This is a genomic window from Streptomyces sp. NPDC057616, from assembly GCF_042800575.1.
In the GTDB taxonomy this organism is placed as follows: Bacteria; Actinomycetota; Actinomycetes; order Streptomycetales; family Streptomycetaceae; genus Streptomyces.
The window spans coordinates 184174-240501 of the sequence record NZ_JBHVGU010000011.1 but is presented as its reverse complement, the minus strand read 5'-3'; the positions used below and the strand labels follow the sequence as shown (position 1 = coordinate 240501).

General features: G+C 72.5%; 52 protein-coding genes and 1 pseudogene (1 of these 53 only partly in view). 17 read left to right on the top strand and 36 right to left on the bottom strand.

Translation table 11 applies throughout. The annotated features are described in order from the left end of the window. Positions 1-445, bottom strand: the 5' portion of a protein-coding gene (locus ACFU97_RS16615) for an aspartate kinase (RefSeq protein ID WP_384256506.1). The gene continues 833 nt to the left of window position 1, outside the view; only the first 445 of its 1278 coding nucleotides appear in the window; the start codon lies at positions 443-445; its stop codon lies off the left edge, out of view. A gap of 286 nt (positions 446-731) precedes the next feature. Between ACFU97_RS16615 and ACFU97_RS16610 the strand changes: the two genes are divergently transcribed. Then, the gene (locus tag ACFU97_RS16610) at positions 732-1448 is read left to right on the top strand and encodes a TSUP family transporter (protein WP_384256504.1); all 717 of its coding nucleotides are present in this window, start codon (positions 732-734) and stop codon (positions 1446-1448) included. A gap of 37 nt (positions 1449-1485) precedes the next feature. Here ACFU97_RS16610 and ACFU97_RS16605 read toward each other — a convergent pair whose 3' ends face one another. From ACFU97_RS16605 to ACFU97_RS16595, 3 genes are read right to left on the bottom strand one after another with little or no spacing between them, the layout of a single operon-like run. Beyond that, entirely contained in the window at positions 1486-2145 is a 660-nt protein-coding gene (locus ACFU97_RS16605; RefSeq protein WP_384256502.1) for a DUF5063 domain-containing protein, read from the bottom strand. Beyond that, positions 2138-2737 (bottom strand): recombination mediator RecR, encoded by a 600-nt coding sequence (recR, locus tag ACFU97_RS16600; RefSeq protein ID WP_030053254.1) that lies wholly within the window; start codon positions 2735-2737, stop codon positions 2138-2140. The genes ACFU97_RS16605 and recR overlap by 8 nt, the downstream gene beginning before the upstream one ends. A 58-nt stretch (positions 2738-2795) precedes the next feature. Beyond that, on the bottom strand, positions 2796-3140 hold the full coding sequence (locus tag ACFU97_RS16595) for a YbaB/EbfC family nucleoid-associated protein (RefSeq protein ID WP_384256498.1): 345 nt from the start codon (positions 3138-3140) through the stop codon (positions 2796-2798). A gap of 255 nt (positions 3141-3395) precedes the next feature. Here ACFU97_RS16595 and ACFU97_RS16590 point away from each other — a divergent pair, with 255 nt between their 5' ends. Beyond that, the gene (locus ACFU97_RS16590) at positions 3396-4145 is read left to right on the top strand and encodes an SLATT domain-containing protein (protein ID WP_384256496.1); all 750 of its coding nucleotides are present in this window, start codon (positions 3396-3398) and stop codon (positions 4143-4145) included. 43 nt (positions 4146-4188) lie between these two features. Here the strand turns inward: ACFU97_RS16590 and ACFU97_RS16585 are convergent, their stop codons facing one another. Both ACFU97_RS16585 and ACFU97_RS16580 read right to left on the bottom strand, forming a co-directional pair. Beyond that, positions 4189-5583, bottom strand: coding sequence for a M20/M25/M40 family metallo-hydrolase (locus ACFU97_RS16585; RefSeq protein WP_384256493.1), 1395 nt, complete (start codon positions 5581-5583; stop codon positions 4189-4191). Positions 5584-5672: 89 nt separating this feature from the next. Further along, positions 5673-7252 (bottom strand): annotated as a pseudogene (locus tag ACFU97_RS16580) (PstS family phosphate ABC transporter substrate-binding protein). 107 nt (positions 7253-7359) lie between these two features. Here ACFU97_RS16580 and ACFU97_RS16575 point away from each other — a divergent pair. Then, positions 7360-8142 carry a hypothetical protein gene (locus ACFU97_RS16575; RefSeq protein WP_384256491.1) on the top strand — a complete coding sequence of 261 codons (783 nt, stop codon included), beginning with the start codon at positions 7360-7362 and terminating at the stop codon, positions 8140-8142. Positions 8143-8184: 42 nt separating this feature from the next. On the opposite strand, the gene ACFU97_RS16570 is transcribed toward ACFU97_RS16575, so the two are convergent. The 3 genes from ACFU97_RS16570 to ACFU97_RS16560 all read right to left on the bottom strand — a co-directional run bounded on the left by ACFU97_RS16570 (position 8185) and on the right by ACFU97_RS16560 (position 11213). After that, positions 8185-10065 (bottom strand): protein kinase, encoded by a 1881-nt coding sequence (locus tag ACFU97_RS16570; protein ID WP_384256488.1) that lies wholly within the window; start codon positions 10063-10065, stop codon positions 8185-8187. An 87-nt stretch (positions 10066-10152) separates the two neighbouring features. Then, complete coding sequence (locus tag ACFU97_RS16565; protein WP_384256486.1) at positions 10153-10611, bottom strand: MarR family winged helix-turn-helix transcriptional regulator; 459 nt, start codon at positions 10609-10611, stop codon at positions 10153-10155. Then, positions 10608-11213 (bottom strand): type 1 glutamine amidotransferase family protein, encoded by a 606-nt coding sequence (locus tag ACFU97_RS16560; RefSeq protein ID WP_384256483.1) that lies wholly within the window; start codon positions 11211-11213, stop codon positions 10608-10610. The genes ACFU97_RS16565 and ACFU97_RS16560 overlap by 4 nt, the downstream gene beginning before the upstream one ends. 149 nt (positions 11214-11362) lie before the next feature. Between ACFU97_RS16560 and ACFU97_RS16555 the strand changes: the two genes are divergently transcribed. From ACFU97_RS16555 to ACFU97_RS16540, 4 genes are all read left to right on the top strand, one after another. Then, positions 11363-12718 carry an aspartate aminotransferase family protein gene (locus tag ACFU97_RS16555; RefSeq protein WP_384256481.1) on the top strand — a complete coding sequence of 452 codons (1356 nt, stop codon included), beginning with the start codon at positions 11363-11365 and terminating at the stop codon, positions 12716-12718. A 138-nt stretch (positions 12719-12856) separates the two neighbouring features. Then, positions 12857-13558, top strand: a complete 702-nt coding sequence (locus ACFU97_RS16550; RefSeq protein ID WP_384256479.1) for a GntR family transcriptional regulator — start codon at positions 12857-12859, stop codon at positions 13556-13558. Next, on the top strand, positions 13555-15981 hold the full coding sequence (locus ACFU97_RS16545) for a dolichyl-phosphate beta-glucosyltransferase (RefSeq protein ID WP_384256477.1): 2427 nt from the start codon (positions 13555-13557) through the stop codon (positions 15979-15981). The genes ACFU97_RS16550 and ACFU97_RS16545 overlap by 4 nt, the downstream gene beginning before the upstream one ends. Before the next feature lie 89 nt (positions 15982-16070). Then, a complete protein-coding gene (locus tag ACFU97_RS16540; RefSeq protein ID WP_384256474.1) occupies positions 16071-16721 on the top strand; it encodes a hypothetical protein in 651 nt (216 codons plus the stop codon). A 6-nt stretch (positions 16722-16727) separates the two neighbouring features. Here the strand turns inward: ACFU97_RS16540 and ACFU97_RS16535 are convergent, their stop codons facing one another. Beyond that, complete coding sequence (locus ACFU97_RS16535) at positions 16728-17018, bottom strand: hypothetical protein (protein ID WP_384256472.1); 291 nt, start codon at positions 17016-17018, stop codon at positions 16728-16730. Between the two features lie 183 nt (positions 17019-17201). On the opposite strand from ACFU97_RS16535, the gene ACFU97_RS16530 reads away from it, so the two are divergent. Further along, positions 17202-18059, top strand: coding sequence for an NAD(P)H-binding protein (locus tag ACFU97_RS16530; protein WP_384256470.1), 858 nt, complete (start codon positions 17202-17204; stop codon positions 18057-18059). Here ACFU97_RS16530 and ACFU97_RS16525 read toward each other — a convergent pair. The 4 genes from ACFU97_RS16525 to ACFU97_RS16510 form a co-directional block, all read right to left on the bottom strand. Then, positions 18056-18931, bottom strand: a complete 876-nt coding sequence (locus ACFU97_RS16525; protein WP_384256547.1) for a sigma-70 family RNA polymerase sigma factor — start codon at positions 18929-18931, stop codon at positions 18056-18058. The genes ACFU97_RS16530 and ACFU97_RS16525 overlap by 4 nt on opposite strands. A gap of 24 nt (positions 18932-18955) precedes the next feature. Further along, positions 18956-20773: a bifunctional metallophosphatase/5'-nucleotidase gene (locus ACFU97_RS16520; RefSeq protein ID WP_384256467.1), complete on the bottom strand. Its 1818-nt coding sequence runs from the start codon at positions 20771-20773 to the stop codon at positions 18956-18958. A 124-nt stretch (positions 20774-20897) separates the two neighbouring features. Then, positions 20898-21113, bottom strand: coding sequence for a hypothetical protein (locus ACFU97_RS16515; RefSeq protein ID WP_384256465.1), 216 nt, complete (start codon positions 21111-21113; stop codon positions 20898-20900). A 44-nt stretch (positions 21114-21157) separates the two neighbouring features. Beyond that, positions 21158-22441 (bottom strand): adenylosuccinate synthase, encoded by a 1284-nt coding sequence (locus ACFU97_RS16510; RefSeq protein ID WP_384256462.1) that lies wholly within the window; start codon positions 22439-22441, stop codon positions 21158-21160. Between the two features lie 195 nt (positions 22442-22636). Between ACFU97_RS16510 and ACFU97_RS16505 the strand changes: the two genes are divergently transcribed. Both ACFU97_RS16505 and ACFU97_RS16500 read left to right on the top strand, forming a co-directional pair. Further along, positions 22637-23467: a diacylglycerol kinase family protein gene (locus tag ACFU97_RS16505; RefSeq protein WP_384256460.1), complete on the top strand. Its 831-nt coding sequence runs from the start codon at positions 22637-22639 to the stop codon at positions 23465-23467. 764 nt (positions 23468-24231) lie between these two features. Beyond that, the gene (locus ACFU97_RS16500) at positions 24232-25743 is read left to right on the top strand and encodes an APC family permease (RefSeq protein ID WP_384256458.1); all 1512 of its coding nucleotides are present in this window, start codon (positions 24232-24234) and stop codon (positions 25741-25743) included. Here the strand turns inward: ACFU97_RS16500 and ACFU97_RS16495 are convergent. After that, positions 25740-26252, bottom strand: a complete 513-nt coding sequence (locus ACFU97_RS16495; protein ID WP_384256455.1) for a GbsR/MarR family transcriptional regulator — start codon at positions 26250-26252, stop codon at positions 25740-25742. The two genes, ACFU97_RS16500 and ACFU97_RS16495, sit on opposite strands and share 4 nt — an antisense overlap. 73 nt (positions 26253-26325) lie before the next feature. On the opposite strand from ACFU97_RS16495, the gene ACFU97_RS16490 reads away from it, so the two are divergent. The 3 genes from ACFU97_RS16490 (at position 26326) to ACFU97_RS16480 (ending at position 29684) form a co-directional block, all read left to right on the top strand. Beyond that, entirely contained in the window at positions 26326-27258 is a 933-nt protein-coding gene (locus tag ACFU97_RS16490; RefSeq protein WP_384256453.1) for an ATP-binding cassette domain-containing protein, read from the top strand. Continuing rightward, complete coding sequence (locus ACFU97_RS16485) at positions 27255-28859, top strand: ABC transporter permease (RefSeq protein ID WP_384256451.1); 1605 nt, start codon at positions 27255-27257, stop codon at positions 28857-28859. Before ACFU97_RS16490 ends, ACFU97_RS16485 begins: the two co-directional genes overlap by 4 nt. Before the next feature lie 276 nt (positions 28860-29135). Further along, complete coding sequence (locus ACFU97_RS16480) at positions 29136-29684, top strand: hypothetical protein (protein ID WP_384256448.1); 549 nt, start codon at positions 29136-29138, stop codon at positions 29682-29684. An 11-nt stretch (positions 29685-29695) separates the two neighbouring features. On the opposite strand, the gene ACFU97_RS16475 is transcribed toward ACFU97_RS16480, so the two are convergent. The 19 genes from ACFU97_RS16475 to ACFU97_RS16385 form a co-directional block, all read right to left on the bottom strand. After that, positions 29696-30913: a cytochrome P450 gene (locus tag ACFU97_RS16475; RefSeq protein WP_384256446.1), complete on the bottom strand. Its 1218-nt coding sequence runs from the start codon at positions 30911-30913 to the stop codon at positions 29696-29698. A gap of 19 nt (positions 30914-30932) precedes the next feature. Beyond that, positions 30933-31598, bottom strand: coding sequence for a response regulator (locus ACFU97_RS16470; protein ID WP_384256443.1), 666 nt, complete (start codon positions 31596-31598; stop codon positions 30933-30935). Further along, complete coding sequence (locus ACFU97_RS16465; protein WP_384256441.1) at positions 31595-32962, bottom strand: sensor histidine kinase; 1368 nt, start codon at positions 32960-32962, stop codon at positions 31595-31597. The genes ACFU97_RS16470 and ACFU97_RS16465 overlap by 4 nt, the downstream gene beginning before the upstream one ends. A 95-nt stretch (positions 32963-33057) precedes the next feature. Beyond that, the gene (locus ACFU97_RS16460; protein ID WP_384256439.1) at positions 33058-33732 is read right to left on the bottom strand and encodes a response regulator; all 675 of its coding nucleotides are present in this window, start codon (positions 33730-33732) and stop codon (positions 33058-33060) included. After that, positions 33729-35099 carry a sensor histidine kinase gene (locus ACFU97_RS16455; protein WP_384256437.1) on the bottom strand — a complete coding sequence of 457 codons (1371 nt, stop codon included), beginning with the start codon at positions 35097-35099 and terminating at the stop codon, positions 33729-33731. The genes ACFU97_RS16460 and ACFU97_RS16455 overlap by 4 nt, the downstream gene beginning before the upstream one ends. Continuing rightward, positions 35092-36297, bottom strand: a complete 1206-nt coding sequence (locus tag ACFU97_RS16450; RefSeq protein ID WP_384256545.1) for an acyltransferase — start codon at positions 36295-36297, stop codon at positions 35092-35094. The genes ACFU97_RS16455 and ACFU97_RS16450 overlap by 8 nt, the downstream gene beginning before the upstream one ends. Before the next feature lie 4 nt (positions 36298-36301). Next, positions 36302-37291 carry an alpha/beta hydrolase gene (locus ACFU97_RS16445; RefSeq protein ID WP_384256434.1) on the bottom strand — a complete coding sequence of 330 codons (990 nt, stop codon included), beginning with the start codon at positions 37289-37291 and terminating at the stop codon, positions 36302-36304. Positions 37292-37440: 149 nt separating this feature from the next. Next, the gene (locus tag ACFU97_RS16440) at positions 37441-38325 is read right to left on the bottom strand and encodes an alpha/beta hydrolase family protein (protein WP_384256432.1); all 885 of its coding nucleotides are present in this window, start codon (positions 38323-38325) and stop codon (positions 37441-37443) included. 220 nt (positions 38326-38545) lie between these two features. Then, positions 38546-39751, bottom strand: a complete 1206-nt coding sequence (kynU, locus tag ACFU97_RS16435) for a kynureninase (protein WP_384256429.1) — start codon at positions 39749-39751, stop codon at positions 38546-38548. Next, on the bottom strand, positions 39744-40574 hold the full coding sequence (locus tag ACFU97_RS16430) for a tryptophan 2,3-dioxygenase family protein (protein WP_384256427.1): 831 nt from the start codon (positions 40572-40574) through the stop codon (positions 39744-39746). The genes kynU and ACFU97_RS16430 overlap by 8 nt, the downstream gene beginning before the upstream one ends. 152 nt (positions 40575-40726) lie before the next feature. Next, on the bottom strand, positions 40727-41140 hold the full coding sequence (locus tag ACFU97_RS16425) for a DUF3151 domain-containing protein (protein WP_384256424.1): 414 nt from the start codon (positions 41138-41140) through the stop codon (positions 40727-40729). 17 nt (positions 41141-41157) lie between these two features. Next, entirely contained in the window at positions 41158-42651 is a 1494-nt protein-coding gene (locus ACFU97_RS16420; RefSeq protein WP_384256421.1) for an MFS transporter, read from the bottom strand. A 75-nt stretch (positions 42652-42726) separates the two neighbouring features. Next, positions 42727-43749: a class II fructose-bisphosphate aldolase gene (gene fbaA, locus ACFU97_RS16415; protein WP_384256419.1), complete on the bottom strand. Its 1023-nt coding sequence runs from the start codon at positions 43747-43749 to the stop codon at positions 42727-42729. 173 nt (positions 43750-43922) lie between these two features. Further along, a complete protein-coding gene (pyrE, locus tag ACFU97_RS16410; protein ID WP_384256416.1) occupies positions 43923-44471 on the bottom strand; it encodes an orotate phosphoribosyltransferase in 549 nt (182 codons plus the stop codon). A 10-nt stretch (positions 44472-44481) separates the two neighbouring features. After that, positions 44482-45270 carry an aldose 1-epimerase gene (locus ACFU97_RS16405; protein ID WP_384256414.1) on the bottom strand — a complete coding sequence of 263 codons (789 nt, stop codon included), beginning with the start codon at positions 45268-45270 and terminating at the stop codon, positions 44482-44484. A gap of 128 nt (positions 45271-45398) precedes the next feature. Beyond that, positions 45399-46358 (bottom strand): SRPBCC domain-containing protein, encoded by a 960-nt coding sequence (locus tag ACFU97_RS16400; RefSeq protein ID WP_384256412.1) that lies wholly within the window; start codon positions 46356-46358, stop codon positions 45399-45401. A gap of 101 nt (positions 46359-46459) precedes the next feature. After that, positions 46460-48091: a polyamine aminopropyltransferase gene (locus tag ACFU97_RS16395; RefSeq protein ID WP_384256409.1), complete on the bottom strand. Its 1632-nt coding sequence runs from the start codon at positions 48089-48091 to the stop codon at positions 46460-46462. 100 nt (positions 48092-48191) lie between these two features. Further along, positions 48192-48728, bottom strand: coding sequence for a DUF2617 family protein (locus tag ACFU97_RS16390; protein ID WP_384256407.1), 537 nt, complete (start codon positions 48726-48728; stop codon positions 48192-48194). A 396-nt stretch (positions 48729-49124) separates the two neighbouring features. After that, entirely contained in the window at positions 49125-49415 is a 291-nt protein-coding gene (locus tag ACFU97_RS16385) for a hypothetical protein (RefSeq protein ID WP_384256405.1), read from the bottom strand. Positions 49416-49729: 314 nt separating this feature from the next. Between ACFU97_RS16385 and ACFU97_RS16380 the strand changes: the two genes are divergently transcribed. From ACFU97_RS16380 to ACFU97_RS16370, 3 genes are all read left to right on the top strand, one after another. Further along, entirely contained in the window at positions 49730-49912 is a 183-nt protein-coding gene (locus ACFU97_RS16380; RefSeq protein WP_384256402.1) for a hypothetical protein, read from the top strand. 24 nt (positions 49913-49936) lie between these two features. Beyond that, positions 49937-51118, top strand: coding sequence for a pyridoxal phosphate-dependent aminotransferase (locus ACFU97_RS16375; RefSeq protein ID WP_384256400.1), 1182 nt, complete (start codon positions 49937-49939; stop codon positions 51116-51118). Between the two features lie 153 nt (positions 51119-51271). Continuing rightward, positions 51272-52477, top strand: coding sequence for a hypothetical protein (locus ACFU97_RS16370; RefSeq protein WP_384256397.1), 1206 nt, complete (start codon positions 51272-51274; stop codon positions 52475-52477). Positions 52478-52493: 16 nt separating this feature from the next. Here ACFU97_RS16370 and ACFU97_RS16365 read toward each other — a convergent pair whose 3' ends face one another. Both ACFU97_RS16365 and clpB read right to left on the bottom strand, forming a co-directional pair. Beyond that, the gene (locus ACFU97_RS16365; protein ID WP_384256395.1) at positions 52494-53027 is read right to left on the bottom strand and encodes a YbjN domain-containing protein; all 534 of its coding nucleotides are present in this window, start codon (positions 53025-53027) and stop codon (positions 52494-52496) included. Positions 53028-53102: 75 nt separating this feature from the next. Further along, positions 53103-55700 carry an ATP-dependent chaperone ClpB gene (gene clpB, locus ACFU97_RS16360; RefSeq protein ID WP_384256392.1) on the bottom strand — a complete coding sequence of 866 codons (2598 nt, stop codon included), beginning with the start codon at positions 55698-55700 and terminating at the stop codon, positions 53103-53105. Positions 55701-55815: 115 nt separating this feature from the next. Here clpB and ACFU97_RS16355 point away from each other — a divergent pair, with 115 nt between their 5' ends. After that, positions 55816-56229 (top strand): pyridoxamine 5'-phosphate oxidase family protein, encoded by a 414-nt coding sequence (locus ACFU97_RS16355; RefSeq protein ID WP_384256390.1) that lies wholly within the window; start codon positions 55816-55818, stop codon positions 56227-56229. Positions 56230-56328: the final 99 nt, after the last annotated feature.

Below are 56328 nucleotides of genomic sequence, written 5' to 3'. Positions count from 1 at the left end.
GGGTCGTGATGTCCTTCTTGTCCTGGCTGACGCCCTGGAAGCCGGCGACGATCGCGATGTTGCCCTTGTCGAGCGACTCGCGGATCCGGCCCGGCGTGACGTCGATGATCCGGGCTTTGTTGTGGACCGAGTCGGTGATGACGCCTGCCTGGCTGCCGGTGAACGACTGGGCCTCGTGACCCAGGTTCTTGATCGCCATGGCCAGCAGGGCCATGGAGATGCGCTCTCCGGCGGTCAGCAGCATGTCGAACTCACGGCCGGCCGGCATCGGGGATACCTGCTCGGCGAGATCGATCAGCTCGTCCGTAGTGTCGCCCATCGCGGAAACGACCACGACCACCTGGTGGCCGTTCTTCTTCGCTTCCACGATCCGCTTGGCGACGCGCTTGATGCCCTCGGCATCGGCTACGGAGGAGCCTCCGTACTTCTGCACGACAAGGCCCACGTGCGCTCCTCGTTCCGTCTCTTTTCCGCAGATACGCATATGTACTGCGGTCGGCTCAGTCTATCGAGCGCCCGAAATCGACCCTGCCGGAACCACATGGTGAGATCCGGCGCTCCAGCACGGTCCCTGCCCCCGTTGCCGGTGAACAGTCCGCAAAGTGGGCCAGGTCACCCTATGGGGCTCCCGGTGCCCGTGGGCCGACCTAGGGCCTGTCTGTCGATCAGCTCGGCGTCGCTGGCCCTGGCACGCGCATCTGACCCCGAAAGACAGGCCCTAGAGTCGCGCCATGACGGACGTACTGCTGGCGGGTGTCGTGCTGCTCGGCTCCTGCGTCCAGTGGCTGACCGGCATGGGCTTCGCCCTGGTCGCGGTGCCCGCGCTGATGCTGCTGCTCGGCCCGGTCGGGGCGGTCGTGCTCGCCAACTGCGTGTCGGGGGTCATCTGCGTCGTCGGGCTGGCCGGTGGCTGGCGGCGGGTGCGTCCCGGCGCGATGGTGCCGCTGTGCCTCGCGGCCGCGTGCACGGTGCCGGCGGGCGCCTGGCTGACCCGCCAACTCCCCCAGCCTGTACTGCTGTTGGTGATGGGCGGGCTGGTGACGGTCGCCGTGCTGCTCGTCCTGCGCGGCGCCCGGGTGCCCGCGCTGCGCGGCACCAAGGGGGCGGTCGCGGCGGGCGCGGTGGGCGGCTTCATGAACTCGGCGGCGGGCGTGGGCGGCCCGCCGATCTCGCTCTACGCCGTCAACGCGGGCTGGACGGTACGGGAGTTCGTCCCCAACGCGCAGTTCTACGGCGTCGTCGTCAACGCCTTCTCGCTGGCCGCGAACGGACTGCCGCAGCTGACCGGCGCCCGCTGGGGCTGGGTCGCCGCCGCGATGGCGGTGGGCGCGGTGATCGGCCGGGCGCTCGCCGAGCGCATCCCCGAGAAGCGGGCCCGCCTGCTGGTGCTGACCCTGGCCCTGACAGGCGGCGTCACCGCGCTCGGCAAGGGGGTGTGGGGACTGTGACCGGGGCCGTCCCCACCTCTCGGACGGGGCGCCGGAGTCACTTCCCCGTCTGCATCCCCAGCGGCCCCGCGATCTCCTCCTGCATCACCTTGCCGGCCTCGAACTCGAGGGTCTCGTCGCCCATGCCCTGGTCGGTGTCCAGGCCGTCGAGTTCCGCCAGGGGCTGGTTGAGGCGGACGTGGGCGACCACCGACTGCAGGGCGCGCAGGGTCGCCGAGGCCGTCGAGCCCCAGTTGGAGAAGTAGGAGAACTGCCACCACCACAGGGCCTCCGTGGTGCGGCCCGCCCGGTAGTGCGCCATGCCGTGGCGCAGGTCGGTGATGACGTCGGTGAGGTCGTCGGAGATGCGCGCCGGCACCGGGGCCTTGCGCGGCTCGTAGGGGTCGAAGACCTCGGAGTAGACGTCGATCGGATCCAGCAGCCTGGCGAGGTTCTCGCGGAGCTCGTCCACGTCGGCGTCCGGGCCCGTGTCGGGCTCGTAGCGCTCGTCGGGGACGATGTCCTCGTGCGCGCCGAGGCGGCCGCCGGCCAGCAGCAGCTGGGAGACCTCCAGCAGCAGGAAGGGGACGGCCGAGTCCGGCTCGTCGCCCTTGGCCACCTCTCTCACGGCTACGAGAAAGCTCTCCACCTGGTCCGCGATCTGAACCGCGAAGTCGTCCGGGTCCGGGGACGTGGCGTGCAGCTTGGCGTCAGACATCTAGGAGTCGTCTCCCCTCGAAGGCGCGGCCGAGGGTCACCTCGTCCGCGTATTCCAGGTCACCACCCACCGGGAGGCCGCTGGCCAGGCGGGTGACCTTGAGGCCCATGGGCTTGATCATGCGGGCGAGGTAGGTCGCGGTGGCCTCGCCCTCCAGATTCGGGTCCGTGGCCAGGATCAGTTCCGTGACCGTACCGTCCGCCAACCGCGCGAGAAGTTCTCGTATACGCAGGTCGTCCGGTCCGACACCCTCGATCGGGCTGATCGCTCCGCCCAGGACGTGGTAGCGGCCCCGGAACTCGCGGGTGCGCTCGATGGCGACCACGTCCTTGGGCTCCTCCACCACGCAGATGACGGCGGGGTCGCGACGCGTGTCACGGCAGATGTTGCACAGCTCCTCCTGTGCGACGTTGCCGCAGGTCGCGCAGAACCTGACCTTCGCCTTGACCTCCATCAGGGCCTGCGCGAGCCGTCGTACGTCCGTCGGTTCCGCCTGCAGGATGTGGAAGGCGATCCGCTGGGCGCTCTTGGGACCGACGCCGGGCAGCCGCCCCAGTTCGTCGATGAGGTCCTGGACCACGCCTTCGTACAACGGCCTGCCGCCCTTCCTGGGTTCCTTCAGTACGTACGGTAGTTGGCCGGGACCCGTCTTAGAAAGGCAGGCCCGGGATACCGCTGCCGCCGCCCAGGCCCTGCGCCAGCGGGCCGAGCTTCTGCTGCTGGAGGGTCTGGGCGTTCTCGTTGGCCGCCTGGACCGCCGCGACGATGAGGTCCGCGAGAGTGTCGGTGTCCTCGGGGTCGACCGCCTTGGGGTCGATCTTCAGCGCGCGCAGCTCGCCGGAGCCCGTGACGGTGGCCCGCACCAGACCGCCGCCCGCCTGTCCGTCGACCTCCGTCTGTGCCAGCTCCTCCTGCGCCCGCTGCAGGTCCTGCTGCATCTTCTGGGCCTGCTGGAGCAGCTGCTGCATATTGGGCTGGCCACCACCGGGAATCACGATCAGCTCCTGGTTTCGTACGGCTTCGTCGGCGAGGTTTTCCCGCCTGGCACGAGCCTACGTGGTCCGGGCAGCCATCGCCCCGGCACTCTTTCGAGTGAGCCCCTGCCGAGTCCTATACCTGATCAAGACCCACTTCCGGGCGGAAAAGAGGTGAATCCATGGGCTTCGCCACCCATTGGGCGGTAGGAAGGGTCGGGCACATCAGCATCAGGTGTCACGCTACGTGATCGGTCGTGATCAGAAGGAGTGCGGGTGGGTCAGCCGGAGATGCAGCCCGAGGGTCCGCCTCAGGACGGGCGGGGCGAGGGTGCCGCCGGGCTCCGGCCGGGCGATCTGACCGGGCGCGCGTTCCCGCTCGGCGACTGGGGCGAGCCGGCCGAGCGGCTGCACGAGCTGTACCGGTGGGTGGAGCACGGGGCGCTGGAGACGGCCGCCTGGTATCTCGCGGATCGGGCGTGGAAGCGGCGGGGTGCCCGGGTGCTGCGCGCGGGGGCCGCGGCGGGCGCCGTGACCGGGGCCGCGCTGCCGCTGCTGGACCTGACCGGGGTGGCCGCCGGGCCGCCCACGTGGGGCTATCTGGCGCTGCTGCTGGCGGTGGCCTGTGTGGCCGTCGACCGCTACTTCGGCGTGACCTCGGGCTGGATAAGGGACGTGGCGACCGCGCAGGCCGTGCAGCGCCGGCTCCAGGTGCTGCAGTTCGACTGGGCCTCGGAGAGTGTGCGCGAGGTGCTGGGTCCGGCGGAGGGGACGGCGAGCGAGGCCGCCGAGCGGTGCCTGGGCATCCTGCGGCGCTTCTCCGAGGACGTGACCGAGCTGGTCCGCACGGAGACGGCCGACTGGATGGTGGAGTTCCGCAACGGCTCGGCGCCGATGGGGATCCAGTCCGCGGGCAGCGGGGCCGGCCGCCAGGAGCTGGGGGGCGTACCCGGCCGCTTCCCGCTGCCGCCGGGGACGGCCGCCCGCCCGAACATGCCGCGCCAGCGCCCGCCCGAGCCGAGGTGACGCCCGGCCCCGGCGGCTTGCACCGCTGCGGGCCCGGCGGTGGCTACGACTGCGGGGCCGGGAAGGCGACCGGGCTGCGCAGGCCCCGCGTGTTCACGGCCCGCACGCCGAAGAACACGTTGTCCTTGGACAGGTCCGCCTCGAAGGCCGTGACGTCGCCCGCCGGGACCACATGGGTCCACTCGGGCGCGGTCGTCTCGCGCCACACGACCTCGTAGCCCGCGAGGTCCGGCTCGGCGCCCCGGGTCCACACCAGCTGCGTGGAGTTGGTCAGGGCCGAGGTCAGGATCTTCACGCCCTTCGGGGTGCCCGGCGCCTGCGCCAGGGTCCACAGGGCGGCGGCGTTCACCCTCGCCACCCGCGCGACGAAGCCGAAGTCGCAGAACTCCGGCAGGTCGCCGTACTGCTTGCCGCCCTCGACGCGGACGTCCTGGTGCTGGTGGGCGAAGTCCTCGGCCGGCTCGGTGAAGCGGGCGGCCGGGTAGGCGCGTTCGAGGAAGGGGATGTGGTCACCGCCGCGCAGGTAGCGGTCACGGCGGTAGATCACACGGACGTGCATGCCGGTGGCGTCGTTGTCGGCCACGTCCCGTACGAAACGGGCCAGTTGGCGTGTCGCCGAGTCGTTCTCCCCGCCCACCGACCGGCGGATCGCGGCCTGTTCGGGGGTCTCCGAGGTGGGCACGCCCTCCGCGAACAGGCGGATCGTGTACGGGTCCTTCGTGCCGTCGTCGGCGGTGGAGCTGCCGACGATGTCGTTGGTGAACATGCCCTGGACGTCCGTCCCGGCGGCCTTCAACTGCTGGGCCAGATAGGTCGATCCGTACAGTCCCTGCTCCTCGCCCGCCACCGCCGCGAACACGATCGTGGAGGCCGGGCGGCGTTTCGCCATCACCCTGGCCAGCTCCAGCACGACGGCCACCCCGGAGGCGTCGTCATCCGCGCCCGGCGCGTCGGAGGTGGCGTTCATGACGTCGGTGACCCGGGAGTCGTAGTGCCCGGAGACGACGTACACGCGCTCCGGCGTGAACGAGCCGCGGAGGGTGGCGAGCACGTTGGTGATCTTCGTGGGGACGGGGATGCGGGAGGCCGGCTCCTGTACGTACGACTGGAGTTCGGCCGTCATCCGGCCGCCCGAGGCGGCCGCGTAGGTTCGCAGCTCGGCGAGGAGCCAGTCGCGGGCCGCGCCGATCCCCCGCTCGGGGTCGTCCTGGACGGAGAGAGTGTGCCGGGTGCCGAAGGAGACGAGCCTGCGCACGGTCGCCTCGACGCGGGCGGGGTCCACCTCCCGCAGCAGGGACCGCAGTTCACGTGAGGGGTGCTGTGCCGTGGCCGGTGGACGGCCGCCCTGCCCGGCCGCCTCGGCGGGGCCCGCGGGTCCCAGCGCGGCCGCACCCGCCGCCGCCGTCGCGGTCAGGACCGTTCTCCTGGTGGGACGCATGTGCCCTCCCTGGCTGCCGATGCCGACGCTCCATCGTCATGGACACGCCACCCCGGCACAAGGGAGGCGCGGGCGGCGGCCGCACGCCGTCAGTCCCCCGCGCACAGCCCCGACGCCACCGTCGCCGAGCACGGCAGCCGGCCGCCGGCCCGGATGATGCTCTCGCTCTCGCCGTTGCCGGCGAAGGCCAGGAAGGAGGAGGCCAGGGAGCCCGTGGGCGCGCGGCCGTAGGTGTAGGCGTACTCGACCCCGCGGTGGGGGTACTCGCTGCGGCCGAACTCGATGTCCTGCACGGAGGGGGACGCGCCGTCGAGCGGGACGGTGCGCAGACCGGAGTGGCCCTTGGCGAGCGTGAACTCGGAGTAGCCGACGGCGCCCGGCAGCCCGGCCACCTTCGCGAGCACGTCCTGCGTGGAGCCGAGTTCGCAGCGCATGACGGGCGCCGACACGTCGTCCTTGTGGACGCAGTCCAGCGAGGTGCTGGGCACCCGCTCCCAGGTCCCGAGCACCCGGTTCTGGAAGATCTGCCGGGTCCCGGAGTCGGCGTTGCGGCTGACCAGGACGATCGGCACGTCGGGGAGGGAGCCGCCGAGCTGCTTCCACCGTGTCACCTCGCCGCGGTAGATCCGGCGTACGCCGCCGAGCGAGAGCCCGTCCGCCGGCAGGCGGATGCCGTCGTTGACGACCAGGGTGAAGACCGACAGCGCGACGCGCGTGCCGGCCAGCCGGCTCGAGACGCCGACGGCCGGGCCGTCGGAGAAGGCGATCAGATCGCGGGCACCGTTCCCGGACTTCGCGCCCAGCGAGTCGAGTTCGTTCACCACGGCCGAGCTGCCCCGTGCGTCGACGGTGATCGAGGAGCCCGGGCACTTCCTCTCGTACTGCGCGGCCAGTTGCTCCACCACCGGCTTGAAGGCCGTCGATCCGGCGACCGTCAGCCGGCCCCGCTCGCAGTCGATCGGGGGCGGGTCGTCGTCGCGGGCCACGACGATGACCGCCAGCGTGAGGACACTGAGGGTGAGCATGAGGGTGATCAGGCGGGCGGCCCGGCTGAACAGGGGCGGCTTGTCGTCGGGCGTGGCACCGCGGTTGGGGTGCACCTCGCCCTCGCGGATGCCGCCCCTGAGCCGTATCGGCCTGCCCACGTCGCCGCCGGACAGCAGCACGAGCAGCTTGTAGTGCTCGCCGCGGTTGAGCGGGACCCGCGGGATGCGCAGGCTGTTGCCGTCGTAGCCGAAGCCGCGGGCGGCGGTGAAGTGGTCCATCAGGTGATCGGTGTCGGACGGCTGGGTGACCGAGACGCCGCGGATGGTGCGGTCGGTGAACACCGCGGTCAGGCCGTGGACTTCGGGGCTGGTGTAGTCGTCCCGGTCGATGCCCTGGGACCCATCGTTCTCGATGCGCAGCAGCACCAGGGTGGCGTCGGTCATGCCGGGCGCCTCGTCGAACAGGCCGAGCCGTACGTTGGTCCGCCCCAGCCGTACGTCGTCGCCGATCGGGTTGTCCATCTGCACCCGGTAGCCGATCCTCCCCCACTGCCTCAAGGGCGTGGGAGGTGCCCCCAGCGGCGCGGCACCCGGCGTTCGTACCAGACCATGACGCCGGACGCGACGATGCCGAGCAGCGCGGTGCCGACGGCCACGACGTTCTCCGCGCTAAACCACTGCACCGTGGGTGCCCCCGCAACTCCCGCAGCAACGACCGTCCGAGACTGCCCCGCGCAGGTGACACGACGGTGCCGGATACTGGTGGGCGAGGTGAACGGGGGGGGTTCGCGTGACGGACAGGACGGTTGCGACGGCGGGGATCCGGACGGTGGGGGCGGCGCCCGCGACGCGGCCGTGGAAGAGGCGGCTGACGGGGCTGGTGCTGATCGCCGTCTCGCTCGTGGCGGCGCTGGGCTGCCGCACGGCGTTCACCACCTGGCTCGGCCACGAGATCGGCAGGTACCGGGAGTACCGGGCGGCGCCCGCGTGTCCCGCCGGCCCGCCGGAGCACGCGGTCGAGGACTGTGTGCGCACGGTCGCGTTCACCGTCGCGGACGTGCACGCGAACGCGGGGAAGAAGGGCGACCACTCGGCGACCGTGACCGGCTCGCCCTTCTGGGACGGCACCGTGCTGTTCGGTGACTGGGACCCGCTCCTGACGGGCCTGCACAAGGGCGACCGGGTCACCGGCACGGTCTGGGGCGGTGCGGTCATGACGCTCGCCAAGGGGGACGACCGGCAGAACAGCATCGACGCGCCGCGCGACGAACCCCAGATGGTGGCCGCGGCCGGCACGTTCGGCGCCCTGATCGCCGTCCTGACGTTCGTGTTCGGCGCGGTGCTGCTGACCGGTGCGGGCGGCCGGCGCCTTCAGCCCTACGTCCGCTGGCAGCCCTACGGCATGCGGCTGCTGATGACCGCGATCGCCGCGTGCTTCGTCGTGGGCCTGATCTGTGTCTGGACGGGTGTGCCCTGGTGGCTGACGCCGGGCCTCATCGGGCTGGTCGTCACCGCCGGGACCGTGCTGGTCCACGGCCGGGACCGGCGCGGACCGGCGGCGGCCGACCGCTGACGTCGCCGCAGACCGCTGCAGGTCACCGCAGTTCGCCGCAGGTCACTGCCTGGTGTACGTCAACTTCTCGCCGTTGCTGACGGTCTCGCGCTGGAGGCTGCCGTCCGGCTGCAGGGTGATCTCGGTGGCGCCGCCCGGCTTGCAGTAGCCCGGGTCGCCGCTCGTCACGGTGGACGGGCCGATCTCCAGGGCGCCGCCGCTGTCCGGCGCCGCGGTCAACTGGGCCTGGAAGACGCAGTGGTAACTGCCGCTGCTGGTGGGCCCGTCGGCGACGAGGGACAGCACCGTGTCGCCCACCCCGCCCTGCTGGATGGTGAGTTGGCGGGTGTTGGCGCCGTCGGCGTTGGTGATGGTGGTGCTCCAGGTGCCGAGGTAGCCGGCCGGGATCGCGCCGGCCGAGGGCGCGGCGGTGCTGGGCTGAGCGCTCGTCGGGTCCGGCCCGGGCGTGCTCGGTCCGGACGTGGGGGCCGCGCTGGTGGACGGGCCCGGGCTCGGCTTGTTGTCGGCCTGGCCGCCGCCGCCGTTCATCAGGGCGTAGACCGAGCCGCCGGCGCCGAGCGCGACGACCAGGGCGACGCCGACCAGCAGGGCGGTGGAGCGCCCGTTCCCGCGCGGCGGCTCCGGCGGGACCGGCTGCGTCGGGCCCGGGTAGGACGGACCGTAGGGCGGGGTGGAGCCGAGCGCGCCGTACGGGCCGGCCTGCTGGGGATACCCGTAGGCGCCGGGCTGCTGCGGGTAGCCGTGGCCCGGCTGCCGCGGGGGGTGCTGCTGCGGATAGCCGTAGACCGGGTGACCGCCCGGGGGCGTCTGCGCGGGGGCGGGCGGCTGGGCGCCCGAGACCATCGTCGGCAGGTGGTTCAGCGGCGCCCCGCTCGCCGGCTGCCCCGGTGGCGGCGGTACGGCGGACGCGTCCGGGCCCGGCTGCGGCGAGGCGTCGGCGGCGGGGGCGTGCTCCGGGGTGGCCGCGGGCGCCGGCTTCTGCAGCGAGATCTCGCCGGACTGCTCGGGGTTCTCGGTGTCCAGCAACTGCACGGCGTGCCGCCCGAGTTGGGCGACCAGCGCGCTGGGCAGCCACGGGTCCTTCGAGCGTCCGCCCAGCACGGTGTCCTCGGCGCCCGTGCGCTCCAGCACCTCGTTCAGCGTCGGACGGGCCGCCGGGTCCTTCTTCAGGCAGTCCCGTACGAGGTCGGCGACGCCCTCGGGCACCCCCTCCAGGTCGGGGTCCTCCTGGGCGATGCGGAACATCAGCGCGTGCACACCGCTGTTGGCGGTGCCGAAGGGGAGGGCGCCGGTCGCCGCGTAGGCCAGGACCGAGCCCAGGCAGAAGATGTCGCACGCGGGCGTGATCCGGTCGCCCCGCACCTGCTCGGGCGCCATGAACCCGGGCGAGCCGACGAGCGCGCCCGTCCGCGTCAGCCCGCCGTCCGTCACGGTCTCCAGGGCGCGCGCGATGCCGAAGTCGATGACCCGCGGCCCGTCGATGGTCACGAGCACGTTGGACGGCTTGAGGTCGCGGTGGATGATCCCGGCCGCGTGGATGTCCTTCAGGGCGTGCGAGAGCCCGGCCGCGAGGATACGCACCGACCGCTCGGGCAGCGCGCCGTGGTCGTGCCCGACGACCTGCTGGAGGCTCGGCCCGGCGACGTACCCGGTGGCGACCCAGGGCACGGCGGCCTCGGTGTCGGCGTCGAGGACGGGTGCCGTCCAGTGGCCGCCGACCTGCCGCGCGGCCTGCACCTCCTGCCGGAAGCGGGCCCGGAACTCCTCCTGCGCCGCCAGCTCCTCGCGCACCAGCTTGACCGCGACGGTACGGCCGCGCTCCGACCGGGCGAGATAGACGTTGCCCATCCCGCCCGCACCGAGCCGCGCCAGCAGCCGGTACGCGCCGATCCGCTGCGGATCTCCCGCCCCGAGCTTCTCCATCGCAGGTCCCCCGAAGTCCCCCGATATGCCCCTGTGCAACATGCCAACGATAGTGCGGGCGCCGGGGGGAGGTGACGGTAGCGGTGTCTACGGTTCCGTAACAGGGGGACCCAGCTCGTCCAGCACCTTCGACAGCCGTTCCAGCATCTGTAGGGCCTCGGTGAGCTCCCGATCGCCGAACGCCTCCGCGAGCCGGTCGGCGAAGGCCGCGTGACCGGGGTTGATGCGGTGGTTCGCCGCGCGCCCCTCCTCGGTCGGCGCGAGGAGCTTGGCACGGCGGTGGGCGGGGTTGGGCCGGTACTCGGCGAGCCCGCGCTCCACCAGCAGGTCGGCGATGCGCTGCACGCTCTGCCGGGTGATCCCCATGGCACGGGCGATCCCTGCGACGGGCAGCGGCTCGGCGAGCACCGCGCCGAGCACCTGCCACCGGGCGGCGGTGAGCCCGGACGGCACGGCCAGCTCCTCGGCGACGGCGAGGAACTGGCCGTTGAGCCGGAAGACCCCGAGGGCGCTGCGGCTGAGCAGGTCCTGGCGCTCCCGGCTCACCGCGCGCCGGCCTGCTGGAGCACGGCGTACGCCGCCGGGTCGGAGTCGTGGTACAGCCGGTACCAGGCGTCCAGCACCTCCCCCTCGTAGACCCCGAGCAGCCCCAGCACCTCCCGGGCGAAGGCGACCGGTTCGGTGGGGCCGGCGGTGACCAGCGTCCCGTCGGTCACGGCGTCCGCGTCGACGTACCGGTCGCCGCCCTTGTATCCGGTCGCCGCCAGGTAGAAGGAGACGGCACTGGTGTGCCGGCGGTCGTCGAGCAGCCCCTCGCGGGCGAGCCCGGCGGTGGCGCCGCAGATCGCGGCGACGGGCACCCCGGCGTCGAGGAACTCCCGCGCCGCGCGGGCGAAGGGCGCGAGCTCGTCGCCCGCGTCCCACAGGTCGGCGCCCGGCAGGATCAGCAGCGAGCTGTCCTCGGGCCGCAGCTCACCGAGCGCGAGATCGGGCCGCACGCTCAGGCCCCCGATGGAGCGGACGGCTTCCCGGCCCGGCCCCACCGTCCGGATCTCGTACCCGCCCCGGGCGAGGTACGCGGTCGCGTGACCGGTCTCCCAGTCGGCGAGGGTGTCGTACACGGCGAGATGAACTGGTTCGGCGTTCATGACAGCATGTTGTCATTTCGACAGAATGCTGTCAATGCTGTCCCGTGGACCGGCCGGCATCCGCTGTAGACAACCTGTCGCGGAAACCCCCGCACCGCAGACAGGAAGCCGATATCCCCGCCCCCGTGCCCGCTCCTACGCTCGCGCCCATGACCCCTCATCCGAATCCCGAGGTCGGCGCCGCCGTGAAGGCCGCGGACCGTGCTCATGTGTTCCACTCCTGGTCCGCGCAGGAGCTCATCGACCCGCTCGCCGTCGCCGGCGCCGAGGGGTCGTACTTCTGGGACTACGACGGCAAGCGGTACCTGGACTTCACCAGCGGGCTCGTCTACACCAACATCGGCTACCAGCACCCGAAGGTCGTCGCCGCGATACAGGAGCAGGCCGCACACCTGACGACGTTCGCGCCCGCCTTCGCGATCGAGGCGCGCTCGGAGGCCGCCCGGCTGATCGCCGAGCGCACGCCCGGCGACCTGGACAAGATCTTCTTCACCAACGGCGGCGCGGACGCCGTCGAGCACGCGGTGCGGATGGCGCGGCTGCACACCGGGCGGCCCAAGGTGCTCTCGGCCTACCGCTCGTACCACGGCGGCACCCAGCAGGCCGTCAACCTCACCGGCGACCCCCGGCGTTGGGCCTCCGACTCCGCCGCCGCCGGTGTCGTGCACTTCTGGGCGCCGTTCCTGTACCGCTCCCGGTTCTACGCCGAGACCGAGGAGCAGGAGTGCGCGCGGGCGCTGGAGCACCTGGAGACGACGATCGCCTTCGAGGGGCCCGGCACCGTCGCCGCGATCGTCCTGGAGACCATCCCGGGCACCGCGGGGATCATGGTCCCGCCGCCGGGCTACCTCGCCGGCGTCCGGGAGATCTGCGACAAGTACGGGATCGTCTTCGTGCTGGACGAGGTCATGGCCGGGTTCGGGCGCACCGGTGAGTGGTTCGCGGCCGGCCTGTCCGGCGTCGTACCGGACCTGATGACCTTCGCCAAGGGCGTCAACAGCGGATATGTGCCGCTGGGCGGCGTCGCCATCTCCGGCGCGATCGCCGAGACCTTCGCCCGGCGGCCCTACCCGGGCGGGCTCACCTACTCCGGGCACCCGCTCGCCTGCGCCGCCGCCGTCGCCACGATCCAGGTCATGGCGGAGGAGGACGTCGTCGGCCAGGCCAGACGGCTCGGCGAGACCGTCGTCGGACCCGCGCTGCGCGAGCTCGCCGAGCGGCACCCGAGTGTCGGCGAGGTGCGCGGCGTCGGCATGTTCTGGGCGCTGGAACTGGTGAAGGACCGGGAGACCCGCGAGCCGCTGGTGCCCTACAACGCGACCGGCGAGGCGAACGCCCCGATGGCCGCCTTCGGCGCCGCCGCCAAGCGGCACGGTCTGTGGCCCTTCATCAACATGAACCGCACCCACGTCGTGCCCCCGTGCAACGTGAGCGAGGCCGAGTTGAAGGAGGGACTCGCGGCGCTCGACGCGGCGCTGGGCGTCGCGGACGAGTACACCCGGTAGCCGCCTGCGGCCGCTCAGGTGCCGCCGGGACCGCGCACAGCTACGCGGGTCAACAGGCGCAACCCGAACGCGTAAGGTGGCGTGCTCGTAGATAAGGACGTGCACGCCAACCGAACGCGACGAGGAGACGCCCGACCCATGCCCGGCACCAGCGGCACCGGCGCTGTCACCCGCAGCACCCTGCGGCAGCAGATCGCCGACGCCCTTCGTGACGAGGTGCTGGCGGGACGGCTGCAACCAGGGCAGGAGTTCACGGTCAAGGAGATCGCCGAGCAGTACGGCGTCTCCGCGACCCCCGTGCGCGAGGCGCTCGTCGACCTCTCCGCGCAGGGCCTGCTCGACGCCGACCAGCACCGCGGCTTCCACGTCCGCGAGTACTCGGTCGCCGACTACCGCGGCATCATCGAGGCCCGCAGCCTGGTCACCGACGGCATGTTCCACGCCCTGGAAGACGGGCAGCAGCGCTTCAGGCGGGTCGACGACGCGCGGACCGTCGCCGCCCTCGCCGGGGTGCGCCGCCGCGGCGAGGAGGCGCAGCGGGCCTCGCTCGCCGGCGACCTCACCGTGCTGATCGGCTACGACCTGCGCTACTGGCACGAGCTCGGCAACCTGTTCGGCAACCCCTACCTCGCCGACTTCCTGCACCGGCTGCGCGTGCAGTCCTGGGTGTGCGCGGTGCAGCACCTGCGCCGGCTGACCGATCTGCGCGGCGCCCTGTGGTCCGGCCACACCGACCTGGTCGACGCGCTGGCCCAGCGGGACATCAAGACCGCGCGGTCGATCGTCGCCCAGTACAACGCCCACTCCCTGGACCTCGTCGAACGGCTGGCGGAGGGATGACCGCCCCGGCCGCGGCCGTGGACCTGTCCGTCGTCATCCCCGCCTTCGACGAGGAGGAGCGGCTCGGTCCCACCCTCGACGCCGTCACCGGCTATCTGGGCGAGAGCGAGGGCCGCTGGGGCACCTGGGAGATCGTCGTCGCCGACGACGGGTCGACGGACGGTACCCGCGCACTGGTCACGGACCGCCGCGACCCCCGCGTCCGCCTCGTCACCAGCCCCCGCAACCGCGGCAAGGGCAGCGCCCTGCGCCTGGGCGTCGCCGCCTCCCGCGGGCGGCGCGTGCTGGTCACCGACGCCGACCTCGCCTCCCCGATCGAGGAGCTGGAGCGGCTCGACAAGGCGCTCAGCGAGGGGAACGCGGCGGCGGTCGGCTCGCGCGCGCTGCCCGGCGCGACGATCGGGGACCGCCAGCACGCGCTGCGCGAACTCCTCGGCCGCGCCGGGAACCTGCTCATACGCGGCATCGCCGTGCCCGGGATACGCGACACCCAGTGCGGCTTCAAGCTCTTCGAGGGGGACCGCGCCCGCGAGGCGTTCGCCGCCTCGACGATCGACGGCTACGGCATAGACGTCGAGGTGCTGCGCCACTTCCACCGCGCCGAGTGGCAGATGGCCGAGGTCCCGGTCCGCTGGTCGCACCGGCCGGGCTCGAAGATACGGTCCCTCGACTACGTCCGGGTCCTCGCCGACCTCACCTGGCTGCGCATGCGCGCGGCGCGCCCCGCCGACCTCGTCGCCGTCGTCCTCTTCCTGCTGATGGCGGCGGGCCTCTACTCGGGCCGGCTGTTCGACCCGGACCACCGCTATCTCGCCGACTCCCTCCAGGACCAGAACCAGTGGGAGTGGTTCTTCGCCGTCACCGCCGACAACGTCGCGCACCTGCGCAACCCGCTCTTCTCCGACCTGCAGGGCTTCCCCGACGGCGTGAACCTCATGGCCAACACGGTCATGCTCGGCCTGTCCGTCCCCTTCGCCCCGCTCACGCTGCTCGCAGGCCCGGCCGTCTGCCTCAGCGTCGTGATGACCCTGGGCCTCGCCGCCACCGCGGCCGCCTGGTACTGGCTGATCGTCAAGCGGGTCGTGCCGAAGCGGGCACCGGCCTTCGTCGGCGCCTCGCTGGCCGCGTTCGCGCCGCCCATGGTCAGCCATGCCAACGCGCACCCCAACTTCGTGATCCTGTTCATGATCCCGCTGATCGTCGACCGCGCCCTGCGCCTGTGCACGGGCGCCCGGGTCGTGCGCGACGGGATCGTGCTCGGCCTGATGGCGGCCTACCAGGTCTTCCTCGGCGAGGAGCCGCTGCTGCTCGCGATGATCGGCATGGTGCTGTTCGCGGCCGCCTACGGCGCGGTCCGCAGGGACGTCGCCGCCCAGTGCTGGCGCCCGCTGCTGAACGGCCTGGCGATCGCCGCGGCCGTCTGCCTCCCCCTCGTGGTGGGGGCGCTGGCCTGGCAGTTCGCCGGTCCGCAGAGCTACGGGAGCGTGCTGCACGGCGACGACGCGGGCAACAGCCCGCTCGCCCTGCTCTCCTTCGCCGAGCGCTCCCTGATCGCGGGCGACGCCCACCGGGCGAACTCCCTCTCCCTCAACCCCACCGAGCAGAACGCCTTCTACGGCTGGCCGCTGGTCCTGCTCGCCTTCGGCATCGCCGTACGGCTGTGGGAGCAGGCCCTGGTGAAGGCGCTGGCGGTGACCGCGGCCGGCGCGGCGCTGCTGTCGCTGGGCCCGAGGTTCCGCATCCCGACCACGGACCAGGTCTACCCCGGCCCCTGGGCGCCGCTCGCCAAGCTGCCGCTGTTCGAGTCGGTCATCGAGGGCCGGGTGGCGATGGTCTGCGCCCCGGCGCTCGGCATGCTGCTCGCGATCGCCCTGGAGCGGCTGACCGCCACCCGCGGCCTGGGCACGCAGTACCTCGGCCTGCTCGGGGTCTGCCTCGCCCTGCTGCCGCTGATCCCGGCCCCGCTGAAGGCCGTCGAGCGTCCGGCGACGCCGGCCTTCTTCACCGACGGGGCCTGGAAGCCGTACGTCCGCCCGGGCGAGTCCCTGGTGCCGGTGCCGCTGCCCGACCCCGGCAGCGCGGAGGCCCTGCACTGGCAGCAGGAGGCCGGGCTCGGCTTCAAGCTCCCCGGCGGCTACTTCAACGGCCCCTGGGGCAAGAAGCGCATCGGCATCTACGGCGCCTCACCCCGCTACACCTCGCAACTGCTGCGTGATGTCCGCTACACCGGCGTCATCCCCGCGATCGGCGCGAACTGGCGGGCGCAGGCGAAGCGGGACTTCGCCTACTGGCGGGCAGGAGCGCTGGTGGTGACGCCGCAGCCGCACGACGACGTCCTGCGCAAGGCCGTCACCGAACTCGTCGGCCGTGACGGGAAGTGGGTGCACGGCGTGTGGGTATGGGACCTGCACCAGGGCTCCTGACCTGTTCGGCGGGGGTCCGTCCGACGCCGTACCGACTACTCTTCCCTGACCGCCCCTGGCGCCGTATTCCGCTGTGTGAGGAGCCCTCTTTGGCCTGTGACCTGTGGCTGGTACCGCTCGTCGACGTGTTGTGCCACACCCCCGACAATCCGTTCGCCGAGGAACTCGCGCAGTACAACAGCGTGCTCGCCGCCGCCGGACTGCCACCGGTGCCGGTGTACCAGTACATGCCGGGCCTGTCCGGCGAGGTCGCGCCGGTGGCCGGCTTCGACTACGACGCGCTGCACTTCCTGCGCCGCGTGTACCTCCTCCAGGTGTGCGGGCTGCCGGTCACACCGGTCGACGAACTGGGCGGCGACTACGAGCAGTTGCTGGAGATGTTCGAGTCGACGGCGCAGCAGTCGCACCTCGTGTGGCACTACGACCACGCGGGCGCCTACGTCCCGGTCGACTTCCCGCAGCCGCTGTCCAACGACGAGCTGCTGGCCGGCGGCGGTCCGCTGGGCTCCGCGCAGGCGCTGCTGCGCGAGCTGGAGTACATGGCCCCGTCGATCGGCATCGACCCCGCCAACCCCCCGGCGGCGCCCGAACCACCGCGCGCCCCGACGGAGTTGGAGGAGCCGGCCGTGCCCGCTCCGTACGACCCCAGCCCCTTCGCCCGCGAGCGCCACGTGTGGCTCGGACTGCACGCGGCGGCGACGCGGAGTCTGGCGCAGGGATCGATGATCGTCTTCAGCTGAGTACGGTCAGCGCAGCTCGGAGAGCCCCTTCTGCAGGTCGTCGGCGTTCATCACGGGCGTCAGCTCGAGCTCGGCGCCCAGGTCCAGGAAGAAGGGCTCGCCGACGGACGGCATCCGCGAGCTGTCCTGCATGTCGAAGAACAGGTAGGCGGTACGGACCCCGTGGTCGAGGGTGAAGTAGGCCGCCTCGGGCTTGATGTTCCCGAGGGCCTCCTGCATCAGCTGGGGCATCTTGCCGCTGCGGATGACCTCGTTGGCCTTCTCGGTGTTCATGGATGCCTTGAGCAATACGCGCATAGCACTCACCTTCTTCTCCCCGGCGCCTGCACGTGTACAAGTTCACGGTATGCCCGACACGTGCGCATTGCCCTGTTGTGAGCCGTAGCTACTCCCGCGGGAGGAGACCGGGTGCCTCCACCGGTGCGACGCGCCGTACGACCGGCGCGCGCAGGCTGGGAGCACCGACGTGAGGAGACGGCGATGATCCTGGTGACCGGGGCGACAGGGCACGTGGGCGGCGAGCTGGTGCGGCGGCTGACGGCCGCGGGCGAGCCGGTGCGGGCGATGACCCGCCGCCCGGCCGAGGCGCGGCTGCCCGACGGTGCGGAGGCGGTCCACGGCGACGCCGACGACCCGGCGAGCCTGGACGCGGCGTTCGCGGGGGCGGACGGGGCGTTCCTGATGTCGGCGCAAGGGGTCGGCACGGCGCCCGGCCCCACCCACGACCTCGCCCTCGCGCGGGCGGCGGCCCGGGCGGGCGTACGGCGGCTGGTGAAGCTGTCGGTGCTGGACGCGGGCGCGGGTACCGACGTGATCGCCCGCTGGCACGCCGAGGCCGAGTCGGCGGTGACGGACCCGTCCCGGGACTGGGCGTGGACCCTGCTGCGCCCCGGCCGCTTCATGTCGAACGCCCTGCAGTGGGCGGGTCAGCTCCGCGCCGGCGACGAGGTCGCCGTCCCCTTCGCGGACCGTCCGGCGGCGAGCGTCGACCCGGCGGACCTGGCGGAACTCGCCGCCCGCGCCCTGACGACGGACGAACACGCGGGCGCGACGTACGAGTTGAGCGGCCCGCAGTCCCTCACCCCGGCGGACGAACTGTCCGTCCTGGGCACGGTCCTGGGCCGGGAGCTGCGCCTGCGCCCGGTCCCCTCCGACGCGGCCCGCAGCGGCATGTCGCGGTACGGCTTCCCCCCGGAGGTCGTCGACGCGATCATGCGACGCACCCTGGAATCCGACCGGGGCGCCGAGGTCCTCCCCGCCCTGCCCGAGCTCCTGGGCCGCCCGGCCCGGACCTTCGAGGAGTGGGCGAAGGCCCACGCGGGGGAGTTCGCCGGCTAGGAAGTGCCGGACGCTCCCTGGGCCCAGGCCGCCAGTTCCACGCCCCGCAGGCGTTCCGGTTCCGCGAGGACGTCGATCCCGGTGATCAGGGCGGCCTCGAAGGTGAAGCGGAGGACGACCCGTACCCGGCCCTGTTCCAGCATCGCCATGCCCGGCCGGCCGTCGACCAGGACGACGTCCGCGAAGCGTGCGCGGTCCATGGAGGCCATCGCGCCCTCGGCGACCGGGCGGGAGCCGGTGATGAGGATCGGCTCGGCGGTGGGGACGACCGCGCGGTCGGCGCGCAGGACCACGTCGGGGTGCAGGAGCGCGACCAGGGCGTCCAGGTCGCCGCCGCGCGTGGCCGCCAAGTAGGCGTCCACCGCCCGGCGTTGACGTACCAGATCGGCCTGCGGGAGCGGGGCGCCGCGCACCCGGCGGCGGGCCCGGCCGGCCAGCTGCCGTACCGCCGCGGGGGTCTTCTCCAGCATCGGGGCGATCTCGCCGAAGGGCACGCCGAAGCTGTCGTGCAGCACGAACGCGAGCCGCTCGGCGGGCGAGAGCGTGTCGAGCACGACGAGCAGCGCGAGGCCCACCTCGTCCGCGAGGAGGGCCTCCTCCTCGGGGTCGGCGGCGGTACCGGCCGCCTGCTCGGCCCCGCCCGCCTCCAGCGGCTCCTCGCGCCGGTGGTCGCGCGAGCGCAGCATGTTCAGGCACACGCGCGCGACCACCGTCGTCAGCCAGCCCGCGGGGTTCTGGACGTCCTCCGTGTCGGCCCGGTCGACCCGCAACCAGGCGTCCTGCAGGGCGTCGTCGGCCTCGGCGAGCGAACCGAGCATGCGGTACGCCACCGCCCGCAGCCGCGGACGCTGCTCCTCGAAGATCTCCCCCATCACCGGGCCAGACTAGGGCCTGCCCTAGAACACGGGCGTTCCGGCCTGCGTCAGCTTCCAGTTGGCGACCGCGAAGTCGGCCGGGTTCAGGGTGCCCTTGGCCGTCACGTAGTCGATCATCAGCTGGCGGATCTCGTTGGTGGAGCTGTAGGCGATGTCGGCGGTGGCGATGTGCGGATAGCCCGAACCGCCGTTCGCCCGGTAGTTGTTGACCGCCACGACGAAGACCTGGTCGTCGGCGATCGGCGCGCCCTGGTAGGTGAGGTTCTTGATCCTCGACCCCTCCGCCTGCGCGATGTCGATCTCGTAGTCGACGCCCGCCGCGGTGTCGTACATGTAGTCCCAGAAGCTGTTGGCGTTGGTCAGCGTCGCGGTGTCGACCTTCGTGCCCGCCGGGACCTGGTGGTAGTACTTCGCCGCGTACTCCAGGTAGTCCTTGAGCTGGGCACCCGTCAGCTTCTTGCCGTACAGGGTGTTGTCGTAGATGTAGAGCCCGGCGACGTCCTTGATGGTGACGCTGCCGGCGGGGATGTCGGCGGTGCGGCTGAACGGCGCGGCGACCGAGATCAGCGGCAGCGCGGCGTCGGCGGCCGAGAGCCCGGACTTCACCGTGTCCATCTGGACCTGGTGGATGAAGTCCATGATCGGTACGTCCTTCCAGCAGGACTCCGCGGCCGAGAGGTCCTCGGTGCAGGTGCCCACGGGCGTGTTGACGTACTTCACCACCAGCTCGTGGTCGGCCTCCAGGAGCTTCTTGATCTCCGGGTCCTCGTCCACGGTGTTCGGGTTGAGGGTCTGGGCCGTCTTCTTCGTCACCTTCCAGCGCCCGTGGTGCAGTTCGAGCTCGAAGTCGAAGACGCTGAGCCGGTAGCCCCAGCAGTAGGGCTCGGAGAGCAGGACGTCCTCGCCGCTCTCCGCGTTCTTCACCGTGTACGAGGGCACCTCGACGTGCGTGTGGCCGACCAGGATCGCGTCGATGCCGGGGACCTGCTCGGCGACGAGGTTCGAGGCGTTCTCGACGTACGGCAGCGCGTCACCGTAGGAGGACGACCCGTCGAGCCCGGAGTGGTCGGTCAGGAAGACGACGTCGCAGCCGAGCGCGCGCAGTCGCGGCACGTACTTCTTCGCCTGCTCGACCAGCCCCGGGAAGACCATCTTCCCGCTGACGTTGTCCTTGTCCCACAGAGCGATTCCGGGGTTGGTGAGCCCGAGGATGCCGACCTTGATGTCGGGCGCTCCCGGCACACAGATCCGCTTGACGGTGTACGGGTGGAAAGCGGGCCGCAGCGTCTTCGCGTCCAGCGCGTTGGCGCCGAGCAGCGGGAAGCGGCACTGGCTCTCGAACTTCCTGAGCACCTCGATGCCGTAGTTGAACTCGTGGTTGCCGAGCGCGGCGGCGTCGTAGCGCATGTGGTTCATGGCGGCGGCCATGGGGTGCTGCGGACCCTTCTTGCCGTCCTTGCCCGTGATCGGGTCGACGCGCGCGAAGTAGTAGGCCAGCGAGGTGCCTTGGATGATGTCGCCGGCGTCGACGAGCAGGACGTGCTCCTCGCCCTTCGCCTCGCGCTGCTGCTTGACGAGGGTGGCCACGCGCGCGACGCCGACGGAGTTGCCCTTGCTGTCGGAGTACGCCTTGTCCAGGTAGTAGTCCCAGTCGAAGACGTGGCTGTGCAGGTCGGTGGTGCCCAGGATGGAGAACGACCAGGTCTTCGGGGCCTTCCCGGGCCGGTGGCCGGCGGCCTCGGCGGGACCGGCGCCGACCGCGCCCGCCGCGGCGACCGCCGCGCCGGTGACGGCCGACTTCTTCACGAACTCCCGGCGGTTCATGGGACTGACGGGCATACGGATCTCCTGGTGCTGGAGAGGCTGCAGAAGGACACGGGAGCGGCGGCTACCCGCGTAGATCGTGCTCGCGCCCGACAGTACCGGTGAACCAGGAAATGACCATGTCCAGGTCAAGGATGGGTCAACCGACCGAGCCGATGATCCTGATCTCGGGCGGCCACAGCACGCCGTCGGCCATCAGCAGCGCAGGCCCGAGGTGCACCGGGCACAGCAGCAGCGGCGGCAGATGATGCCGGACGACCTCGAAGACCGCGGGGTCGGAGCAGTCCGTCCCGCCGGCCGGATCGCCTTCACCGCCGTACGGTCCCCGGCACCGTGGGTTCCGGTGGACACTCATACCTCCAGTGTCCACCGGAACCCGGGTCGCATCGCGAGCGCGTCCTACAGGAACGAGTTGATCTCGATCGTCTCGTCGCGGCCCGGGCCCACGCCGATGGCCGAGATCGGGGCGCCGGACATCTCCTCCAGGGCCTTGACGTAACTCTGGGCGTTCTTCGGCAGGTCGGAGAAGGACTTCGCCTTGGTGATGTCCTCGGACCAGCCCGGCAGGGTCTCGTAGATCGGCTTCGCGTGGTGGAAGTCCGTCTGTGAGTACGGCAGTTCGTCGACCCGCTTGCCGTCGATCTCGTAGGCCACGCAGACCGGGATCTGCTCCCAGCCGGTCAGCACGTCGAGCTTGGTGAGGAAGAAGTCGGTCAGGCCGTTGACCCGGGTCGCGTAGCGGGCGATCACCGCGTCGAACCAGCCGCAGCGGCGGTCGCGGCCGGTGGTCACGCCCCGCTCGCCGCCGATGCGGCGCAGCGCCTCGCCGTCCTCGTCGAACAGCTCGGTCGGGAAGGGGCCGGAGCCGACGCGGGTCGTGTACGCCTTGAGGATGCCGATGACCCGGCTGATCTTCGTCGGGCCCACGCCGGCGCCGGTGCAGGCGCCGCCCGCGGTCGGGTTCGACGAGGTCACGAACGGGTACGTGCCGTGGTCGATGTCGAGGAGCGTGCCCTGGCCGCCCTCGAACAGCACGACCTTGTCCTGCTCCAGCGCCTGGTTGAGCACCAGGACGGTGTCCGCGACGTACGGCTGCAGCCGGTCCGCGTAGCCCAGCAGCTCCTCGACCACCTGGTCGACCGCGATGGCGCGGCGGTTGTAGAGCTTGGTGAGCATCTGGTTCTTGACGTCGAGGGCCGCCTCGACCTTCTGGGTGAGGATCGACTCGTCGTAGAGGTCCTGTACCCGGATGCCGACGCGGTTGATCTTGTCCGCGTACGTCGGCCCGATGCCGCGGCCGGTGGTCCCGATCTTCCGCTTCCCGAGGAAGCGTTCCGTCACCTTGTCCACCGTGACGTTGTACGGCGTGATGATGTGAGCGTTACCGCTGATCAGGAGCTTGGACGTGTCGACGCCGCGCTCGTTCAGCCCGTTCAGCTCGGAGAACAGGACCGACGGGTCGACGACGACGCCGTTGCCGATGACCGGGGTGCACCCCGGGGACAGGATTCCGGAAGGGAGCAGGTGAAGGGCGTACTTCTGATCGCCCACGACTACCGTGTGGCCGGCGTTGTTGCCGCCCTGGTAGCGCACCACGTAGTCGACGGATCCGCCTAGCAGGTCCGTCGCCTTTCCCTTGCCTTCGTCACCCCACTGAGCACCGAGCAGCACAAGTGCGGGCACGCGCGTACACCCCTTCCGGGCGGGGCATGTCCAAGGTCAGGGGCGTACGCGTAGGGTTCACCGCCGCGTGCACCGCGGCCGTCGTTGGCCGCAAACCGTCGGACCGGATGCCCCGGAATAGACGAAGCCCCTGGCGCAATAGCGCAAGGGGCTCTTGCACAAAGATGCTACCCGAGGAAGCGAGGCAGGACCGAGGTGGCGACTTCTCCGACTTCCGAACAGCTGCTGGTGGTCATCGATCCGGTGGCCCGACGCACGGACGGGGAGTCGGTACGTATCGCGAAAGACGTGCTCAGCGCGGGTGCGCACGCGAAGGTCTGCCTGCCGGAGGGACCCGAGGAGTTCGCCCGGGCGCTGGCCCGGCGCGGCTCGCGGCGGCCGGTGGTGGTCGGCGACGACCGTGCGCTGGTGCGCGCCGTGTCCCTGCTGCACCGGCAGCGGGAGCTGGCCGGATGTGCCCTGTCGGTGGTCCCGGTGGGCAGTGTGCTCTCCGTGGCCCAGGCCCTCGGGGTGCCGACCGGGGCGGTCGCCGCGGCGCGGGCGGTCCTCGACGGGGTCGAGCGGCGCATGGACCTGCTGGTGGACGACAGCGACGGCGTGGTGCTCGGCACGCTGCGCATCCCGCCGCCGGTACGGCGGGCCCCGGCACCGGACCCGGGGCGCCCGTGGCTGCGTACGGCCCAGTCCCTGGTCCGCACGCTGGTGCCCGCCCGCGAGGCCGCGGTGCCCCCGCTCCGGCCGGCCCGGCTCAGGGTGGAGGTCGACGGGGTGACGCTGGTGGACCTGGACCAGCCGGTGGAGGCGGTGTCGCTGACGCCGGGCGCCACGGGCCTGGCCGAGGTGGAGGTGCAGCCGGCCTCCGTGGGGGCCGACACCGCGACCCTGCGGGCGAAGGGCCGCACGGTCAGCGTCTCCGGGGCGGACTTCCGCTACCGGGCGGACGCCCGCGTCTGCGGGCCCGTACGACGCCGGACGTGGACGGTGCTGGAAGGAGCGTGGGGACTTACGGTGCCGGATCCGGGGTGACGGGGTCGGATGCAGGGTGACGGGGCTTGCTCCGGGTGACGGGGCCCGATGCGGGTGACGGTGCCCGATGCGGGGTAAGGGCGCCCGATCCCGATCCCGGTGGCGGGGGCCCGATCCAGGTGACGGGGGCCCGATCCAGGTGACGAGGTCCGATGCGAGGCGACGGCGCCCAACCCCGGTAACAGGGCCCGCCCCGGGGACATGGCAGCCGACCCCGGCAACAGGGCCCGACCCGGGTGACGGGGCCCGACCCTGCAGCCCGACCCGAAGAGACGGCGCCGGACGTGAGGTGACGTGCCGGGGAGACGGTGCCCGACCCGAGGTGACACGGCCCGATCCGCAGTTCCGGGGTGAGGCCTCGGTGAGCGTGTGGACGTCCCTGGGAACGGCCAGGTCCGGCGTGGGCAGCAGGGCGCCCAGCTCGCGGTGCTCGCGCGCGAGGGCGGCGACGTAGTCGGCGTAGTCCGGGTCGTCGCGCATCACCGCGAACAGGCCGTTCTCCTCGCCCCGCCAGTGGCCCTCGAGCTCTCGCGCCATGACGCCGCCCAGCCCACGGACGCGCGGCAGGTCCCCGCCGGCCCGGCGCCCCGAGCGCGTCGCCGGCCGCGTCGGTGACGCGCTCGCTCCGACCGACTCCCCTCGACTCCGGTTTCCAAAGGTCTGGTTGACAAACATTTAACGCCTCGACACCCTTGACCGACTCATTCGGGCGACACAGTTCCGGTTCGGTGCACCAGGGGACCACCACGAGGAGGAGCCACCCGATGGCAGTGGACGAGGGAGTCGAGCCGGCGTCGAAGGCGACGGACAAGAACGCCGTTCACCGGCTCAAACCCAACGCGGTCGGCCTTCTCGGCGTGGTCTTCATGGCCGTCGCCACGGCGGCGCCGATCACCGCGATGACCGGCAACGTGCCCTTCATGGTGTCGAGCGGCAACGGCATCGGGGCCCCCGCGAGCTATCTCGTCGCAATGGTCGTCCTGGCAATCTTTTCGGTCGGCTTCACCTCGATGGCGAAGCACATCACCTCCACCGGCGCCTTCTACGGCTTCATCTCCTACGGCCTCGGCCGCACCGCCGGCCTCGCCTCCGGGCTGCTCGCGACCTTCGCGTACGCCGTCTTCGAACCGGCGCTCATCGGCATCTTCTCCACCTTCGCCACCACGACCCTGCAGGACCAGACCGGACTCACCGTCCCCTGGTGGGTCTTCGCGGTGCTGATGCTCGCCGTCAACGCGACCGGCACCTGGTTCGGCGTATCGGTCGCCGAGAAGCTGCTCGTGGTCCTCCTCGCCACCGAGGTGACGGTCCTCGCCGCGATGGCGGTCTCGGTCGCCCTGCACGGCGGCGGCCCGCACGGCTTCAGCCTCGACCCGGTGAACCCGGTCAACGCCTTCAAGGGAACGTCCGCGGGCCTCGGCCTCTTCTTCGCGTTCTGGTCGTGGGTCGGCTTCGAGTCGACGGCGATGTACGGCGAGGAGTCCCGCGACCCGAAGCGGATCATTCCCAGGGCGACGATGGTCTCGGTCCTCGGTGTCGGGGTCTTCTACGTCCTCGTCTCCTGGATGGCCATCGTCGGCAACGGCGAGACGGAGGCGGTGCGGGCGGCCTCCTCCGCGAACCCGCTCGCGCTGTTCTTCGGCCCCACCGAGCGCTACGTCGGGCACTGGGCGGTCGTCGTCATGCAGTGGCTGATGATCACCGGCTCGCTCGCCTGCGGGATGGCCTTCCACAACTGCGCCGCCCGCTACCTGTACGCGCTGGGCCGCGAGGGCGTGCTGCCGTCGCTGCGGAACACCGTCGGGCGCACCCACGGCCGGCACGGCTCCCCGCACCTCGCGGGGCTGGTCCAGACGGCCGTCTCCGCGGTCCTGGTCGGCGCGTTCTGGGCCGCGGGCAAGGATCCGTACAACGCGCTCTACGTCCTGCTGGCCATCCTCGGCACGATGGCGATCCTGATCGTCCAGGCCGTGTGCTCGTTCGCGGTGCTGGTCTACTTCCGCACCCACCACCCCGAGAGCCGGCACTGGTTCAGGACCTTCGCCGCGCCGCTCTTCGGCGGCGTCGCGATGCTCGGCGTGGTGGTCCTGCTGGTGTCCAACATGGGGGCCGCGGCCGGCGCGGAGTCGGGCTCCCTGCTGCTGAGGGCGACCCCCTGGCTGGTGGCCCTGGTCGCGGCGACCGGCGTCGGCTGTGCCCAGTACCTCAAACGGCACTCCCCCGACCGGTACGCCCTGCTGGGACGGACGGTGCTGGAGGAGACGCGGGAGCGTTAGGGCCTGTCCTCCGGGCCGAAGAGGGTTTCTCGGTGGATGCGCCAGCGCTCCATCATCCGGGCCACGTCCTTCTCGATGAACTCGAAGAACGCGAGCGTCTCGGCGAGCCGGCGGCCCGCCGGGGTGTCGGCGCCCAGGCTGGTCACGCCCTCCCGCAGCGCGTCCTCCCAGCGCTTGATGATCGCCTCGCGGTTGGTCAGCGCCTCGTACCACTGGTCGCTGTGCACCCGGTACCGCTCCCGCCGGGACCCGGGCTCCCGCTCGCGCGAGAGCATGTGCACCTGCGCGAGGTAGCGCACCGCCCCGGACACCGCGGCCGGGCTGATCTGCAACTGCTCGCTCAGTTCGGCGGAGGTCCGGGCACCGCTGTCGGAGGCGAGCAGCGCGGCGAAGACCCTGGCCGGCATCCGCTGCAGCCCGGCCTCCACGAGCTGGGCCGCGAAGTGCTCCACGAACCGCGAGACGTCGTCGGGATTCCGCGCCACCGCGTTCTCCGCGTTGTCCGTCATGCGTCAACCCTATCTTCGGTTTTCACGCTTCCTTAACTTCACAAATTTCTGAAAGAAGCGTACGTTCTGAACCATGACGAAGGCAAACCCCGCCATTGAGGTATCCGGCCTGCACAAGTCGTTCGGCAGGACCCATGCTTTGGACGGCCTCGACCTGGGGGTGGAGACCGGCGAGGTGCACGGCTTCCTCGGCCCGAACGGCGCCGGCAAGTCCACCACCATCCGCGTCCTGCTCGGCCTGCTGCGCGCGGACGCGGGCGCCGCGCGGGTGCTCGGCCGCGACCCGTGGCACGACGCGGTGGAGGTGCATCGCCGGATCGCGTACGTCCCCGGGGACGTGACCCTGTGGCGCAACCTCTCCGGCGGCGAGGTCATCGACCTCTACGGCAGGCTGCGCGGCGGCCTGGACGCCGGCCGCCGCGCCGAGCTGATCGAGCGCTTCGAGCTGGACCCCACCAAGAAGGGCCGCACCTACTCCAAGGGCAACCGGCAGAAGGTCGCCCTGGTCGCCGCGTTCGCCTCGGACGTGGACCTGCTGATCCTGGACGAGCCGACGTCGGGCCTGGACCCGCTGATGGAGGGGGTCTTCCAGCGCTGCGTGGAGGAGGAGCGCGAGCGCGGCCGGACCGTCCTGCTCTCCTCGCACATCCTCAGCGAGGTCGAGGAGCTCTGCGACCGGGTGAGCATCATCCGCAAGGGCCGGACGGTGGAGAGCGGTTCGCTGGCCGACCTGCGCCATCTGACCCGGACCAGCGTCAGCGCCGAACTCGTCGGCGAGCCCAACGGGTTGGCGCGGCTGCCGGGCGTCCACGACCTCGACGTCCAGGGCAGGCGGGTGCGGCTCCAGGTCGAGACGGACAAACTCGACGCCGTCCTGCGGCAGTTGAGCGAGTCGGGCGTACGGTCGCTCACCTCGACGCCGCCGACCCTGGAGGAGCTGTTCCTGCGGCACTACCAGGAGGAGGGTGCCGAGTCGGCGCAGGGGGCGGAGGTGGCGTCCCGATGACCGCCACGTCGTTCTCCGTACGGGGCGGGGGCACGCGCCAACTGGCGGGCACCGGCATCCTGTTGCGGTTCGCGCTGCGCCGCGACCGGGTGCTGATCCCGGTGTGGGTCGCGGTCAACACGCTCATGGTCCTGTCCATGCCGAACACGCTGAAGAGCCTGTACGGCACCCAGGCCCAGCGCGACGACCTCATGCACCAGATGGCGACGAACTCCTCGCTGCGCGCCCTGGTCGGCCCGGTCTTCGACGACTCGCTCGGCGCCCTGACGGCCTGGCGGGTCGGCGTCTACGCCGGTGCCCTGGCCGCCGTGACCAGCCTTCTCGTCGTCGTACGGCACACCAGGGACGAGGAGGAGAGCGGCCGTCAGGAACTGGTCTCCTCCGGCATGGTGGGCCGCCGCGCACCGCTGACCGCGGGGCTGCTGGCGGCCGGGGTCGCGAGCGGGGTGCTGGCCCTGCTGGTGGCGGGCGGCCTGGCCGGACACGGGGCCGCGGGGGCCGTGGCCTTCGGCCTGGGCCTCGCGGGCGTCGGCATGGTCTTCGCCACGGCGGCGGCGATCGTCGCCCAGCTGACCGAGAGCGCGCGGCTGGCCCGCGGGCTGACGGCCGCGGTGCTGGGCGCGGCCTTCGTGCTGCGCGCGGCGGGCGACTCGGCCACCGACGACGGTTCGTCCGTCCTGACCTGGCTGTCGCCGCTCGGCTGGCTGGAGAACCTGCGGCCCTACGCCCACGAACGCTGGTGGGTGCTGCTGCTGTTCGTGGCGGCGGCGGTGGTGCAGGGCGTGGTGGCGTACGAGCTCGCCGGGCGCCGCGACATCGGCATGAGCTTCCTGCCGACGCGCCCCGGACCGGCGTCCGGGCGGCTCGGCACGGCGGGCGCGCTCGCCTGGCGGCTCCAGCGGGGCGGCGTGCTCGGCTGGAGCGTCGGCTTCTTCCTCGCGGGGGTCGTCTACGGCGGCCTGACGGACGGCGCGGCCGACCTGGTCCGCGACAACGACAACGCCCGCCAGATCTTCGAGCGCATGGGCGGCAGGTCGGGGATCACCGACTCCTTCCTCGCCTCGATGACCGGGATGCTCGGCCTGATCGCGGCCCTGTTCATCGTCGCCTCGGTGCTCCGGCTGCACGGCGAGGAGACCTCCGGCCGCGCCGAGCCGCTCCTCGCGAACGCGGTGGGCAGGCTGCGCTGGGCCGCCGGCCACCTGGTCGTCGCCTTCGGCGGAACGGTCCTCATCATGCTGCTCACCGGTCTGGGCTTCGCCGTCGGCTACGGCAAGCAGATCGGCCCGATCATGGGGTCCTGCCTGGTGCAGGTGCCCGCGGTGTGGGTGATCGGCGGGGTCGCGGTGCTCCTCCACGGCTGCCTGCCCCGGGCGGCGACGGCGGCCTGGGGCGTGGCGGGCGCGGTGCTCCTGATCGGCTGGGTCGGCCCCGCGCTGAACGTCCCCCAGGCGGTCCTGGACCTCTCCCCCTTCGGCCACCTCCCGAAGCTGCCGGGCGGCTCCATGCACTGGCCCCCCGTCCTGATCCTGCTCGCCCTGGCGGCCGCCCTCGTGACGGCCGGCCTGACGGGACTACGACGGCGGGACATGACGACCTGACGAGACTGCGGCCGGAGGAACCCCGCGGCCTCGCGGTGTGGGCCGTCGACGTCCGGGCCCGGTTCTGGCGGTTCGAGCAGAGCCCGGACTGGAGCGTCCTCCACGCCGAACTGCCGCTCACGGCCCTCGGGGGAGCGCCGCGGGCCTCGCCCTCTGGGCGGTGGTCCGGTGCGCAGGGCGATGACGGCATGTCCGTGCACTGTGCAACCGTCCGGCCCTCCGCCGAGTCATCCACCACGTCGCGGGCGAACGGGACGACGCGGAGGGAGACGGTGCATGGCACGACGGGGCGCGGGGCGCGGGACCGTGGAGGGGGAAGGACAGCGGCGGCTACGCCGGGCCGCCGTCGCCGGCGGCGCCACCGCCGTCTGTCTCGGGGCGGCGTCCCTCGCGATCGAGGGCGCCGCCGGGGCCGCGCACGGCATCCCCTGGTTCGTCGTCGTGCCGCTCACCCTGCTGTGCAGCGTCTTCGCGGGCTGGGCGGGAGCGCGGACCGGCCGCGAGAACGCCGTCCGCGCGGAGATGCTCGGCCCCGGCGAGCGGCTGATCGGCGCCTACGCCGTGCGGCCGCCGTTCACGCCCGGGCGGGCCCCGACGCCGTACGAGAACCCGCCCTTCCAGCTGCTGCTGACCTCCCGGCACCTGCAGCTGTGGGAACACTCCCAGCTGCTGTGGGCCCACCCCTGGCCCGAGCTGCGCCTGGCCGTCGACGGGCCGCGCCTGAAGATCTACCACCGCGGCGAGGAGGCGGGCTTCATGGTCCTCGAACCCCCGGGCACACCCCTGGAGGTGCAGCTCGCCGCCCGCCGCCTCGGTGCCTCCTGACGCGACGGCGCCTAGGCCGACACCCGGAGTCCGTCGAGCCCCCTGATGACGAAGTTGGGCTTGCGCTCGGGCTCGGCCGCCAGGCTCAGGCCGGGCGCCTTCTCCAGCAGGGCCGTCATCGACGCCGCCAGTTCGATGCGGGCCAGGGGCGCGCCGATGCAGTAGTGGATGCCGGCGCTGAAGGAGATGTGCGGGTTGTCGGCGCGGGTGAGGTCGAGCTCCTCCGGCTCCCGGAACACCTCGGGGTCGTGGTTGGCGGAGCCGAAGAGCATGGCGATCTCCGCGCCCCTCGGGATCGTCGTGCCGTCGATCTCGATCTCGTCCAGCACCCAGCGCTCGAAGAGCTGGAGCGGGGTGTCGTAACGCATCAGCTCCTCGACCGCCGACGGGACGAGGGAGTGGTCGGCGCGCAGCGCCGCGAGCTGGGCCGGGTTGCGGAACAGGGCCCACCAGCCGTTGACGGTCGCGTTCACCGTCGCCTCGTGGCCCGCGTTCAGCAGCAGGACGCAGGTCGAGATCATCTCCTGCTCGGTGAGCCGGTCGCCCTCGTCGTGCGCGGCGATCAGGCCCGAGATCAGGTCCTCCCCGGGCTGCTTGCGGCGCTCGTCGATCAGCCGGAGGAGGTACTCCGAGAACTCGACCGACGCCTGCACGGCCCTGCGCGCCGTGTCCTCGCCGGGATTCAGCTCGTACATCCCGCAGATGTCGGCCGACCAGGGGCGCAGCGGCGCCCGGTCGGACTCGGGGATGCCGAGCATCTCGGCGATGACCGCCACGGGCAGCGGCTCGGCGACGTCGGTGAGCAGGTCCCCGCCGCCCCGCGCGACCAGCCGGTCCACCAGCGCCCCGGCGAGGCCCGTCACGTACGGCCTCAGCCGCTCGACCGTCCGCGGCGTGAACGCCTTCGACACCAGCCGCCGGATCCGGGTGTGATCCGGCGGTTCCAGGTCGAGCATCCCGTGGTCGTTGAGCGTGTGGAACGGCTCGTGCTCGGCCGGCGGCGCCGTCCGCCCGAAGTCCTCGTGCGTGAACCGGTGCTGGTACGTCCGCCCCAGGCGCCGGTCGCGCAGCAGCGCCGAGACGTCCGCGTGGTGCGGCACCAGCCACTGGTCCGTGGGCTCGAAGTAGTGCACCCGGCCCTTGGCGCGCAGCTCGGCGTAGGCGGGGTAGGGGTCGGCGAGGAACGCCGGGTCCCACGGGTCGAAGGCGAGGTCGGAAACAGCTCCCATGCCCGGACGCTAGCCCGGCTCACCCCGGCGTGACCAGCCTGGCCTCGTACGCGAACACCGCCGCCTGGGTGCGGTCCCTGAGGCCCAGCTTCACCAGGATCCGGCTGACGTGTGTCTTGATCGTCGACTCGGCGACCACCAGCCGCCCGGCGATCTCCGCGTTCGACAGGCCCTGCGCGATCAGCACCAGCACCTCGGTCTCCCGCTCGGTCAGATCGCCGTAGGCCGCCTGCGCGGACGCCATCAGGCGCGGCGCCGACGACAGCTTGGAGAACTCCGTGATCAGCCGCTTCGTCACGGTGGGCGCGAGCAGTGCCTCGCCCGCGGCCACCACCCTGACACCGTCGGCGAGTTGGCGGGCCGAGGCGTCCTTGAGCAGGAAGCCGGAGGCGCCCGCCCTGAGCGCCTGGTAGACGTACTCGTCGAGGTCGAAGGTGGTCAGCACCAGCACCTTCGAGGTGCTGTCGGCGGCGACGATCTCGCGGGTCGCCTCGATGCCGTTCAGCTCGGGCATGCGGATGTCCATCAGGACGACGTCGGGGGCCAGCTCGCGGACCCGGTCGACGGCCTCGCGTCCGTTGACCGCCTCGCCGGCCACCTCGATGTCCGGCATCGCGTTCAGCAGGACCGAGAAGCCCTCGCGCACCATCATCTGGTCGTCCGCGATCAGGACGCGGATGGTCATGCGTCACCGTCCCTGGTACCGGCGACCGGCAGGAACACCGTCACCTCGTAGCCTCCCGCGTCCGTGGCGTCCGCGGTCATCTCGCCGTTCAGCATCGACACCCGCTCCCGCATGCCGGTGATGCCGTGCCCGGCGCCCGGTGACGGTTTCACCAGGCTCGGCTCGGGCGGCGGGTCGTTGACTATGCGCAGGCCCAGGCCGCCGAGGACGTAGCCGATCTCGACGCGCGCGCCCGCGCCGGGCGCGTGCCGCAGGCTGTTGCTCAGCGCCTCCTGGACGATGCGGTACGCCGACAGCTCGACGCCCTGCGGCAGTTCGCGCACCGCTCCGGTCACCGTCTTGTCGACGCGCAGGCCCGCCTCGCGCACGTTCGCCAGCAGCCCGTCCAGGTCGGCGAGGGTGGGCTGCGGGGCGTCCGGGGCCTCGTAGTCCTCGGCACGGACGACGCCGAGGACGCGGCGCAGCTCGGTGAGCGCGGCCACCGCGTTCTCCCGGATGGTGGCGAAGGCGCGCTCCAGCTCCGGCGGCGGGTTCTCCACCCGGTAGGGGGCGGCCTCCGCCTGGATGGCGACGACCGACATGTGGTGCGCGACCACGTCGTGCAGTTCGCGGGCGATCGTCGTGCGCTCCTCCAGGAGGGTGCGCCGGGACCGCTCGTGCGCGGTGACCGTCCGCTGGATGGTCACCTCCTGGTGGGCGTCGCGCCGGATGTGCCAGAGGGAGACGGCGAGCAGGCAGAGGGCGGAGACGAACAGCAGCTGCACGGTGTTCGGGCCGAAGTAGTGGCCGCCGCCGAGGAGGCTGCCGATCACCGAGCCGTACACCCCCGTCAGCGCCCACATCCAGGCGGCGGTGCGCGGCCTGGTGCGGATCGCGACGATCGTGAGCACGAACAGGTGGCAGGCGAAGCTGCCGGGCGGCCAGGGCCACTCCCCGTCCCAGTTGCCGTCGAGCACCGCGGCGACCGGGGTCGCGAACATCGACAGCCAGAACGCGCCGACCGGCCGGACCATGGTCAGCAGGACCGGGACCAGCGCCAGCAGGCCGAGGACCAGATTGACGCCCGCGCCGCGGAAGCTGCTGGTGGCGACGAGCATCGCCAGCAGGCCGGCCGCCGTGATCAGGGCGTGCGGCGCCCAGGCCGCGTACTCGCGCAGCCGGCCGGGCAGCCGGCGGGCGAACCGCCCGTCGGCGCTCGCGCGGGGCAGCGGGCGGTAGGCGAAGACGTCGTGGAACAGGTCCTGCCGCAGGCCGCCCAGGGCGTCCATGGCCGCCCGGAACTCCGGGCTGCGCGGCTTGTACGGCTCGAACGCGCCCTCCGGCGGCTCCGGCGGCGTCGACTGCGTCTGGCTGGTGTCGGTCACGGTAGAAACGGTAGGCGCAGGCCCGGGCGGCGGGCGTCACCAGTGAGAAGGGTCCTTCGGCCTCCCTCTCAGGTACTACGGCGGCCACCGGCCGGTCAGTGGCCGGACGGCCGCACCAGTCCCGACTCGTACGCGAACACCGCCGCCTGCGTACGGTCGCGCAGGCCCAGCTTCACCAGGATGCGGCCCACATGGGTCTTCACGGTCTGCTCGGCGACGACCAGCCGCTCGGCGATCTCCGCGTTCGACAGGCCCTGCGCGATCAGGGCGAGGACCTCCGTCTCGCGCTCGGTCAGATCGCCCACCCGCTCCTTGAGCGGTGCCCGGGGCCTGCCGTCCAGGCGGGAGAACTCCGCGATCAGCCGGCGGGTGATGCCCGGGGCGAGCAGCGCGTCACCGGCTGCCACCACCCGCACCGCCTCGGCCAGCTGGTCGGCGGAGGCGTCCTTGAGCAGGAAGCCGGACGCCCCCGCGCGCAGCGCCTCGTAGACGTACTCGTCGAGGTCGAAGGTGGTCAGCACCAGCACCTTGATGTGCGGGGTCGCCTCGGTGATCCGGCGGGTGGCCTCGATGCCGCCGAGCTCGGGCATGCGGATGTCCATCAGGACGACGTCCGGGGCGAGTTCGGCGACCTGGGCGACGGCGTCCAGGCCGTCGACCGCCTGGCCGACCACGTCGATGTCCGGCTTGGTGTTGAGCAGCACGCCGAAGCCCTGGCGGACCATCTGCTGGTCGTCGGCGATCAGTACGCGGATGGGGCTGCTCGTCATGCGGTGTGGTCCTTCGGGTCGAGGGCGCCGGCGACGTCCGCGGCACCGGGGTCCGGTCCGTCGGCGCGCGCGGGCAGGAACGCGGAGATCTTGTAGCCGCCGTCCGGCAGCGGGTGCGCCGACAGGTCGCCGCCGAGCATCGCGGCCCGCTCCCGCATGCCGAGCAGCCCGTGGCCCGCGCCGGGCGAGGCGGGGGCGGGCCGGTCCGGCCGCGAGTTGACGACCTCCACGCGCAGGCCGAAGGGGACGTACTCGACGGTGACGCCGGCCCGTGCGCCGGGTGCGTGGCGCAGGACGTTGCTCAGCGCCTCCTGCACGATCCGGTACGCCGACAGCTCCACACCGGACGGCATCGGGCGGCGCCGCCCGGTGGTGGTGACGGTGACCGTGAGCCCGGCCGCGCGGGTGTTCTCGACCAGCGCGTCCAGCCGCTCCAGGGTGGGCTGGGGGCTGTGCGGGCCGGGCCCGGCGTCGTCGAGCGCGTCCGTCTCGGGGTCCTCCGAGCGCAGCACGCCGAGGACCCTGCGCAGCTCGGTCAGCGCCTCCAGCGCGTTGTTGCGGATGCCGTCGAGGTTCTCGCGGAGCTCCGCGGGCGGGTCCTGGACGAGGTGCGGGGCGACCTGGGCCTGGATGGAGATCACGGACATGTGGTGGGCGACCACGTCGTGCAGCTCGCGGGCGATGCGGTTGCGCTCCTCCAGCAGGGTGCGCCGGGCCCGCTCCTCGGCGGTGAGCGTGGTCTGCCGGCTCAGCTCCGCGCGGGCCTCGCGGCGGCTGTGCACCAGACTGCCGAGCATCACGACGAACGTGGACAGGGCGATGGCGAGGACACCGGTGGACTGATAGTGCGCTGCGCCCCACGCACCCTCCAGGGCCCAGGTGACCAGAACGGTCACGGCCAGCGCCTCGACCGCCACCCTGGTCCGCACCCGCAGCGCGAGCAGCGTCAGCACGAGCAGCTGGGCGATGAGTCCGGCCGCCGTCCAGGGCCAGGTGAACTCGGTCCCCGGGACCTCGCCGAGGCGGCCGTGCACCACGAGAGCGCACACCAGCGAGGCCCCGGTGGACAGCCACCACGCGGGGAGGGGCCGCCACAGCGCCAGGACCACCGCGCCGGACTTGGCTAGCGCCAGCAGGAACGACCAGCCGAAGCCCAGATGGCCGTTGTCCTGGAGCTGGGCCACGTCGCCGATCATGATGCCGAGCGCGGCGACGCAGACCACGGCGTGCGGCACCCGGCGCAGCGAGGCGGAGGCGGGGAGCGGGTCCGCCCGGACCGTGCACAGGTCCTCGCGCAGCCCGCGCAGCAGCCGGCCGGCGGCCGCCTGCCGCATCCCCGTTCGCGTCACGCGGACCACCCTAGGCATGGTGCGCCGGCCTCGCGGGAGACCCTTCCGGGGTGCGGTTGACCCGGACCACCCGGGAGGGGCCGGGGCCCGAAGGGCGCGGCGCCCGGCGTTCGCAGGAGTGGAAGGCCGTCCAGCACACCGCGAGGACCAGCGCGAAGACGGGCAGCCAGGCCAGCCGGCAGGCCACCCAGACGAGGTCGCCGGGAACGGTGTGCAGACCGGGGAGCCGGCCCGCGGTCAGGGCGGTGGCCGTGGTCGCCATCAGCGCCGTCTGGTGCCAGAGGAAGATCGTCATCGCGGAGAGGTTCACGAAGGCCACCGCCGCCCAGGCCAGGGGGCGCCGCATCGCGCTGCGCAGCCGGTCGCGCAGCAGCAGCGCCAGCCCGCACTGGGCCAGTCCGAAGGTGACCGCCGCCAGGGTGGGCGGGTCGAGGTTGGAGACCGCCTGCCCGGGGACGCCCACCATCGAGGCCGGGTAGCCGGCCCAGGCGACCAGCGCGGCCGTCGCCGCCGTGCCGCCCGCGAGCAGGATCCAGCCCGCGCGGCGGCGGTCCAGCTCGCCGCGGGTCCAGGCCGCACCCAGGGTGTACGGCACCAGCCAGCCCGCCGCCACATTGATCCAGCCGAGACTGTGCGGGGCGCCGAGGCCGAAACGGAGAAGGTCCACATGGAGGACGACGGCCAGCGGCCACAGGGGGTTGAGCCGGGTCAGCAACGGGGTCGCCGCGGTCAGGGCCGCGAACACCACCAGGAACCACAGGGGCGAGAGCGCGAGCTTGACCAGGGTGTGGACGGTGCCGAGCTCCGCTCCCGACAGCAGCAGCGCGGCCGCCGTGATCGTCCAGAGGATCAGGACCGCCGCCACCGGCAGGAACAGCCGCGACAGACGGGCCCTCAGCCAGTGGGCGTACGGCGTGCCCTGTGCTTGCGCCGCCGTGTAGCTGCGGGTCGCCACATGGCCGCCCACCAGGAAGAACACGGCGAGGGTCTGGAAGGCCCAGGAGATCGGGGCCAGCCACGGCAGGTGCTGGAGCGGGCTCGCTGCGTGCAGCGTGCCGCCGTCCGCCACCAGGGCCGTGACCAGCCAGTGGCCGAGGACCACGCCAAGGATCGCGAAGGCGCGCAGTGCGTCCACGGCGCGGTCGCGGTCCGCGGGTGAGGCGGCGTCGACGCGCTCGGCGCCGCGCCGTATGCCCGTGCGCGCCCGGCGCAGCATCGTCTCACGCACGGGTCACCTCCTTGGTGTCGCCGAGGACGATGCGGGTGAGGTTGGCGAGGGAGACCGAGCCCGGCCGGAAGTAGTCGCTGTGGCCGCCGCCGCCCGCCGCGAAGACGTGGGCGCCGAAGGCCGGGGACACCGGGTCGGCGCCGAGGCCGACGGTCGTGCCGAACAGGTCCGTCCTGACGTGCGGGACCTCCTCGATCCAGTCGCCGCCGCCACGGGCCGCCCAGACGTGGGCCCGGGTGTGCAGGTCAGCCGCCCGGCGCGCGCCCGTGCCGGGGCTGCCGACGAGGGCGATGTCGGTGACGTCCAGGCCGGCGGCGGCGCTGCCGCAGACGACCGTGCCGTAGGAGTGGCACAGGAGGGAGATCTTCGCCGTGCGGCCCGCTATGCGGTGCAGGTCGCCGACGAACTCCCTGAGCCGCGGGGCCGCTTGGTCGGCTCGGCCGGTGGTGAGCACCGCGGGGCTGATCGTGTCCGGGGTGCGGTACCCCAGCCAGGCGACGACCGCGGTGCGGGTGCCGAGGGGGGCCTCCCGCTCGAGACGCCGATGCAGGGCTAGGGCGCCCGCGCGGAAGCGGTCGTAGGTGTCGAGGGAGGTGTCCGAGCCGGGGACCAGGACGGCGATGCGGTCGGCTCGGGCGAGGTCGCCGAGGACCTCGGCCGCCCGGCCCGGGCCGCGGCCGTCGAAGGCGAGGTAGTGGCGGGTGGGGGCGGCCAACGCCCGGTCCGCCGCGGCCCGTTCGCGGTCGCCGTGGGCCGCGGCCATACGGGACGCCCGCGCGGCGTTGGCGCGGTTGGCGTCGTAGGCGGCCCGCAGGGTGGATGCGGTCGCGGGGGCGAGGGCCGCCGGGACCGGGGCCGGGATCGTGGGCCTGGCGGCGGCGGAGAGCGGGACCACGACGGCGGCGGTGATGAGGGCGGCGAGGGTGGCTCGCCGCCATCTGGAGCTGCGGCCCCGCGAGGTCGCCTCCTGCTCGAGCCCCATGGCCGCCTCCCCTTCCGGATCGCCCGTCCATCGGGCTTGTCCGGTAAGGAAGTTACGGACCGTGACACGTCGTCCGCGTCACGCCAGGGAGCTCATGCGGCACGTAGCTCTCAGGTACTACGGGTATGCAAGGGGGACCGCGGGAAGCGTCACCAGGCCAGCTGGGCGATCTCCTCCGCGACCACCGCGCACGCGTCCGCCGCCGGGTCGATCAGGGGGAAGTGGCCGACCTCCTCGAGCAGGGTGAGGCCGACGACCTCGCCGGCCTTCGCCGCAGCGTCCGCGTAGGACTCGGCGACCGCCTGCGGGACGGTGAGGTCCTCGCGGCCCTGGACGAGGGTGGTCGCGATACCGGTGGGCAGCAGCAGGGAGGGGTCGGCGTACGGCCGCCGCTCGGCGAACCTCTCGTCGCCGCCCAGGAGTTGACGGGTGGCCCCGGCGCACACGTCGAGCTTGTCGGCGACCTCGAAGTCGCCGATCGGGGCCAGGGCGACGACCCCGCGCAGCGGCGCGGGCCGGTCGATGCGCCAGGGGGCGTCCTCGGGCAGCAGATGGCGGGCCGCCGCCCACAGCGCGAGATGGCCGCCGGCCGAGTGCCCGGTGATCACCGTGCGGCGCGGGTCGGCCTGCACCAGGTGCTCGCGCACCAGGCCGGGCAGGGCGTCCAGCGCGGCCGCGACGTCGTCGAAGGTCTCGGGCCACCGGCCCGCGACGGGCCCGCTCCCGCCCTGTGCCGGGATCGCGCTCCCGCGCCGGTACTCCACGCTGGCCACGGCGAAGCCGCGCCGGGCGAGGAAGTCCGCGAACGGGGAGATGTGCCGGCGGTCGTACGCCGCCCGCCAGGCGCCCCCGTGCAGCACGACGACCAGCGGGGCGGGGCCGCCCGGGACCGCCTCCACGCGCGGGACGTAGAAGTCGATCAGCTGGTCGGGATGGTCACCGTAGGCGGCGGTGGAGTCGGGGTCGACCGCCGGGTGCGAGAACGCCGACTCCTCTTCGGCGGCGGCCCGGGCTGCTGCGGCGTCGTCCGGCATGCTCCAACCTCTCAGCGACGATGGGATACCTCCCAGGCCTGTGGCACTGGGGGAAAGTTCGGCGGGCCAGGTGCGACATCGGGCCGTTGGCGGGGACGGTATCAGGCCGGTGACGTGCGCGGACACGGGGATGTCACGCTCGGTGAGGGGGAAACGGTTCTGTATCCGTGCAAGCCGGGCGGTTCCGGGGAACCGCCCGGCCGTGCGGCGGGCGCGGGGGCTATCCGGCGAGCGTCTCGGCCAGCACCCGGGCCGCCCGCTCTACGTCGCCGAACCCGACGTAGAGCGGGGTGAAGCCGAACCGGAGGACGTCCGGGTGCCGGAAGTCCCCGACCACGCCCCGCTCGATCAGCCGCTTCATGACGTCCCCGGCGTCCTCGCACCTCAGCGCCACCTGGCTGCCGCGCTCCGCGTGGGCGGCCGGGGTCAGCGACTGCACCCGCCCCGCGGGCACGTACGCGCGCACGCACTCCAGGAAGAAGTCCGTCAGCGCAAGGGACTTGGCCCGTACCGCCTCGACCGTGACGCCGTCCCAGACGTCGAGCGCCGCCTCCAGCGCGAGCATGGAGAGGATGTCCGGGGTGCCGACCCGGCCGCGCAGCGCGCCGGACGCGGGCTCGTACGCGGACCGCATCCCGAAGGGCTCCGCATGGGAGTTCCAGCCGGGCAGCGGGGAGTCGAAGCGGTCCTGGAGATCGGCGCGGACGTAGAGGTACGCAGGTGAACCCGGGCCGCCGTTGAGGTACTTGTACGTGCAGCCGACCGCGAGGTCGACGCCGTGCTCGTCCAGCCCGACCGGCAGCGCGCCCGCGCTGTGGCACAGGTCCCAGACCACCGGCGCGCCCGCCGCGTGCACCGCCGCCGTCAGGCCGGGCAGGTCGTGCAGCCGGCCGGTGCGGTAGTCGACGTGGTTGAGCAGGACGGCGGCCGTACGGCCGGACAGCGCGCCCGGCACCTCGGCCGGCTCCAGCGGACGCAGCGTGCACCCGGTCATCCGGGCCGCCGACTCCGCGATGTACCCGTCCGTGGGAAAGGTCGTGGCGTCGACCAGGATCTCGTCCCGGCCGCCGCCGGCGCGCTGCGCGAGCCGTACCGCGCCCACAAGTGCCTTGAAGACGTTGACACTGGTCGAGTCGCCCACGACGATCTGCCCGCGCGCCGCGCCGACCAGCGGCGCGATCCGGTCGCCGATCCGCTCGGGCGCCGTCCACCAGCCGCTCTCGTCCCAGGACCGGATGCGCAACTCGCCCCACTGGCGCCGTACGACGTCCTCCACCCGGCCCGGGACGGCCGCCGGCAGGGCGCCGAGGGAGTTGCCGTCGAGGTACACCACCTCGTCCAGGACGAACTTCCCGCGCACCGCGGCCAGTTCGTCGGCGGCGTCCAGCTTGGCCGCTCCGGCGGCGAGCTCGGTCGTCTCAGACATGGGACCTCGCCGTCCACAGCTCGGGGAACACGTTCTTCTGCGCGCGCTTCTCCAGCCAGGCGACGCCCGCGGAGCCGCCCGTGCCCGCCTTGGCGCCCATCGCGCGGCGGGTGGCCACCAGATGGTCGTTGCGCCATCGCCACACCAGTTCGGCGACGTCCGTCAACGCCTCGCCGAGGCGTCCGAGTTCGGCGTGCTCGTCACCGGAGTAGATGTCGGTCCAGACGGCCTCCACGGCCTCCGAGGGCTCGTGGCGCAGCGAGACGTCGCGCTGCAGGACGGAGGCCGGGATCGGCCGGCCGCGCCGGGCGAGCAGGCGCAGCACCTCGTCGTACAGGCTCGGCTCGTGCAGCGCCTTCTCCAGCTCGGCGTGCACACGCGGGGCGCCGCGGTGCGGGACGAGCATGGACGCGGACTTCTCGCCCAGCAGGAACTCCATCCGCCGGTACATCGCCGACTGGAAGCCGGAGCCCTCGCCGAGGGCGGAGCGGTAGGAGTTGAACTGGGCCGGTGTGAGCTGCGCGAGGGGCCTCCAGGAGGCGTTCAGCGCCTCCAGCTCGCGCACCGAGCGCTTCAGCGCGTCGACCGCCACCGGTACCCGGTCCTCACGAAGGGACCGCGCGGCGGTCTCCCACTCGTGGACGATCACGGTGAACCACAGCTCCATCACCTGGGTCGTGACCAGGAAGACCATCTCTCCGGGATCGTCGGAGAGGGTGTGCTGGAGGTGGGTGAGCACGTCCGCCTGGACGTAGTCCTCGTACGGTGTCGTGCCCTGGAAATCGAGATGCGGGGTCTCGGGCTCGGAAGCCTCGTGGGACATCGCTGTCTCCTGGTGTGTGCTACGGGTAGCGGTCCGCCCCTGCCGTTACCGGCACGGGGGCCCCGGTCCCCACCGGCATCCTCCGCAATCACTCCGGGTGCCGCAAGGTCCGCCCGGTCACACCGGGCGGACCGCGGACACCGCCGTCCGCGCTAGCCCAGTGTCTGGGCCGCCGTCGGCGAGGAGTCCTTCAGGAACTGCGAGCAGCGCTCGTACTCGTCCTGCTCGCCGATCGACTGCGCGGCGCGGGCGAGGGCGTGCAGGGCGCGCAGGAAGCCGCGGTTCGGCTCGTGCTCCCAGGGCACCGGGCCGTGGCCCTTCCAGCCGCTGCGGCGCAGGGCGTCCAGGCCGCGGTGGTAGCCCGTACGGGCGTAGGCGTACGACTCCACGACGCTGCCCCGCTCGAACGCCTCGTCGGCCAGCTGGGCCCAGGCCAGCGAGGACGTCGGGTACTTGGCGGCGACGTCCGCGGGCGGCGTGCCGCCCGCCAGCAGCTCGCGGGGCGCGGGGTCGTCGGGGAGGTGGGTCGGGGGCGGGCCCCCGAGGAGGTTCTCGTGAATCGACATGCGTCAAGTCTGCGGCATCACTCGGTGCGCGGCGTCTGCGGTGCCTCCGCCAGGACGGTCGCCCCCCGCTGCCCCTCCAGCGGCGGCGCGGTGACCGATCCGTGCGTACGGCACTCCGGGCGGCGGCATTCCGCGGGCAGGGAGCGCACGGTCGCGAAGGCCACCGCCGATCCCACCACCAGCAAACCGGCGCAGATCAGCATCGCCCGGTGGAAGGCGTCGTCGAAGGCGGTGGGCGAGCGGTAGGCCTCCGGGCCCATGCCGGCGAGCAGCGGCAGCGCGGCCACCGCGATCAGGCCGGCCGCGCGGGCGGCGGCGTTGTTGATCCCGCTGGCCAGGCCCGCCCGCGCGGTGTCCACCGAGCCCAGCACGGTCGAGGTCAGCGGGGCGACCAGCGTGACCATGCCGACGCCCAGGACCAGGACGGCGGGCAGGACGTCGCGCACGTACGAGGCGCCCGGCCCGACCCGCAGCATCAGCAGCATCCCGGCCGCGCACAGCAGGGGGCCGACGGTGAGCGGGATACGGGGGCCGATGCGGTCGGCCAGCGCGCCTGAGCGGGCCGAGAACAGCAGCATCAGGGCGGTGGTCGGCAGCAGGGCCGTACCGGCGGCGAGGGGTGTCCAGCCGACGGCGACCTGGAGCTGGAGGGCGGTGAGGAAGAAGAAGCCGGCGAACGCCGCGTACACGCACAGGGTGACCAGGTTGACGGCCGTGAACTGGCGGGAGGCGAAGATCTCCAGCGGCATCATCGGGTCCGGGCTGCGCCGCTCGACCTGCACGAAGGCGATGGCCGCGGCCACTCCGGCCACGGCGGTGACGGCGACGACCAGCGAGCCCTGGCGGGCCTCGATCAGGGCGTAGGTGATCAGGCCCAGGGCGAGTGCGGCGAGGAGCGCGCCGAGCGCGTCGAAGCGGCCGTGGGAGCGGCCGTCCGACGACTCGGGGACGTGGCGCAGGGCGATCGGCGCGCAGACCAGGGCCAGCGGGACGTTGAGCAGGAACACCCAGCGCCAGCCGGGGCCGTCGACCAGCCAGCCGCCCAGGAAGGGGCCGACGGCCGCGCCGATGCCGCCGAAGCCGGACCACAGCCCGACCGCCCGGCCGCGGTCGTCGGGATGGAACGACGCCTGGATGAGGGCCAGGGAGCCCGGTGTCAGGAGCGCGCCGCCGATCCCTTGCAGGGCGCGGGCGGCGATGAGGATGCCGGAGGTCGGCGCGAGGCCGCACAGCAGCGACGCCGCGGCGAACCAGACGACGCCGATGACGAAGACCTTGCGGCGGCCGTAGTGGTCGCCGAGGGATCCGCCGAGGAGGATCAGGCCGGCCAGCGTCAGCATGTACGCGTTGACCGTCCACTGCAGCGCGGCGAGGTTGGTGTGCAGGTCGCGGCCGATGCGCGGCAGGGCGACGTTGACGACGGTGGAGTCCAGCATGGCCATGCTGGAGCCGAGGACGGTGGTGAGCAGGATCCACTTGCCCTGGGGGGAGGCGATCCGGACGTCGGGCATGTCCCCAGGTATACAGCGAGCCCGGTGCCGTAGCACCGGGCTCGGGGAAGAAGACGGCCCGGGGGCCGCTTCCGGTTACTTGATCTTCGTGCCGGTCGAGCGCAGGTTTCCGCAGGCCTCCGTCACGCGCGCGGCCATGCTCGCCTCGGCCAGCTTGCCCCAGGTGCGCGGGTCGTAGGTCTTCTTGGAGCCGACCTCGCCGTCGACCTTCAGGACGCCGTCGTAGTTGCGGAACATGTGGTCGGCGACGGGACGCGTGAAGGCGTACTGCGTGTCCGTGTCGATGTTCATCTTGACCACGCCGTTCTCCAGCGCGGTGCGGATCTCCTGCTCGGTGGAGCCGGAGCCGCCGTGGAAGACGAAGTCGAACGGGGACTGCTTGCCGTACTTCGCGCCCACGCCCTCGTTCAGCTCCTTCAGGAGCTCCGGGCGCAGGACGACGTTGCCCGGCTTGTAGACGCCGTGGACGTTGCCGAAGGACGCGGCCAGCAGGTAGCGGCCCTTCTCGCCCAGGCCCAGGGCCTCGGCGGTGCGGATGGCGTCGTCGACCGTGGTGTACAGCGAGTCGTTGATCTCGTGCGAGACGCCGTCCTCCTCGCCGCCGGTCGGGGTGATCTCGACCTCGAGGATGATCTTGGCCGCGCGGGCGCGCTCCAGCAGCTCCTGCGCGATGGTCAGGTTGTCGGCGAGGGTCTCCGCCGAGCCGTCCCACATGTGCGACTGGAAGAGCGGGTTGCGGCCGGCCTTCACGCGCTCCTCGGAGACCGCCAGCAGCGGGCGTACGTACCCGTCGAGCTTGTCCTTCGGGCAGTGGTCCGTGTGCAGGGCGACCGTGACCGGGTACTTCTCGGCGACGATGTGCGCGTACTCGGCCAGGGCCACCGCGCCGGTGACCATCTCCTTGCTGTACTGGCCGCCCAGGAACTCGGCGCCACCCGTGGAGATCTGGACGATGCCGTCGCTCTCCGCCTCGGCGAAGCCGCGCAGCGCCGCGTGCAGGGTCTGGCTCGAGGTCACGTTGATGGCCGGGTAGGCGAACTTGCCTGCCTTCGCCCGGTCCAGCATCTCGTTGTAGACCTCGGGAGTTGCGATGGGCATCTGTCCGCTCCTTGGTATGTGCGGGTTGGCGTTCTGCGTCCTACGGCCCTGACCTAGACCTTGGGGATGACGTCATCGTCGGCCCCATCTTTCCAGACTCGGCCGGGTGCTCCGCCCGTACTGTCCAGCTTGTGGATACCGCCCTGTGGACAACTCCGGGGCGAGCGGCCCGGTCAGTCCAGACCCAGCTCGTCCTTCGAGAACGCGAACAGGTACGGCACTCCCGCGCCGTCCTGGATCTTCTCGGCGGCACCGGTCGCGCGGTCCACGATGGTCGCGACGCCCGCCACCTCCGCGCCCGCCTCGCGCACCGCCTCGACGGCGGTCAGCGGGGAGCCGCCGGTGGTGGAGGTGTCCTCGACGACCAGCACGCGGCGGCCCGCGATGTCCGGGCCCTCGACGCGGCGCTGCAGCCCGTGCGCCTTGGCGGCCTTGCGCACCACGAAGGCGTCGAGCCGCTGCCCGCGCGCGGCGGCCGCGTGCAGCATGGCGGCGGCGACCGGGTCGGCGCCCATGGTCAGGCCGCCCACCGCGTCGAAGTCGAGGTCGGCGGTCAGGTCCAGCAGCACCTGCCCGACCAGCGGGGCGGCCTCACCGTCGAGGGTGATCCGGCGCAGGTCGATGTAGTAGTCCGCCTCCAGCCCCGACGACAGGGTCACCTTGCCGTGCACCACGGCCTTGTCCTTGATCTGCTGCAGCAGATCGCCTCGTACGTCCGTCATGCCAGTCAGCTTAGAGCTGCCGCCAGGTCCAGGTCATCGTGGCTTCCAGCGGCTCCAGCAGGGTGACCTGGCGGGGCAGGCTGTTCAGGCCGTCGGGCGGGCCGGTCTGCGGTTCCACGCACACGGCCTCGCGCTGCTCGTCGTAGACGACGACCCACTCCTCGCGGCTGGTCACCTTCAGCTCCAGCTGACCGGGCCAGGTCAGGGTGACGTCGACGCCGCCGGGTGTGCCGAAGCAGTCGTCCCAGGGACCGGGCCTCGGCTCGACGCGGTTGCCGGTGGGCAGGTGGTCGGCGCCGCGCTCCTCCTGCCAGGCCGGGCTGAAGTCGAGGCGCACGTCCTCGCCCCCGAGGTCGCGGTTGAACCACGGGTGCCAGCCGACCTGGGCGGGGAAGGAGGAGCCGTGCGCCTCCACGGACATGGTCAGCGTCAGGGACTCGGGCGTGAGGGCGAACTGCTGCGTGACGAGGCCGGGCCAGGGCCACGGCTCGACCAGCTCGTAGGAGATGACCGCCTCGTCGTCGTGCGCGCGCACCACGTTCCAGGCGCCGTCGCGGACGGTGCCGTGGATGGCGTGCGGCGGGGAGTTGAGCGGCATCTGGTGCACGGTCGTGCCGTCCCGGAAGCGGCCGTCCCTGATCCGCCCGCACCAGGGAGCCATCGGGAAACAGCCGAACCGCTCGCCCTGGCGCAGCAGTTCGGTGCCACCGACGCGTACTCCCGCAACCCGGCCGCCGTTGCCCGGCCGCACGGTCACCTCCGCGTCGCCCGCGGTCAGCGTGATGTCTTCGTCACTCACGGGACGACCCTACTGGGGCGATCAGGACCGCCGCCGCATCCGGGCGCCCTGCCGCCGCCTGGTTCGACGCCGGGGCGGAGCGCCGCGGTTCGCGGCCGTGGTGCGGCGCCGTGGTGCGGCGCCGTCCTTCAGCGCCGCTTGCGCAGCACCCGGCCGACGACGATCGCCGACGCGAGCACGACGCCCGCCGCCGGGACCGCCCAGCGCAGCGGGGAGCCCCCGGAGACCGTCTGCGGGGCCGGTACGGGGGCGTACCGGCCGCGGGGCGGCGCGTGGTCGACCTCCTCGGCGCTGCGGCCGATCATCGTGCGCCGGGCGTGGGCCGCCTCGGCCGGAGGCCGGGAGGCGTCCGTGAAGTCTTCGGGACCGGAACCGGAGGCGGGAGCCACCGCGTTGCCGTCCGCCCCGGTCGTGTCCTCCTGCCCGCTCTCGTCCTCCCCGCTCCCGTCCTCGCCCGTCTCGTCCTCCTCCTGCGCGAGCGGGTCCAGGGACGGCGGGGGGACCTCGGTGTCGAAGACCGAGGGGGTCCTGTCGCCGGGAGCGGGCGCGTCGTCGGCGTCGGGGGTGGTCTCGAAGTCGCTGGTCGCCTTGGGCTCGAAGTCCTGGGTGACGAGGGGCTCGGGCTCCTCGGCCGCTTCGGCGCCGGCGGCCCGCTCCGCGGCCTGGGCCGCCTGCGCCGCGAGGTTCTCCGCGAAACGGTTCAGCAGCCGGGTGGCGGCCGACGCGACCTGCTCGGCCGGGAGTTCGGTGAGCCGGCCCTCCGCGGAGGCCGTCCCGCCGAAGACCAGCCGGGAGCCGCCCTCGGCCTCCTCGGCGCGGAGCGTCAGCGCGAGCTTCACGGAGCCGCTGCCGCGGGTCTCTGTGCCGTCGCCCTCGGCGGTGTAGGAACCGTCGTCCCGCGGGGTGAGGCGGACGGTGCCCCGGTAGGTGACCGAGTGGCTGCCGACGCGCACCTTCAGCCGCCCCGTGACAGGCTCCGCGCCCGCGTCCTGCTGGAGGCCGGGAACCGCGCGGGCGAGCCCTGCAGGGTCGGCGAGGGCCTCCTGCAGCCGCTGGACCGGAACCGGAACGAACACCTCATGCTCCATGTCACGCGAGCCTACCCAGGAGGCCGGATCCTGCACCCCCGTTGGTCGAAAGTGACCGCGCGGCGGGTCGCCACGGTGTGCCGCAGCCCCCGCACCCGTGTTCAGTACCGCGGATGCACCAGTGTCGAGGCCGGGAGACCGCCGATGCGGGTGGCCGCCGCGGCCCTGGCGTCCGCCCTCAGGGCCGGCTCGGTGAGGGTGCGCGGGGGTGGCTGGTTCGCGTCCAGACCCAGGCGCGGGCGGCCGTCCGCGGACGCCAGCAGGAAGCCCCAGTCGCGCGGGGCGCTGGACGCGCCGAAGGAGCGGTCGGGTCCCGCGGCGAAGCCCGCGTCCCTGCCGCTCACGCGGTACGGCACGGGGTGCAGGCCGGTGGCGCGCAGCGTCGCGTCCACCGTCCAGAACGCGCGCGGGCGGGTGGCGACCGGGCCCGCGTGCACCACGAGGCGGCCACCGGGCGCGAGGGCGCGCCGGGCGAGGCCGTAGAACTCCTGCGAGTAGAGCTTCGTGCTGGCGGTGATGCCCGGGTCGGGGAGGTCGGCGACGATCACGTCGTACGTCGACAGCGGCGCCCTGCGCAGCCAGCAGAAGGCGTCGGCCGTCGTCTCGCGCACGCGCGGGTCGTCGAAGGCATGGCCGTTGAGCCGCGACAGGGCCGGGTCGGTGCGGGCCAACCGGACGACCTCCGGGTCGAGTTCGACGACGTCCACGCGGCGCACCCCTGCGTGGCGCAGCACTTCGCGCGCGGCCAGGCCGTCCCCGCCGCCGAGGATGAGCACGCGCGCGTGGGGGCCGTCCATCGCCGGGTGCACCAGGGCTTCGTGGTAACGGAGTTCGTCGCGGCCGCTGACCCTGAGGCGGCCGTCGAGGAAGAGGTCGAGGGGGCGGCCGTGGGTGCCGCCGGTGAGGACGACCTCCTGGACGCCGGTCTGCAGCGCGACGCGGACGTCCGTGCCGTAGACCGCGTGCCGCGCGGCCCGTTCGAAGTCGTCGACCAGGGCGGCGGCGCAGGCGAGCAGGCCGAGCACGGTGAGGTTGGCGACCAGCAGCAGCCGGCGCGTGCGGGGCGTGAGGTCGCGGCGGAACAGGCCGAGGACGAGGGCGCCGCCCGCGATCGCGTTCACGGCGCCGGTGATCAGGGCACCCGTCAACTGGCCGAGCAGCGGCAGGAGAAGGAACGGGAAGGCGAGCCCGCCGACCAGCGCGCCGACGTAGTCCGCCGCGAACAGGTCGGCCACCACGCCGCCCGCGTCCTGGCGCCGGATGCGCTGGATCAGCTCCATCAGGAGCGGCACCTCGGCGCCGATCAGCAGGCCGATGGTCAGCGAGAACGCGACCAGCAGCCAGCGCGGGCCCCACAGTCCGCCCCAGCCGCCGGTCCACGCGAAGACGGCGTACAGGGCCATCGCGCTGGAGCCGCCGACGAGGGCGAGGATCGCCTCGATCGTGCCGAAGCCGGCCGCGGCCCGCCAGCGCAGGCGCTTCGCGCCGAGCGAGCCGATGCCCATGGCGAAGACCATGACGGACAGGACGACCGAGGCCTGGGTGACCGAATCGCCGATCAAGTACGAGGCCAGGGCGACCAGTTCGAGTTCGTACACGAGTCCGCAGGCCGCGCAGACGAACACGCAGGCCAGTACGAGGAGCCGCCCGGTGTCCGGCTGCACGGGCAGCCGCGCCGGTCCCGCCCACTCGGGCGGAGGGCCGGGCGGTGCCGGGGCGTGCGGTTCGATCACGACTGCGACGTTACGTCACGGCAGAGTCACGCTTCGTCACCCACACGTGTGGAACTGTCGGTCAGTTGGGCGTCAGGGTGTTTGACCGCGCCGGTCGGGGTCAGGCGTCCGCCGGACTGAGGTGTGCCGCCTGCACCCGCACTCCCACGCGGGTCCGCGTCGCCACCAACTGCCCGTCCTGCGGGTACGCGTGCCACGTCCGCCAGTGGATCTGGCCCCCGTGCCGCTGGGCCAGCAGGGCGGTGAAGGCGTGCGGGCTGCCGGGGAAGACGCCCGCCAGGCCGTGCGGATGGTCGGCGACCAGCGCGAGCAACTCCTGTGCGCGGCCCGCGAACGACCCCGGGGACAGCATCTCCACGCGGGCCGCGAACTCGTACTCCCAGTCGCCCACCCGCTTGGCGACGCCCAGCGGCAGCGGGGTGCTGCTGCCGGCGATGCACGCCACCGTCTCCGAACAGCTGCCCCGATCCTCCTCCAGGAGCACCTGGTGGGACGCGCCGAGCAGTCTCAACTGCAGCTTCGAGTCCGCAAGTTCGAGATCGAGGGTGGCCAGGGCGTCGAGCGGCTCACGCCCGAGCGCCCAGGCGAGGTCGGCAGCGCGCGTGTCGGTGTATGAGGTGTTCAGGGTCGTGAGCATGGATCGGCTCTCCGCTGGCACGCAAAGAAAAAGGGGGGAAGGGAAAGGTGTGGGGGTCCGGCACACCCCGGCGACTCCCGGGGAATCGGCCCGGCCAGCCCAGTCAGGAGGCCAGAAGTCTGCGCGGGACGTCCGAGGGGGGCTGCGTCGGTGATTTAGAGGGAATCATGAACGGTGGCGCCGTCACAGCCTTTTTACCCAACTTCGTTGGGTTTCCATCCCTCAGAGGGCTCCCCTGCTCAACTGTTCAACCATGGCGTGCGCCAGGGCGGCGACGCGCACGCCGGAGCACGAGAACACCCACCGGGGCGTGGGCTCCGGCGGGTGTTCGACGGGAGTGACAGGACAGGACGTGAGGGGATGCGGCTCCCCCTGACGGAGCTCGGCTGCCCCGTGTCAGCTGCCTCCGCCGCATCCGCCCCCGCCGCCGCACGAGGACCCGCCGCCGCAGGAGGACCCTCCACCGCAGGAGTGCCCGCCCCCGCAGGAGTGGTGACCCCCGTGGTGTCCCCCGTGCCCGCCCGACGAGCCGCCGCTGTCGCCGGCCCACCAGCTGCCGCCGCTGCCGGCGGCGTAGGACCCGCCTCGGCCCGCCGAGCCGTACCGCTTCGAACCGCCCCTGCGCACTGCTGACACGACGACCGCCACGAACACGATCACGACCGCCGCCACGATGAAGCCGGTCATGGCGTCACCGTCCTTCCGGTAGCACCGAAGCAGCCCCCCGTGGGCGCCTCTGTTTCCTGCGTGCACGAGGAATGCCCGCCCCCCTCTCCGCCCAAAGCAGAGTTGAGCAACTTCTGAGGGACGCCTGGAGGGCCGGGGAAGCGTCGTGGGTGGGCAACCTGGCTCGCCGCGCGGGAGGCCCGGCTGGATCTCGAGGCCCGTGCGCAGGGCGTCGACAGCGAGGCGTCCGGCTCCCGGAACCCGAGGAGCGGCGACCGCGTTCCGCGGGACGTCCTGGAGACCAGGGCGCGCCGCCTGCACAAGCGCTGCGCGGCGTGGCGTTCGCCCTGGGCGCCACCCGGAGCGCGCCGGCCGACGAGTACGAGCGGCTCGCCGTGGAGGAGCCGGAGCAGGCCCCCGAGTACCGCAGCCGCGCCGAGCAGGCGCACCGGACGGCGGCCCTGCTCCGTACCGCCGAAGTCCTCGCCGATCAGGACAGCGACACGAACGTGAGTTGAGGAACTCCGGACCTTCGACGCAGGATGGCCGGCATGACCTCCAGCAGCCGCCCGCTCCTCAACCGCCGCCTCGCCGAGTTCGGGACCACGATCTTCGCCGAGATGTCGGCGCTGGCCGTGCAGACCGGTGCGATCAACCTGGGCCAGGGCTTTCCCGACACGGACGGCCCCGAGGAGGTCCGGGAGGCGGCGGTCCGGGCGCTGCGCGACGGACGCGGCAACCAGTACCCGCCGGGCCCCGGCGTCCCCGAGCTGCGCACCGCGATCGCCGCGCACCAGCAGCGGCGCTACGGCCTGGCGTACGACCCCGACACGGAGGTCCTGGTCACCGCCGGTGCGACGGAGGCCATCGCCGCGTCCCTGCTGGCCCTGCTGGAGCCCGGCGACGAGGTGATCGCCCTCGAGCCGTACTACGACTCCTACGCCGCCGGCATCGCGATGGCGGGCGGCACGCGCGTGCCCGTCACCCTGCGCCCGCACGAGGGCAGCTTCCGCCTGGACCTCGACGAGCTGCGCGCCGCGGTGACCGGCCGCACCCGGCTGCTGCTCCTCAACACCCCGCACAACCCCACCGGCACGGTCCTCACCCGCGCCGAGCTCGCCGCGATCGCCGAGCTGGCCGTCGAGCGGGACCTGCTGGTCGTCACCGACGAGGTCTACGAGCACCTGGTCTTCGACGGCGAGCACGTACCCCTCGCGACCTTCCCCGGCATGCGGGAGCGCACGGTCACGATCGGCTCCGCGGGCAAGACCTTCTCCTTCACCGGCTGGAAGGTGGGCTGGGTGACCGCGACACCGGCGCTGGTCACGGCGGTGCGCTCGGCGAAGCAGTTCCTGACCTACGTCTCGGCCGGGCCGTTCCAGTACGCCGTCGCCGAGGCGCTGGCGCTGCCCGACACGTACTTCACCGCCTTCCGCGAGGACATGCTCGCCAAGCGCGACCTGCTCGCGGCGGGTCTGGCCGAGGCCGGTTTCGGCGTGTTCCGGCCCGCGGGCACGTACTTCGTCACCACCGACATCCGCCCCCTCGGCGAGACGGACGGCTTCGCCTTCTGCCGTGCCCTGCCCGAGCGGGCGGGCGTCGTCGCCATCCCGAACGCCGTCTTCTACGACCACCGCGAGGAGGGCGCGCCCTTCGTGCGGTTCGCGTTCTGCAAGCAGACCGGGGTGCTGGAGGAGGCGGTGAAGCGGCTGCGCGCGATGTGAGGCGCCGGCCCCGGACCGCCTGAACGGCCTCCGGCCCCGCTGTGAACAGCCCCGGGGCCCGCTGTCACGCAGACACGCCCGGGCGCCCGCGACCGCACCCACTCGGGCCCCCAGCACTCGCGCGCCGCCCGATCCGTCACGCACGGTGCCGGTGTGACGCACGCCAGCACCCTCGCCCGCCCGTCCACCACCACCAAGCCGGACCCCGCCGGCCAGGACCGGTCGCGGTCCGTTCCGGCGGCCGGGATGGCCGCCGCCCTCGGGCTGTTCCTCGCCGCCCGGCTGCTCGGCGTCGCCGCCCTGGCGACGGCCACCCGCACGAGCACCGGACGCGGCCCCTTCGGCCTGCTCGGGCTCTCCTGGGACTCCCTGTGGTACCTGGGGATCGCCGCCCACGGATACGCCCCGACCCCGCACCTGCGGCCCGGCGTCTACAGCGACCTGGCGTTCTTCCCGCTGTACCCGGCGCTCGTGCGGGCCGTGTACGGCCTCACGCCGCTCGGCGGGGGTGCCGCGGGCCTGCTCGTGTCCTGGACCGCGGCCGCCGTCGCCGCCTGCGGGATCTACGCGGTCGGGGCCCGGCTGCACGGCCGGGCCGTCGCGGTCGCCCTGGTCCTGCTCTGGGGCCTGCTGCCGCACTCCGTGGTGCTGTCGATGGCGTACACCGAGCCGCTGCTCACCGCCTTCGCCGCCTGGTCGCTGTACGCGGTGCTCACCGGCCGCTGGCTGTGGGCGGGTGCGCTGGCGGCCCTGGCGGGGCTCTCACGCCCCAACGGCCTCGCGGTGGCCGCGGCGGTGCTCGCGGCGGCGGCGTACGAGATGGGGAGGTGCCTGCGGGAGCGGCGCGGGGTTTCCCACAGGCTGTGGACGGGCGCGCTGCTCGCACCCGCCGGCTGGGCCGCCTACGTGCTGTGGGTCGGCCATCGCACCGGGGACCTGCTCGGCGGATACTTCCGGGTCCAGCGGCTGTGGGGCTCGCGGTTCGACCTCGGTGCGGGCGCGCTCACGTTCGTCCGCCATCTGCTGCTCCAGGGCGACCGGCTGGTCTTCCCGATGACCATGATGATCGTCGCGGCGGCCGTCGTGCTGTTCGCGCTGCTGATCGCCGACCGCGCCCCGCTGCCGCTGCTCGTGTACAGCGGCGTCCTGCTGCTGATCGTCCTCGGCGGGTCCGGCTACTTCGAGTCCAAGCCCCGCTTCCTGCTCCCCGCCTTCCCGCTGCTGCTGCCGCTGGCCCGGGCCCTGGTCCGTACGGCGAGAGCCCGGCCCCGGCACGCGACCGTGGTGGTCGGTGCCCTGGCCGGGCTCTCGTTCGGCTACGGGGCGTATCTCGTCGTACTCGCCCATATGCCGCTGTAAGGCTGCGGGAAAGGATCTACTCCTCGTCGTCGCCCTCGGGCTTCTCGTCCGCTTCGTTGACCTCCTGCTCGAGGCCGAGCTGCTCGACGAGCCACCGGTCGAACTCGATGGCGGCGCGCACCCAGCTGACCGTGGAGGAGACGAAGTGCTCCAGGCTGACGCCGGTGCCGATCAGCATCTGCGCCTCACCGATCAGGCGGACGGTGCCGTCGTCGTGGGTGTGGCTGTAGACCTTGGGCCACAGGGTCCGCCGGTTCCAGTCGTCGATGGACTCCAGCAGCTGGGGCTTCTCGTCGATCTGATGGGGCCGGTCGTAGAACGTCCGCACCGAGAAGACCTGCTGGTCGTCCTCACCACGGAACATGAAGTACGTACGGAACTGCTCCCACGGCGCCGCTAGGTCACCCTCTTCGTCGACGACGTACTTGAGCTCCATCTGGTCGAGGAGCTGCTTCACGAGGTCCTGATCCGGGACGACGGGGCCCGCCGGTCCTTGCTGCGGCTCGGGCTGGCCCCCGAAGTTCGGAATCGAGGACGGGTCGATGGTCACCGTGATTTTCCCTTCGTACGGATGCCGCCATCCTCCCCCATGCGGGGAGGGGGGTGGCAACCCCGGCACCCTCCGTTACAGGGTCTTACCTGTAGCGGGTCCCACGATCAGGCCCTCCCCGAACGCGTCGACCCGGACCGTGTCGCCGTCCTTGACCTCACCTGCGAGGATCTCCTTGGCGAGGCGGTCGCCGATGGCCGTCTGGACCAGCCGGCGCAGCGGCCGGGCGCCGTAGGCGGGGTCGTTCCCCTCGTCGGCGAGCCAGGCCAGGGCGTCGTCGGTGACCTCCAGCGTGAGGCGGCGTTCCGCGAGGCGCGCGGCCAGCCGGTCGAGCTGGAGACGGGCGATACGGCTCAGCTCGTCCTTGTTCAGCGCGGAGAAGACCACCAGGTCGTCGAGGCGGTTGAGGAACTCCGGCTTGAAGGACGTGCGGACGACCTCCAGGACCTGCTCCTTCTTCTCCTCCTCGCCGGTCAGCGGGTCCACGAGGAACTGGCTGCCCAGGTTGGAGGTGAGCACCAGGATGGTGTTGCGGAAGTCGACCGTACGGCCCTGACCGTCCGTCAGGCGGCCGTCGTCCAGCACCTGGAGCAGCACGTCGAAGACCTCGGGGTGGGCCTTCTCCACCTCGTCGAGCAGCACGACGCTGTACGGGCGCCGGCGCACCGCCTCGGTGAGCTGGCCGCCCTCCTCGTAGCCGACGTAGCCGGGCGGGGCGCCGACCAGGCGGGCCACGCTGTGCTTCTCGCCGTACTCCGACATGTCGATGCGGACCATCGCCCGCTCGTCGTCGAAGAGGAAGTCGGCGAGCGCCTTGGCCAGTTCGGTCTTGCCGACGCCGGTCGGGCCGAGGAAGAGGAAGGAGCCGGTCGGGCGGTCGGGGTCGGCGATGCCGGCCCGGGTGCGCCGCACCGCGTCGGAGACCGCCTGCACGGCCTCCGTCTGGCCGATCAGGCGCCTGCCCAGCTCCTCCTCCATCCGCAGCAGCTTCTGCGTCTCGCCCTCCATCAGGCGTCCGGCGGGGATGCCGGTCCAGGCGGCGACGACGTCGGCGATGTCGTCGGAGCCGACCTCCTCCTTGACCATGGTGTCCCTGGCGGCCTCCTCCTCGGCCTCACTGGCCTCCTCCAAGTCCCTTTCCAGGGTGGGGATCTCGCCGTAGAGGAGCTTGGAGGCGGTGTCGAAGTCGCCCTCGCGCTGGGCCCGTTCGGCCGTCCCGCGCAACTCGTCGAGCTTCTCCTTCAGTTCACCGACGCGGTTGAGGGACTGCTTCTCCTTCTCCCAGCGTGCGGTCAGGCCGCGCAGCTCCTCCTCCTTGTCGGCGCGGTCGCGGCGCAGCTTCTCCAGGCGCTCGCGGGAGGCCGGGTCGGTCTCCTTCTCCAGCGCCAGCTCCTCCATCCGGAACCGATCGACGGCGCGCTGGAGTTCGTCGATCTCGACGGGCGAGGAGTCGATCTCCATACGGAGGCGGGAGGCCGCCTCGTCGACCAGGTCGATGGCCTTGTCGGGCAGGAAGCGGGAGGTGATGTACCGGTCGGAGAGGGTGGCCGCGGCCACCAGCGCCGCGTCCGCGATCTGCACCTTGTGGTGGGCCTCGTAGCGGCCCTTGAGTCCGCGCAGGATCGCGATGGTGTCCTCGACCGACGGCTCCGCCACCAGCACCTGCTGGAAACGGCGCTCCAGCGCCGGGTCCTTCTCGATCCGCTCGCGGTACTCGTCCAGCGTCGTCGCGCCGACCATGCGCAGCTCGCCGCGGGCCAGCATGGGCTTCAGCATGTTGCCGGCGTCCATGGCCGAGTCGCCGCCGGCGCCCGCGCCCACGACCGTGTGCAGCTCGTCGATGAAGGTGATGATCTGGCCGTCGGAGTCCTTGATCTCCGCCAGGACCGTCTTCAGGCGCTCCTCGAACTCGCCGCGGTACTTCGCACCCGCGACCATCGCCCCGAGGTCCAGCGCGACCAGCCGCTTGTCCCGCAGGGACTCCGGCACGTCGCCCTTGACGATGCGCTGGGCGAGCCCCTCGACGACGGCGGTCTTGCCGACGCCGGGCTCGCCGATGAGGACCGGGTTGTTCTTAGTACGGCGCGAGAGCACCTGCACGACGCGGCGGATCTCCTGGTCCCGGCCGATCACCGGGTCGAGCCGGCCCTCGCGCGCCGCGGCCGTGAAGTCCGTGCCGAACTTCTCCAGGGCCTTGTACTGGCCCTCCGGATCGGGTGTGGTCACCCGGCGTCCTCCCCTCGCCTCCTGGAAGGCCTCCTGCAGCTTCTTCGCCGTGGCCCCCTGTCCGGACAGTACGTCACCGGCGGCGCCGCCCTTGGCGGCGATCCCGATGAGCAGGTGCTCGGTGGAGAGGAACTCGTCACCGAGGTCCTTGGCGCGCGCCTGCGCGTCCGCGATGACGGCGAGAAGCTCCCGGTTGGGCTGCGGGGGCGCCACCGTCGAGCCGGTCACGCTGGGCAGCGAGGCGAGCGCCTTCTCCGCGCCCGCGCGCACGGCCGCCTGATCGGCGTTCACGGAGGACAGAAGGTCGACGATGTTCTCGTTGTCCTGCCCCTGGAGCAGAGCGAGGAGCAGGTGTGCGGGCGTGAGGTCGGGGTGCCCCTCGGTCACGGCCCGGTTGCCGGCGGCGTTGATGGCGTCCCGGCTCCGGTTGGTCAGCTCGGCGTCCACGTTCGCGTTCTCCTCCTGGCGTCAGCAGTCATCCACCTGACTTGAGCAGCGTACACAAAGTTGAGTCTATTCCACTCAAGGGCAGGATCGGCCACTTCCGGCTACCTTCCAGAGCATGGCTACGTACACCCAGGACCCCGGTGCCCCTGGCGCCTCGTATCTCACCTTCTGGCGGGAGCGGCACCTGTGCACACTGACAACTCCGCGCCCGGACGGCAGCCCGCACGTGGTGCCCGTCGGGGTCACGTACGACCCGGAGGCCGGCCTCGCCCGGGTGATCGCGAACAAGTCGAGCCGGAAAGTGGCCAATGTGCTGGCCACCGGGACCGAGGGCGCCCGGGTCGCGGTGTGCCAGGTGGCGGGGCGGCGGTGGGCCACGCTGGAGGGCCGGGCGGTCGTACGGACCGAGCCGGAGCGGATCGCGGAGGCCGAGCGGCGCTACGCCGAGCGCTACGAGCGGACGCCGTCGCCGAACCCGTCACGCGTCGTGATCGAGATCGAGCTGACCCGGGCCATGGGCAACGCCTGATGATTTTCAGCCAGGGGCGCGCGCGGAACCATCCGGTCGATAGCGGGAAATGTCCGCCAAAGCTGCAGCGGCGTCACCGTGTTCAGGTCACGGTGACGC

Bases quoted from the DNA above. Each gene is read 5' to 3' on its own strand.
- ACFU97_RS16430 (WP_384256427.1), bottom strand. From the start codon at position 40,574: ATGTCCCACGAGGCTTCCGAGCCCGAGACCCCGCATCTCGATTTCCAG.
- ACFU97_RS16550 (WP_384256479.1), top strand. From the start codon at position 12,857: ATGCCCGGCACCAGCGGCACCGGCGCTGTCACCCGCAGCACCCTGCGG.
- ACFU97_RS16420 (WP_384256421.1), bottom strand. From the start codon at position 42,651: ATGCCCGACGTCCGGATCGCCTCCCCCCAGGGCAAGTGGATCCTGCTC.
- kynU (WP_384256429.1), bottom strand. From the start codon at position 39,751: ATGTCTGAGACGACCGAGCTCGCCGCCGGAGCGGCCAAGCTGGACGCC.
- ACFU97_RS16450 (WP_384256545.1), bottom strand. From the start codon at position 36,297: ATGCTGCGCCGGGCGCGCACGGGCATACGGCGCGGCGCCGAGCGCGTC.
- ACFU97_RS16385 (WP_384256405.1), bottom strand. From the start codon at position 49,415: ATGACCGGCTTCATCGTGGCGGCGGTCGTGATCGTGTTCGTGGCGGTC.
- ACFU97_RS16445 (WP_384256434.1), bottom strand. From the start codon at position 37,291: ATGGGGCTCGAGCAGGAGGCGACCTCGCGGGGCCGCAGCTCCAGATGG.
- pyrE (WP_384256416.1), bottom strand. From the start codon at position 44,471: ATGACGGACGTACGAGGCGATCTGCTGCAGCAGATCAAGGACAAGGCC.
- ACFU97_RS16485 (WP_384256451.1), top strand. From the start codon at position 27,255: ATGACCGCCACGTCGTTCTCCGTACGGGGCGGGGGCACGCGCCAACTG.
- ACFU97_RS16495 (WP_384256455.1), bottom strand. From the start codon at position 26,252: ATGACGGACAACGCGGAGAACGCGGTGGCGCGGAATCCCGACGACGTC.
- ACFU97_RS16490 (WP_384256453.1), top strand. From the start codon at position 26,326: ATGACGAAGGCAAACCCCGCCATTGAGGTATCCGGCCTGCACAAGTCG.
- ACFU97_RS16440 (WP_384256432.1), bottom strand. From the start codon at position 38,325: ATGCCGGACGACGCCGCAGCAGCCCGGGCCGCCGCCGAAGAGGAGTCG.
- ACFU97_RS16535 (WP_384256472.1), bottom strand. From the start codon at position 17,018: ATGCGCGTATTGCTCAAGGCATCCATGAACACCGAGAAGGCCAACGAG.
- ACFU97_RS16460 (WP_384256439.1), bottom strand. From the start codon at position 33,732: ATGACGAGCAGCCCCATCCGCGTACTGATCGCCGACGACCAGCAGATG.
- ACFU97_RS16375 (WP_384256400.1), top strand. From the start codon at position 49,937: ATGGCCGGCATGACCTCCAGCAGCCGCCCGCTCCTCAACCGCCGCCTC.
- ACFU97_RS16530 (WP_384256470.1), top strand. From the start codon at position 17,202: ATGATCCTGGTGACCGGGGCGACAGGGCACGTGGGCGGCGAGCTGGTG.
- ACFU97_RS16470 (WP_384256443.1), bottom strand. From the start codon at position 31,598: ATGACCATCCGCGTCCTGATCGCGGACGACCAGATGATGGTGCGCGAG.
- fbaA (WP_384256419.1), bottom strand. From the start codon at position 43,749: ATGCCCATCGCAACTCCCGAGGTCTACAACGAGATGCTGGACCGGGCG.
- ACFU97_RS16475 (WP_384256446.1), bottom strand. From the start codon at position 30,913: ATGGGAGCTGTTTCCGACCTCGCCTTCGACCCGTGGGACCCGGCGTTC.
- ACFU97_RS16425 (WP_384256424.1), bottom strand. From the start codon at position 41,140: ATGTCGATTCACGAGAACCTCCTCGGGGGCCCGCCCCCGACCCACCTC.
- ACFU97_RS16605 (WP_384256502.1), bottom strand. From the start codon at position 2,145: ATGTCTGACGCCAAGCTGCACGCCACGTCCCCGGACCCGGACGACTTC.
- ACFU97_RS16515 (WP_384256465.1), bottom strand. From the start codon at position 21,113: ATGAGTGTCCACCGGAACCCACGGTGCCGGGGACCGTACGGCGGTGAA.
- ACFU97_RS16545 (WP_384256477.1), top strand. From the start codon at position 13,555: ATGACCGCCCCGGCCGCGGCCGTGGACCTGTCCGTCGTCATCCCCGCC.
- ACFU97_RS16480 (WP_384256448.1), top strand. From the start codon at position 29,136: ATGGCACGACGGGGCGCGGGGCGCGGGACCGTGGAGGGGGAAGGACAG.
- ACFU97_RS16585 (WP_384256493.1), bottom strand. From the start codon at position 5,583: ATGCGTCCCACCAGGAGAACGGTCCTGACCGCGACGGCGGCGGCGGGT.
- ACFU97_RS16520 (WP_384256467.1), bottom strand. From the start codon at position 20,773: ATGCCCGTCAGTCCCATGAACCGCCGGGAGTTCGTGAAGAAGTCGGCC.
- ACFU97_RS16390 (WP_384256407.1), bottom strand. From the start codon at position 48,728: ATGCTCACGACCCTGAACACCTCATACACCGACACGCGCGCTGCCGAC.
- ACFU97_RS16500 (WP_384256458.1), top strand. From the start codon at position 24,232: ATGGCAGTGGACGAGGGAGTCGAGCCGGCGTCGAAGGCGACGGACAAG.
- ACFU97_RS16525 (WP_384256547.1), bottom strand. From the start codon at position 18,931: ATGGGGGAGATCTTCGAGGAGCAGCGTCCGCGGCTGCGGGCGGTGGCG.
- ACFU97_RS16355 (WP_384256390.1), top strand. From the start codon at position 55,816: ATGGCTACGTACACCCAGGACCCCGGTGCCCCTGGCGCCTCGTATCTC.
- ACFU97_RS16560 (WP_384256483.1), bottom strand. From the start codon at position 11,213: ATGAACGCCGAACCAGTTCATCTCGCCGTGTACGACACCCTCGCCGAC.
- ACFU97_RS16610 (WP_384256504.1), top strand. From the start codon at position 732: ATGACGGACGTACTGCTGGCGGGTGTCGTGCTGCTCGGCTCCTGCGTC.
- ACFU97_RS16555 (WP_384256481.1), top strand. From the start codon at position 11,363: ATGACCCCTCATCCGAATCCCGAGGTCGGCGCCGCCGTGAAGGCCGCG.
- ACFU97_RS16570 (WP_384256488.1), bottom strand. From the start codon at position 10,065: ATGGAGAAGCTCGGGGCGGGAGATCCGCAGCGGATCGGCGCGTACCGG.
- ACFU97_RS16455 (WP_384256437.1), bottom strand. From the start codon at position 35,099: ATGCCTAGGGTGGTCCGCGTGACGCGAACGGGGATGCGGCAGGCGGCC.
- ACFU97_RS16400 (WP_384256412.1), bottom strand. From the start codon at position 46,358: ATGGAGCATGAGGTGTTCGTTCCGGTTCCGGTCCAGCGGCTGCAGGAG.